54 protein-coding genes (1 of these 54 running past the window's edge) are annotated in these 57671 nt (G+C 57.1%); 28 read left to right on the top strand and 26 right to left on the bottom strand.

The genetic code is table 11. The features are described from left to right. The 9 genes from ADIMK_RS18000 to ADIMK_RS17960 form a co-directional block, all read left to right on the top strand. A protein-coding gene (locus ADIMK_RS18000) for a lysylphosphatidylglycerol synthase domain-containing protein (protein WP_051693096.1) crosses the window boundary here: on the top strand, positions 1-324 show its end. It extends 663 nt beyond the left edge of the window; only the last 324 of its 987 coding nucleotides appear in the window; the start codon falls outside the window, past its left edge; its stop codon occupies positions 322-324. A gap of 74 nt (positions 325-398) precedes the next feature. Further along, a complete protein-coding gene (locus ADIMK_RS17995; protein WP_036191053.1) occupies positions 399-1454 on the top strand; it encodes a glycosyltransferase family 2 protein in 1056 nt (351 codons plus the stop codon). After that, positions 1451-3016 carry an ArnT family glycosyltransferase gene (locus tag ADIMK_RS17990; RefSeq protein WP_051693095.1) on the top strand — a complete coding sequence of 522 codons (1566 nt, stop codon included), beginning with the start codon at positions 1451-1453 and terminating at the stop codon, positions 3014-3016. The genes ADIMK_RS17995 and ADIMK_RS17990 overlap by 4 nt, the downstream gene beginning before the upstream one ends. Next, a complete protein-coding gene (locus ADIMK_RS17985; RefSeq protein ID WP_051693094.1) occupies positions 3009-3887 on the top strand; it encodes a phosphatase PAP2 family protein in 879 nt (292 codons plus the stop codon). The genes ADIMK_RS17990 and ADIMK_RS17985 overlap by 8 nt, the downstream gene beginning before the upstream one ends. A 4-nt stretch (positions 3888-3891) precedes the next feature. Continuing rightward, positions 3892-5412: an ArnT family glycosyltransferase gene (locus tag ADIMK_RS17980; protein ID WP_051693093.1), complete on the top strand. Its 1521-nt coding sequence runs from the start codon at positions 3892-3894 to the stop codon at positions 5410-5412. Next, positions 5390-6079: a phosphatase PAP2 family protein gene (locus tag ADIMK_RS17975; RefSeq protein ID WP_036191050.1), complete on the top strand. Its 690-nt coding sequence runs from the start codon at positions 5390-5392 to the stop codon at positions 6077-6079. The genes ADIMK_RS17980 and ADIMK_RS17975 overlap by 23 nt, the downstream gene beginning before the upstream one ends. A 143-nt stretch (positions 6080-6222) precedes the next feature. After that, the gene (locus ADIMK_RS17970) at positions 6223-7383 is read left to right on the top strand and encodes a cytochrome P450 (RefSeq protein ID WP_036191048.1); all 1161 of its coding nucleotides are present in this window, start codon (positions 6223-6225) and stop codon (positions 7381-7383) included. Positions 7384-7459: 76 nt separating this feature from the next. Beyond that, positions 7460-7780 carry a 2Fe-2S iron-sulfur cluster-binding protein gene (locus ADIMK_RS17965; RefSeq protein WP_036191046.1) on the top strand — a complete coding sequence of 107 codons (321 nt, stop codon included), beginning with the start codon at positions 7460-7462 and terminating at the stop codon, positions 7778-7780. A gap of 1 nt (position 7781) precedes the next feature. Beyond that, positions 7782-9002: an NAD(P)/FAD-dependent oxidoreductase gene (locus ADIMK_RS17960; protein ID WP_036191044.1), complete on the top strand. Its 1221-nt coding sequence runs from the start codon at positions 7782-7784 to the stop codon at positions 9000-9002. Positions 9003-9207: 205 nt separating this feature from the next. On the opposite strand, the gene ADIMK_RS17955 is transcribed toward ADIMK_RS17960, so the two are convergent. After that, positions 9208-9525: a DUF1840 domain-containing protein gene (locus tag ADIMK_RS17955; RefSeq protein WP_036191042.1), complete on the bottom strand. Its 318-nt coding sequence runs from the start codon at positions 9523-9525 to the stop codon at positions 9208-9210. 54 nt (positions 9526-9579) lie between these two features. Between ADIMK_RS17955 and ADIMK_RS17950 the strand changes: the two genes are divergently transcribed. Both ADIMK_RS17950 and ADIMK_RS17945 read left to right on the top strand, forming a co-directional pair. Then, positions 9580-10311 (top strand): LysE family translocator, encoded by a 732-nt coding sequence (locus tag ADIMK_RS17950; protein ID WP_231517083.1) that lies wholly within the window; start codon positions 9580-9582, stop codon positions 10309-10311. Positions 10312-10325: 14 nt separating this feature from the next. Beyond that, positions 10326-11132, top strand: a complete 807-nt coding sequence (locus ADIMK_RS17945) for an AraC family transcriptional regulator (protein WP_231517082.1) — start codon at positions 10326-10328, stop codon at positions 11130-11132. Between the two features lie 3 nt (positions 11133-11135). Here ADIMK_RS17945 and ADIMK_RS17940 read toward each other — a convergent pair whose 3' ends face one another. Further along, positions 11136-11315, bottom strand: coding sequence for a PLDc N-terminal domain-containing protein (locus tag ADIMK_RS17940; RefSeq protein ID WP_036191036.1), 180 nt, complete (start codon positions 11313-11315; stop codon positions 11136-11138). Positions 11316-11462: 147 nt separating this feature from the next. Here ADIMK_RS17940 and ADIMK_RS17935 point away from each other — a divergent pair, with 147 nt between their 5' ends. The 5 genes from ADIMK_RS17935 (at position 11463) to ADIMK_RS17915 (ending at position 17782) form a co-directional block, all read left to right on the top strand. Then, positions 11463-12092, top strand: a complete 630-nt coding sequence (locus ADIMK_RS17935; RefSeq protein ID WP_036191034.1) for a YbhB/YbcL family Raf kinase inhibitor-like protein — start codon at positions 11463-11465, stop codon at positions 12090-12092. Positions 12093-12174: 82 nt separating this feature from the next. Further along, positions 12175-14676: a cation:proton antiporter gene (locus ADIMK_RS21495; protein ID WP_051693092.1), complete on the top strand. Its 2502-nt coding sequence runs from the start codon at positions 12175-12177 to the stop codon at positions 14674-14676. 228 nt (positions 14677-14904) lie between these two features. Beyond that, positions 14905-16038, top strand: a complete 1134-nt coding sequence (locus ADIMK_RS17925; RefSeq protein ID WP_036191031.1) for a methyl-accepting chemotaxis protein — start codon at positions 14905-14907, stop codon at positions 16036-16038. Beyond that, the gene (locus ADIMK_RS17920; protein ID WP_036191029.1) at positions 16035-16892 is read left to right on the top strand and encodes a nitrate- and nitrite sensing domain-containing protein; all 858 of its coding nucleotides are present in this window, start codon (positions 16035-16037) and stop codon (positions 16890-16892) included. Before ADIMK_RS17925 ends, ADIMK_RS17920 begins: the two co-directional genes overlap by 4 nt. 125 nt (positions 16893-17017) lie before the next feature. Further along, positions 17018-17782, top strand: coding sequence for an IclR family transcriptional regulator (locus ADIMK_RS17915; protein ID WP_036191027.1), 765 nt, complete (start codon positions 17018-17020; stop codon positions 17780-17782). 19 nt (positions 17783-17801) lie between these two features. On the opposite strand, the gene ADIMK_RS17910 is transcribed toward ADIMK_RS17915, so the two are convergent. The 3 genes from ADIMK_RS17910 to ADIMK_RS17900 all read right to left on the bottom strand — a co-directional run bounded on the left by ADIMK_RS17910 (position 17802) and on the right by ADIMK_RS17900 (position 22634). Continuing rightward, positions 17802-19562: a GGDEF domain-containing protein gene (locus ADIMK_RS17910; RefSeq protein ID WP_051693091.1), complete on the bottom strand. Its 1761-nt coding sequence runs from the start codon at positions 19560-19562 to the stop codon at positions 17802-17804. Between the two features lie 17 nt (positions 19563-19579). Further along, the gene (locus tag ADIMK_RS17905; RefSeq protein WP_051693090.1) at positions 19580-21772 is read right to left on the bottom strand and encodes a bifunctional diguanylate cyclase/phosphodiesterase; all 2193 of its coding nucleotides are present in this window, start codon (positions 21770-21772) and stop codon (positions 19580-19582) included. Between the two features lie 145 nt (positions 21773-21917). After that, the gene (locus ADIMK_RS17900; RefSeq protein ID WP_197027580.1) at positions 21918-22634 is read right to left on the bottom strand and encodes a GntR family transcriptional regulator; all 717 of its coding nucleotides are present in this window, start codon (positions 22632-22634) and stop codon (positions 21918-21920) included. Between the two features lie 170 nt (positions 22635-22804). On the opposite strand from ADIMK_RS17900, the gene dctP reads away from it, so the two are divergent. The 5 genes from dctP to rbsK all read left to right on the top strand — a co-directional run bounded on the left by dctP (position 22805) and on the right by rbsK (position 27584). Then, entirely contained in the window at positions 22805-23809 is a 1005-nt protein-coding gene (gene dctP, locus ADIMK_RS17895; protein WP_036191025.1) for a TRAP transporter substrate-binding protein DctP, read from the top strand. Between the two features lie 72 nt (positions 23810-23881). Next, complete coding sequence (locus tag ADIMK_RS17890) at positions 23882-24388, top strand: TRAP transporter small permease (RefSeq protein WP_036191023.1); 507 nt, start codon at positions 23882-23884, stop codon at positions 24386-24388. Next, on the top strand, positions 24385-25680 hold the full coding sequence (locus tag ADIMK_RS17885) for a TRAP transporter large permease (protein WP_036191022.1): 1296 nt from the start codon (positions 24385-24387) through the stop codon (positions 25678-25680). Before ADIMK_RS17890 ends, ADIMK_RS17885 begins: the two co-directional genes overlap by 4 nt. Before the next feature lie 27 nt (positions 25681-25707). Then, a complete protein-coding gene (locus ADIMK_RS17880; RefSeq protein WP_036191020.1) occupies positions 25708-26649 on the top strand; it encodes a dihydrodipicolinate synthase family protein in 942 nt (313 codons plus the stop codon). Beyond that, complete coding sequence (gene rbsK / locus ADIMK_RS17875) at positions 26646-27584, top strand: ribokinase (protein WP_036191019.1); 939 nt, start codon at positions 26646-26648, stop codon at positions 27582-27584. Before ADIMK_RS17880 ends, rbsK begins: the two co-directional genes overlap by 4 nt. 22 nt (positions 27585-27606) lie before the next feature. Here the strand turns inward: rbsK and ADIMK_RS17870 are convergent, their stop codons facing one another. Beyond that, the gene (locus tag ADIMK_RS17870) at positions 27607-27960 is read right to left on the bottom strand and encodes a hypothetical protein (RefSeq protein WP_036191017.1); all 354 of its coding nucleotides are present in this window, start codon (positions 27958-27960) and stop codon (positions 27607-27609) included. A 116-nt stretch (positions 27961-28076) separates the two neighbouring features. Here ADIMK_RS17870 and ADIMK_RS17865 point away from each other — a divergent pair, with 116 nt between their 5' ends. After that, the gene (locus ADIMK_RS17865) at positions 28077-28283 is read left to right on the top strand and encodes a heavy-metal-associated domain-containing protein (protein WP_036191015.1); all 207 of its coding nucleotides are present in this window, start codon (positions 28077-28079) and stop codon (positions 28281-28283) included. Positions 28284-28292: 9 nt separating this feature from the next. On the opposite strand, the gene cueR is transcribed toward ADIMK_RS17865, so the two are convergent. The 9 genes from cueR to ADIMK_RS17820 form a co-directional block, all read right to left on the bottom strand. Then, positions 28293-28760: a Cu(I)-responsive transcriptional regulator gene (gene cueR, locus ADIMK_RS17860; protein WP_036191014.1), complete on the bottom strand. Its 468-nt coding sequence runs from the start codon at positions 28758-28760 to the stop codon at positions 28293-28295. 16 nt (positions 28761-28776) lie between these two features. Next, on the bottom strand, positions 28777-31260 hold the full coding sequence (locus ADIMK_RS17855; protein ID WP_036191013.1) for a heavy metal translocating P-type ATPase: 2484 nt from the start codon (positions 31258-31260) through the stop codon (positions 28777-28779). 263 nt (positions 31261-31523) lie between these two features. After that, the gene (locus ADIMK_RS17850) at positions 31524-32417 is read right to left on the bottom strand and encodes a c-type cytochrome (protein WP_036191012.1); all 894 of its coding nucleotides are present in this window, start codon (positions 32415-32417) and stop codon (positions 31524-31526) included. A 6-nt stretch (positions 32418-32423) separates the two neighbouring features. Beyond that, positions 32424-33008: a c-type cytochrome gene (locus tag ADIMK_RS17845; RefSeq protein WP_036191011.1), complete on the bottom strand. Its 585-nt coding sequence runs from the start codon at positions 33006-33008 to the stop codon at positions 32424-32426. 76 nt (positions 33009-33084) lie between these two features. Then, complete coding sequence (locus tag ADIMK_RS17840; RefSeq protein ID WP_156042993.1) at positions 33085-33441, bottom strand: hypothetical protein; 357 nt, start codon at positions 33439-33441, stop codon at positions 33085-33087. 138 nt (positions 33442-33579) lie between these two features. Beyond that, the gene (gene ppc / locus ADIMK_RS17835; RefSeq protein ID WP_036191007.1) at positions 33580-36216 is read right to left on the bottom strand and encodes a phosphoenolpyruvate carboxylase; all 2637 of its coding nucleotides are present in this window, start codon (positions 36214-36216) and stop codon (positions 33580-33582) included. A 120-nt stretch (positions 36217-36336) separates the two neighbouring features. Continuing rightward, entirely contained in the window at positions 36337-38316 is a 1980-nt protein-coding gene (gene tkt, locus ADIMK_RS17830) for a transketolase (protein ID WP_036191005.1), read from the bottom strand. 54 nt (positions 38317-38370) lie between these two features. After that, a complete protein-coding gene (locus ADIMK_RS17825) occupies positions 38371-39327 on the bottom strand; it encodes a D-2-hydroxyacid dehydrogenase (RefSeq protein WP_036191004.1) in 957 nt (318 codons plus the stop codon). 138 nt (positions 39328-39465) lie between these two features. After that, positions 39466-40218 carry an SDR family NAD(P)-dependent oxidoreductase gene (locus tag ADIMK_RS17820; RefSeq protein WP_036191002.1) on the bottom strand — a complete coding sequence of 251 codons (753 nt, stop codon included), beginning with the start codon at positions 40216-40218 and terminating at the stop codon, positions 39466-39468. 210 nt (positions 40219-40428) lie between these two features. On the opposite strand from ADIMK_RS17820, the gene ADIMK_RS17815 reads away from it, so the two are divergent. After that, positions 40429-41415 (top strand): LysR substrate-binding domain-containing protein, encoded by a 987-nt coding sequence (locus ADIMK_RS17815; protein WP_081849851.1) that lies wholly within the window; start codon positions 40429-40431, stop codon positions 41413-41415. Between the two features lie 129 nt (positions 41416-41544). Here the strand turns inward: ADIMK_RS17815 and ADIMK_RS17810 are convergent, their stop codons facing one another. The 3 genes from ADIMK_RS17810 to ADIMK_RS17800 are packed head-to-tail and all read right to left on the bottom strand — an operon-like array spanning position 41545 to position 44388. Then, the gene (locus ADIMK_RS17810; protein WP_036191000.1) at positions 41545-42801 is read right to left on the bottom strand and encodes a TRAP transporter large permease; all 1257 of its coding nucleotides are present in this window, start codon (positions 42799-42801) and stop codon (positions 41545-41547) included. Positions 42802-42835: 34 nt separating this feature from the next. Then, complete coding sequence (locus tag ADIMK_RS17805) at positions 42836-43423, bottom strand: TRAP transporter small permease (protein WP_051693089.1); 588 nt, start codon at positions 43421-43423, stop codon at positions 42836-42838. Then, complete coding sequence (locus ADIMK_RS17800) at positions 43423-44388, bottom strand: TRAP transporter substrate-binding protein (protein ID WP_036190998.1); 966 nt, start codon at positions 44386-44388, stop codon at positions 43423-43425. The genes ADIMK_RS17805 and ADIMK_RS17800 overlap by 1 nt, the downstream gene beginning before the upstream one ends. A 329-nt stretch (positions 44389-44717) precedes the next feature. On the opposite strand from ADIMK_RS17800, the gene ADIMK_RS17795 reads away from it, so the two are divergent. Genes ADIMK_RS17795 through otnC form a run of 3 tightly spaced genes read left to right on the top strand, consistent with a single transcriptional unit; the run spans position 44718 to position 47939 of the window. Beyond that, positions 44718-45989, top strand: coding sequence for a glycerate kinase type-2 family protein (locus ADIMK_RS17795; RefSeq protein WP_036190994.1), 1272 nt, complete (start codon positions 44718-44720; stop codon positions 45987-45989). A 19-nt stretch (positions 45990-46008) separates the two neighbouring features. Beyond that, positions 46009-47274 (top strand): 3-oxo-tetronate kinase, encoded by a 1266-nt coding sequence (gene otnK, locus ADIMK_RS17790; protein ID WP_036190993.1) that lies wholly within the window; start codon positions 46009-46011, stop codon positions 47272-47274. Further along, positions 47271-47939, top strand: coding sequence for a 3-oxo-tetronate 4-phosphate decarboxylase (gene otnC / locus ADIMK_RS17785; protein ID WP_036190992.1), 669 nt, complete (start codon positions 47271-47273; stop codon positions 47937-47939). The genes otnK and otnC overlap by 4 nt, the downstream gene beginning before the upstream one ends. A gap of 42 nt (positions 47940-47981) precedes the next feature. On the opposite strand, the gene ADIMK_RS17780 is transcribed toward otnC, so the two are convergent. From ADIMK_RS17780 to ADIMK_RS17750, 7 genes are all read right to left on the bottom strand, one after another. Next, a complete protein-coding gene (locus ADIMK_RS17780) occupies positions 47982-48860 on the bottom strand; it encodes an NAD(P)-dependent oxidoreductase (RefSeq protein WP_036190990.1) in 879 nt (292 codons plus the stop codon). Positions 48861-48920: 60 nt separating this feature from the next. Continuing rightward, a complete protein-coding gene (locus tag ADIMK_RS17775) occupies positions 48921-50180 on the bottom strand; it encodes a TRAP transporter large permease (RefSeq protein WP_036190989.1) in 1260 nt (419 codons plus the stop codon). Continuing rightward, positions 50177-50740 (bottom strand): TRAP transporter small permease, encoded by a 564-nt coding sequence (locus tag ADIMK_RS17770; RefSeq protein ID WP_197027578.1) that lies wholly within the window; start codon positions 50738-50740, stop codon positions 50177-50179. The genes ADIMK_RS17775 and ADIMK_RS17770 overlap by 4 nt, the downstream gene beginning before the upstream one ends. Continuing rightward, the gene (locus ADIMK_RS17765; protein ID WP_036190986.1) at positions 50737-51708 is read right to left on the bottom strand and encodes a TRAP transporter substrate-binding protein; all 972 of its coding nucleotides are present in this window, start codon (positions 51706-51708) and stop codon (positions 50737-50739) included. Before ADIMK_RS17765 ends, ADIMK_RS17770 begins: the two co-directional genes overlap by 4 nt. A 167-nt stretch (positions 51709-51875) precedes the next feature. Next, positions 51876-52640 carry an SDR family NAD(P)-dependent oxidoreductase gene (locus ADIMK_RS17760; RefSeq protein WP_036190985.1) on the bottom strand — a complete coding sequence of 255 codons (765 nt, stop codon included), beginning with the start codon at positions 52638-52640 and terminating at the stop codon, positions 51876-51878. A gap of 38 nt (positions 52641-52678) precedes the next feature. Further along, positions 52679-53674, bottom strand: coding sequence for a transketolase family protein (locus tag ADIMK_RS17755; protein ID WP_036190983.1), 996 nt, complete (start codon positions 53672-53674; stop codon positions 52679-52681). Next, on the bottom strand, positions 53671-54513 hold the full coding sequence (locus ADIMK_RS17750; protein ID WP_036190980.1) for a transketolase: 843 nt from the start codon (positions 54511-54513) through the stop codon (positions 53671-53673). The genes ADIMK_RS17755 and ADIMK_RS17750 overlap by 4 nt, the downstream gene beginning before the upstream one ends. A gap of 186 nt (positions 54514-54699) precedes the next feature. Here ADIMK_RS17750 and gcvA point away from each other — a divergent pair, with 186 nt between their 5' ends. Both gcvA and ADIMK_RS17740 read left to right on the top strand, forming a co-directional pair. Continuing rightward, a complete protein-coding gene (gene gcvA / locus ADIMK_RS17745; protein ID WP_036191060.1) occupies positions 54700-55602 on the top strand; it encodes a transcriptional regulator GcvA in 903 nt (300 codons plus the stop codon). 981 nt (positions 55603-56583) lie between these two features. Beyond that, on the top strand, positions 56584-56973 hold the full coding sequence (locus tag ADIMK_RS17740; protein WP_051693088.1) for a hypothetical protein: 390 nt from the start codon (positions 56584-56586) through the stop codon (positions 56971-56973). A gap of 24 nt (positions 56974-56997) precedes the next feature. On the opposite strand, the gene ADIMK_RS17735 is transcribed toward ADIMK_RS17740, so the two are convergent. Continuing rightward, a partial coding sequence (locus ADIMK_RS17735; RefSeq protein WP_036190978.1) for an IS3 family transposase occupies positions 56998-57671 on the bottom strand: 674 nt, incomplete at its 5' end.

The raw sequence follows: 57671 nt of genomic DNA, 5'->3' as shown, positions 1-57671 counted from the left end.
CTTTTCGTGCTGATGCTGGTGATTCAGCACTTTATCGACATTCCCGGCGTACAGGGGCTGCTGGCGATTATCTTTGCCGATCTCAGCAGCGTACTGCCGATCCACGGTTTGGCCGGTGCCGGCACCTTCGAAGGCGCCATGTTGGCCGCGCTGCTGCCGTTCGGCATAGCCGCCGAGGCCATTCTGCTTGCCGCCGTTAACCTTCACCTCTATATGCTGGGCGTGACGCTGGTGTCCATTCCAGTGGCGCTGATGCTGCCAGAGTGTGCCACTCGAACCCGTTTATCCGGCAAGCTCGGGATCATTACTGAAACAAAGTCGTAACCCCTGCGTCGCCAATCCGTCAACACTTCGCTATAGCCTTGTCATCCGTCAGTAATCAACGCGAGACGGATAGCATGCAGAAGTCGCAGCAACCTTCCCTTTCCATCGTGGTGCCCATGTACAAGGAGGAGGAGAACGCCCGTCTGTTGGTCCAGCGTGTACACGAGGGGCTTAGGGGTTACGGCGGGCGCTGGGAGATCATCTGCGTCGATGACGGCAGCCCCGACAACACCCTGTCCGAACTACGCCGTACGCGCAACGCGTTCGGCCCCCATGTCCGCATTATCACCTTACAACGCAATTTCGGTCAGACCGCCGCCATGCAGGCCGGTATCGATGCCGCCCGGGGCGAGTTGATCGTAACCATGGATGGCGATCTGCAGAACGATCCCAGCGATATCCCGCGCATGGTTCAGGAGTTAATCGAGCGCGATCTCGACCTGCTTCAGGGCTGGCGTCGCAACCGACAAGACGCCGCGCTCAAGCGCAAGCTGCCCTCGCGCATCGCCAACCGGCTTATCGGTAAAATTACCGGACTGCGCCTGCACGACTACGGCTGCAGCCTGAAGGTCTATCGCGCGTCGATACTGCGTCAGATTCGGCTGTTCGGGGAGATGCACCGCTTTATTCCGGTCTGGGTGGCCGGCGTCACCGCACCTCACCGTATTGGCGAAACCGAAGTGAGTCATCACGCACGCCAGTTTGGCGAATCCAAGTACGGTATCAGCCGTACATTCCGCGTGCTGATCGACCTGATGTCAGTGTTTTTCTTTCTCAGGTTTCGGGCCCGCCCCGGCCACTTCTTTGGCTCCATCGGGCTTGCCTCGGGCATTATCGGCGGCACGCTGATGAGCTGGCTGCTGTTCGTGAAGTTTGCCCTCGGCGAGGATATCGGCGGACGTCCCATGCTGATCGTCTCGGTGTTACTGCTGCTGATGGCGCTGCAGTTTCTCACCACCGGCGTAATTGCCGAGATGCTCAGCCGCATCCTGTTCCAGGGAGGCTCATCATCGAGCACATCGGTAAATAACTACGTGGTGCGTGAAAGCGACACCGCTGAGCGCTGGTTTGAAGATCAGGCACCCACCGGCCACACCGGCAGCACCTGGGCCGAGAGGGCTGCAGGTTGAACCGTATTCGTCTCGATCACCCGCTGTGGCTGCTGCTGTTTCTCAGCGTCGGCTTCGTGTTCAACCTCTGGTCTGTCCCGCTGTTTGATGTGGATGAAGGCGCCTTCTCGGAAGCCAGCCGTGAGCTGCTTAACTCGGGCATCTGGTCGGCGACCTATCTGGATGGCGAGCCACGCTATGACAAGCCGATCCTGACCTATTGGTTTCAGGCCACCTCCATGGCGCTGTTCGGTATTAACGAATTATCCCTGCGCCTGCACTCGGTGATCTGCGCGCTGCTTTGGGCGGGTGCGATCTACGCGTTCTGCCGCGAGTTCATCGACCGGCGCAGCGCACGTGCCGCTGTACTGATATTCAGCACCACCCTGCTGATTACGCTGATCGGTCGCGCCGCCACGGCCGACTCGCTGCTCAATCTGCTGATCGCGCTGACGTTCTTTGATATCTACCGCTACAGCTGTTACCGAAAGCCTACCCACCTGCTTCGGGTATGGCTCTGGCTCAGCCTTGGCATGCTAACCAAAGGCCCGGTGGCCGCCGGTATCCCCCTGCTGGTGAGCATGATCTGGATGTTCTCGCTCGGTCAGCAAAAGCTCTGGACGCGCTCCATTTTCAGCCCTTGGGGTTGGTTGATCCTGTTGAGCATACTCGCGCCCTGGCTGGTATTTGTCTGGCGCGAGCAGGGCAGCGGCTTTTTTACCGGGTTTCTGATCGAGCATAACCTCAACCGGTTCAGCGCTACCAAAGAGGGACACGGCGGTTACTGGTATTACTATCTGGTGCTGCTGCCTATCGTCATGCTGCCCTGGTCTGGCCTGATGCTGGGGCTTTTCAGGCGCGCAAAGGCGCTATGGCTGCGCCCGTTCGAGCGGCTACTGATCATCTGGTTCGCGGTTGTGTTTGTGCTGGTATCGTTATCACAAACCCAGTTGCCGCACTATGTGCTCTATGGCATCACGCCACTGGTCATCCTGTTCGCCAAGTATCGACGCGTGCTCGCCCGGGGCCGCTGGCAGTGGCTGCTGCCCGCCTTGCCTCTTGCACTGCAGATCGCGCTTGTACTCTATGCAGCCCCTCTGGCCGAGTCCCAGAACAACCTGTACCAGCGCGAAATGCTGGCTCAGGCCCCAGAGGTGTTCGATCTGCATTACGCCCTGTTGCTGGCCGTTGCCGCGGGCCTGACCCTGATGATCGGCATGCTCGGATTGTCGCAATGGAAACGTCTGGCACTGGCCGGGCTTGTCCAAAGCGCCACACTCTTCCTGCTGCTGTTACCCGCATTGGCCGAACTGCAACAAGCGCCGGTAAAACGGGCCGCTGATGTTGCACAACGCATGGGCGTTCCCTTCGTTGCCTACCGCATCCATATGCCCAGCTTCAGTCTGTACCGCGATGCCATCACAGAACGTCGCGCCCCACAGGCCGGTGATTACCTCTTTACCCGCGCTGATCGCCTCGACGATCTGCAACACCGTTTCGGCCCTGACGCGATCGACGTGTTCTATCGGGAGGGCGGCATTGTTTTGGCTCAGGTGCTACCCGAGGATGCACGACATGAATGAGATTTTCGCTTCGTTACGCGATGTTCGTCCGACCCTATTAAACCGATTGCTCAGCCAATCACTTCTGCCGCAATCACACACCCCCTTGAGCACACCCGTGCCTTATATCTGCATCATCCTGACATCAGGCGCTTTCATGTTGATGGCGACGCTACTCTGGATGTTTGGCGGCTACCATGCCGCCTTTCACACCCTGAACGACCTCGGTGCACTGCTGCCAGATACCCTCTGGTCGGCGATGACGCTTCTTGGCGATACGCAGGTCGCATTCGCCGTCCTGCTGTTCGTACTGTTCCGCTTTCCACAGCTGCTGCCGGCCACACTGATCGCAGCCATACCGGCCACGCTGATCAGCCATGGGCTCAAGCATGCGACTGATCTCGATCGTCCAGCCGCTGTGCTACCGCCCGAGAGCTATCACCTAATTGGCAGCATGATCAAGCATGGCAGTTTCCCCTCCGGCCACTCCACAACCGCTGGTGTTATCGCTGCCCTGTTCATCGTAATCGCCCGCAGCCGGGCACAACGTAGCCTGGCTATCACTGCGTTCGCACTGGTCACCGTCAGCCGTGTGATGGTTGGCGCACACTGGCCGATCGACGTTTTGGTCGGGGGTGCGATCGGGCTGATATGCGGGCTGGCGGGGTATGAGCTTGCCACCCAATACCGCTGCTGTCGCACCGCCAAGAGCCAGTGGCTGGCGATGCTCCTCCCCTTCTATGCCGTGCTCGCCATGCCGTTTCATGACGGCGGCTATCCTTTGGGTCACGGTCTGATTCTGCTGCTGGTCTTGATAGGCGCCCTGCAGTACCTCAAGCAACTGCAGCGCCCGGCTTCGGGCGCCAGTGTCTCCAACGCTTTCGGGTTCTGACCCTATGCTGTCGTCACGTCCGGTCAACGGTATTGCCGGTTATCTACTGCTGTCTGTCATTGTAATGGTGGCTTATCGATTGCTGGTGATCGACTTGACCCCCGTACATCTGTTTTTTGATGAAGCCTACTATCTGAGTTGGGCACAAACACCAGACTGGGGGTATTACTCCAAACCGCCGATGGTTGCCTGGGTGATCTGGCTCACCACAACCCTCTTGGGCGATGCCGAATGGGCGGTCAAAGCCGGTGCCGCTATGCTCTACGGGCTAACCGCCCTGTTGGTGGCCGATACCGGTCGTCTGCTGTTCGACCGCCGCACCGGCGTATTCGCAGGCTTTATCCTGCTACTGATGCCGCTGGTCAGCTTCAACAGTCTGTTTATCACCACCGACGCACCGCTGCTGTTTTTCTGGGCGCTGGCCATCCGTCTGTTCCTGCAAGCGGAGTCCTCGAATGGGCTGATCTGGTGGTGTCTTGCAGGTCTCGCGGGCGGCCTTGGCTTGCTCTCCAAATACACATTTATTCTGCTGCCGGTCAGTTTCCTGCTGCTGGCGGTGTTCTGCGAACGCGGACGCGCGCTGCTGCGCACTCCGGGATTCTGGCTCGCTTGCGCCTTGGCCACTGCCTGTCTGCTGCCTAACCTGTACTGGAACTACCGACACGACTTCATCAGTTTTCAGCACACGGCCGAGATCTCCCATCAGGGTGAGAATCCCGTCAGTCTGACACGGTTACTGGAGTTCTGGCTGGGTCAGGCGGCCGTTTTCGGCCCTCTGCTCGCCCTGACCCTGGTATCGGCACTGCGATGCAGGAAAGGCGTCTCGCGCTGCGACGGCGAGCGCTTCGCCTGGGCACTGTTCTGGCCCACCTTCATTGTGATTTCCGCTCAGGCACTGTTAGCCCGTGCCAATATCAACTGGGCCGCACCTGCGTATATCGGTGGGGCGCTGGTCGTCGCTTACCACCTCAGCCACACCACTCGCCGATGGTGGCCACCACTGGCGCTAGGCGTCAACCTGCTGCTGGCACTGATCTTTTACCATTACGTGTTCATCCTGAACCTTGCCGGGATCGAGCCGGGTCGTCACAGCAACCCATATAAACGGGTCATGGGCTGGCCCGCGCTCGTCGCTCAGCTACAGCCTGAGTTTGACAGTCGGCCGGATATTCCACTGGCCAGCGACTCTCGAAGGCTGTTGGCTTACTTCGGCTACTACCTGTCGCCCCACCGCTATCAGGGCTATGCCCTCAATAGGGATGGGCACATCGATGATCATTACGAGCTGATGCGCTCAATTGACCGTGATTCGCCGCAACGCCTGCTGTTTGTGAGCCAACACCTGGGTACCGAGGCATTACTGCGCTACTTCGATCATGTGGAGAAGATCGCTACCGCTCACGTCGATATCTTCGATGACTTCAGCCGAAACGCGCAACTCTACCTCGTCACGGGGTATCGCGATGGCGAGGCGAATATGGCCAGTGATCAGGAGGTGCGAAATGCGCATGCTAAAACGCCGTGATATCCGCCTCTTCATCCTCTGTGTGCTCATTTTCACCCTCTGGCCCTCAATCGACCTGTGGACCAGTCGCCTGTTTTACACGCCAGAAGAGGGCTTTATCTATGAAGATCTGCCGATTTTTCAGCTTGTCTACGCCCTGTTTGCCAAGCTTCATTTTGTGCTGCTGCCGCTGTTGATCTATCAGGCTGTTCGACTGAACCGCCACCGAAACAGCAGCCCCTTTCAGCGGCGCGCTGCACTGTTTCTTTTGTTATCGCTGCTTTTGGGCCCGGGTATACTGGCCAACGTGATCATCAAGGACAACAGTATTGGTCGGGCCCGTCCGTCGCAGATCGTTGAGTTTGGCGGCCAACACGACTTTGCTGCCGCTTTCGAATACTCGGGCGCCTGCGAAAAGAACTGCTCGTTTGTCAGCGGTCACGCCGCGATGGGCTTTTGGCTGATCAGCTTCGCCTGGGTCTGTGCGTCCGGCAGACTTTTTGTGGCCGCCTGCACGGTTGGCGCACTGGTGGGCCTGACCCGAATCGTACAAGGCGGGCACTTTCTCAGCGATGTGGTGTTTGCCTTCTGGCTGATCTATTTCACCAATCTGCTGCTTGGCCACTGGATGATGCTACGCTCACCCTACGCTACGCCGAAAAACGCCTTGGCGGGTCACTGGGCCTAACTTCAACCAAAAAACCATACAAAAAATCCAGTTTCTGTTCGATTTGTACAAGCCTTAGTCTTCTAAATGCATTCTGAGCCAGAATACCTGCTCATAAAATGAAACCTCGTTTGAATAACAACTATTACACGCGAGGTTGAGTGATGTTCAGATTCGACCCATTCTCCCCGGAGATCGACGCCAACCCCTTCCCGGCGTACAAGACTCTTCGGGATGAATATCCCTGTTTCTGGAGCGAAGAGGCCAATATGTGGGTGCTCTCCCGCTACCAGGATATCGTTATGGCGCTGAACGACTGGGAGACCTTCTCCTCGGCGAAGGGCAACCTGATGTCAGAGATGCCGGGGCGCGCCGGCGCTACCCTGGGCACCTCCGATCCTCCCCGCCACGACCGTATGCGTGCGCTGATCCAGAAAGCGGTGATGAAGCGTGCGCTGGACCACATCATCGAGCCTGCCCACGCCGCCGCACGCGCACGGCTGGAAGCAGTCAAGGATAAGCAGCCGTTCGATTTCGTCGAGGACTTTTCCGCCAACTACACCGTCGATCTGATCGCGTATCTGTTCAACCTGCCGGCTGAAAATCTGGACACGGTGCGTGAAAAAGCGGTGTTGATGGTGCAGTCCGACCCGGTTACCCGTACCAAGTCGCCGGAGCACCTGGCTGCGTTCGAGTGGATGCGCGACTACGCCGACACCCTGGTGGAGATCCGCAAACGGGAGCCGGGCGAAGACCTGCTCAGCCAGTTCATCCTGGCCGAGATCGACGGCGAGAAGCTTGAGGATCGGGAGATCCAGCTCACCGTCACCACGCTGATCATGGCGGGTATCGAGTCGCTGTCCGGATTCATGAGCATGCTGATGAAGAACCTGACCGACTTCACCGATGTACGCGATGCGCTGGTGGCCGATCCGTCCAAGATCCCCGACGCAATCGAGGAGAGCCTGAGATTCAACACCTCGGCTCAACGCTTCAAGCGTTGTGTACAGAAGGAGATCACCCTGCACGGCCAGACCCTCAAGCCCGGTGACTTTGTCTGCCTGGCCTATGGCTCAGGCAACCGGGACGAGCGTCAGTTCGCCAATCCGGACGTGTACGACCTGGAGCGCAAGCCGAAGGGGCACCTGGGCTTCGGTGGCGGCGTCCACGCCTGCCTCGGCATCGCAATTGCTCGCCTTGCGTGCAAGGTCGCGGTTGAGGAGATCCTGGCGATGTACCCGACGATCCACAGCGTCGAGCAGGAGATCCAGTGGATGCCGTCATCCACCTTCCGCAGCCCGCTGCATCTGTGGCTCAAGGCCTGATCCCCGGCCACTCAACGAAGCGCCCCGGTATCCGCCGAGGCGCTTACCGACAACAGAACATCCGGAGAACAAGAAGATGCCTAAAGTGGTATACGTAGATTTTCAGGGTAACCGCAACGAGTTGGAGGTTGCCAACGGCATGACCCTGATGCAGGGAGCGGTGATGAACGGACTCGACGGTATTGAAGGCGAGTGCAGCGGCTCCTGCGCCTGCGCCACCTGTCACTGCTATGTCGACGAGGCCTACCTCGACAAGCTGCCTGAGATGAGCGAGAACGAGGATGAATTGCTCGATGGCACCGCCAGCGAGCGTCTGGGTACCAGTCGCCTGAGCTGCCAGATCCGGATGACGGATGACCTGGACGGCATCGTCGTTCAGCTGCCTGAGGAGCAGTAAGATGACAGGCGTCGTGATCATCGGCGGCGGTCACGCCGGTTTTCAGTGCATCGACAGCTTACGCAAGGGCGGCTATACAGGCCCGATCACGCTGATCGACGCCGACCCGCACCTGCCCTACCAGCGACCGCCCCTGTCCAAGGGCTATCTGCTTGAAGGTGCCGCCCCCGACACGCTGCTGTTCCGTACCGCAACCTACTACAGCGAGCAGTCGGTTGAGCTACACCTGGGCGTCGCGGCCACCGCCATCGACCGGGACAACCGCTCGGTCACACTGTCCAACGGTGTGAGGCTCAGTTATGACCAGCTGGTACTGGCGCCGGGCGCCAGCATCCGCCCGCTGAAGGTACCGGATGAGATCGCCGGCCAGGTGCACTACATCAAGACCCTGGGCGATATCGACCGCATCAGCGCCCAGCTCAGCAATGCTCAGGATCTGGTCGTCGTTGGCGGCGGCTTTATCGGCCTCGAGTTTGCGGCCACCGCCTGCAAGCTCGGCAAAAAGGTCAGCGTGCTGGTGCGCGGCACAGGGCTCATGAACCAAAACGTAACGCCGGAACTGTCCCAGTTCATGCTGGAGCAGCATCGCGCGCATGGCGCCGATATCCAGCTGAACACCAGCATCGAGACGGTTTCACGCCTCGACGACGGCAGTTTCGAGATCTTGACCACTGATGGTCGCACTCTGAGTTGCGACATGCTCGTGGCCGGTATCGGCGTTACTCCCGATACGCGGCTGGCCGAAGCGGCGGGACTCGAGTGCGATGACGGCATCATCGTCGACGCCCAGTGCCGCACCAGCGACCCAGTGATCTATGCCGCTGGCGATGCCGTCTCGTTTGCACATCCGCTGGCGGACAGGCCGATACGAATCGAATCGGTGCAGAACGCCGTCGATCAGGCCAAGGTGATCGCGGCCACTATTTGTGGTGAACAGGCGGAGTACGACTCGGTGCCCTGGTTCTGGTCCGATCAGTACGAATTCAAACTACAGATGGCGGGGCTGCATGCAGGCTACGACCGCGTCGTCCAGCGCGGAGCGACCGAGAGCGGCAAGTTCACGCTGTTTCTGTACCGGGGCGATAAGCTGATTGCAGTGCACACCGTCAACAAACCCGCCGATCATATGGCAGCACGCAAGTTGCTGGCCGCCGGTGTATCGCCGAGCTTCGCTGAAGCGGCGGACGAGAGCCTGAAGCTAAACGGGCTATTGAAACGTTAACGACTCGTAACCGAAGCGGGGCATTGCCGGTTAAGTCAGGTGAACTACGCGCCTGACTTTAGTCCCGCAAAAGGGGGCGGTCTAATGACAAGATGTCCAGCCCCCGGTCGCAACCCAGATCATTCAGCCTCTGGCGCTGCAGCAGGACGCCCAACATCCGTCTATGAAAATCGAGGGCCTGGGTGAGACGTTGATTCACGCAACCTTACGCTTTATCCCACATCAGATCGCACTCATCTTTGGCAGCGGCCGCCAGCAGTTCGAGTAGGGGATAGGCGTGGTTGGCAAGACTCACTTTCTGATCTTCATCCTCTTGGCCTTCCGACAGCTCGTCGTCTGTATCAGCAGGTATCGGCTGTTCGTCGAGCGCACGTTTCAAGTTGTTCAACGCCTCTGGAATATCGGCGGCCAGGATAGCGCCGGGCACGACATCGCTGTGTCCCATCATACGGATCATGGTCAGTGCTACATCGCCCAACATCGTGATATTGGCATAGGCATCGGTTCTAAAGGTAATGAGCATGAGCACCTCGGCAGATAATGGGGGTCGCCTTAATAGTGTAGTCGAGCCGGCAGGGTGTCGATCGGTTCTGCAGCCTGGCTACTAATCCGCAATCCCGGAAAAGTGGCAAGCTTTCATGCAATATCGTTCAATACCGCCCGCCGCGCCCCGGCTAATCTGGCCACTCCCCCGCTACAAAAAGGTTACCAGATGCTGTCCGTATTGATCCCGATGATGATCTTTGCGCTGGTCGGCGCGATCACGCCAGGGCCTGTGAATCTGGTGGCCACCAGTGCCGGTGCCCGTTTCGGCAGTCTGCGTGCACTGCCCCATGTGATCGGTGCCACGCTTGGATACACCCTGGTCGTTTACCTCTGCGGCATCGGCGTCGGCGAGTTGATCGACCTTTACCCGGTCGTACTCGATACACTGAGGTATGCCGGTGCCGCACTGCTGCTCTACCTGGCCTGGAAGATCGCCACCACCTCCCCCACAACCCGGACACAGGCATCACAGGAGCAAGCACCTCGCCTGATGCAGGGTGCCCTGCTGCAGATCCTCAACCCCAAGGCCTGGCTGGTTGCGCTTACCGGTATCAGCCTGTTCGTGAGCCTGCATCCCGATCCGGCTCTCTCTCTGCTTCTGTTCTGCGCCGTGTCATTTCTGGCCTGTTTTATCGGGGTCGGATTCTGGGCCTGCGCCGGGCAGCTGATAGGGCGATTTCTAGCCAGTCAGCGTGCACAAATGTACTTCTACCGCTTGATGGGCGTGTTGCTTGGCAGTACCGTTGTTACCCTGTTCATCTGATGGGGGGCATGGATGTGGCGGAACCAACTCAGTTTTTTACCCGCAGCAGCGCACTGCCGTTTGTCGAGATACGTCGCGCCAACCGCTCCAGCGCCTGCTACGACAAGCACTCCCATGACGAGTTTTCCTTCGGCGTCATCGACGCCGGCGCAGCCAATTATCTGAACCTGGGCCAACGCCACGCCATCGCCAGGGGAGACACGGTTACCATCAACCCCGGCGATACCCACTCATGTAATCCGCAGGCAGGCAGTTGGTCGTACCGCATGCTGTTCGTCGATACCCAATGGATAGCGGGCCTGCAGCAGGAGCTCCGCGCCAGTGCAGATGACTATCGCCCCTTCGAACGGGACTACGAGCGCGATCTGCGACTTTTTCAAGGCTTCGATGCGTTGTTTAATACATTGATGCGAGACGATGACACGCTGGCCGCCGAAAGCGAGCTGATCGACTGGCTGACGCCTGTATTCAGCACCGGCGGGATCACCGAGCGGCGCACTGCGGGGTTGCAATCGCTGATCCCGGTGCGGGAGCTGTTGATGGACAGACTGGACGAGAACCTGCCGTTGGAAGCGCTCTGCGAGGTCAGCGGCCTGAACCGCTATCAGCTGATCCGCAGCTTTCAGCGTCACTATGGCATGGCGCCGCACGCCTGGCTGCTGGATCAGCGGATCAAGCGCGCCAAGCAGCTGCTGCGTGAAGGTACGGCGCTGATCGATACTGCCCAGCGCCTTGGCTTTTCCGACCAGGCGCACTTTCATCGGCACTTCAAGCGCCGCACAGCGGTGACGCCCGGTCAGTATCAAGCCTGTTTCGTTTGACGCTTAGCCTTTAGGGCCAAACAGGAACCAGAGAATCAGCCCCAACAACGGCAACAGCAGGATCGCCACCACCCAGATCACCTTGGCACCGGTACTGGCGTTGCTCTGGATTGTTTTGATGATGGCCATCACATCCAGCACCAACAACAGCAAACCAAATATTCCCGTTACTTCGATTCCCATATCAATTTCTCCATAAATCCATGATATCGCTGGCACTATGCATGACCTTGAGCACTGCCAGATGCTACATTTCATCTCATATACTCCGTCTTGGGCAAGCCAAACAGAGAAAAGAGTTCACGGAACAGAAATCACAGGTGAGGCACGATGAAACTGGTCAGCAACAGCTTTAACGATGGTGCTCCCATTCCGACCCGATACGCGTTCGGAAAAATGGACACCCAGACCCATGTAGCACTGTCGGATAATATCAACCCTCATATGGCATGGAGCGAGGCCCCTGAGGGCACCCGGTCCTTTGCCCTGATCTGTCATGACCCGGATGTGCCCAGCAAAGGCGACGACGTCAATCAGGAGGGCAAAACCGTCCCCGCTACTCTGCCCCGTGTCGATTTTTACCACTGGGTACTGTTCAACATACCGGCCACCGTCAGCGAGATCGCCGAGGGCAGTCATTGCAACGGTGTAACGCCGCGCGGAAAGTCTGGCCCTGAAGCACCGCAGGGGATGATGCACGGGATCAATGATTACACGGCATGGTTTGCAGGCGATGCGGATATGAAGGGTGACTACTTCGGCTACGATGGCCCCTGCCCGCCCTGGAACGACGAGCTCATGCACCACTATGTATTCAGCATCTATGCGCTGGATACCGATCAGATCGAGGTTGATGGCGAGATCAACGGCAAGAACCTGTATGACGCCATCGAGATGCATGTGATCGACGGCGCCAGCATCCGCGGTACTTACACGCTGAATCCAACGTTAGAACCCTGATTGACCAACGGCCGGGCACTGGCCCGGCCATTTGACACCCTGCCTGCCGCGCCCGGTGGGCCCACTCCGAGGAGCGGATGCAGTGGAGGCTATCCACCCGGTACCCGAGCTTGTCTGGGCTATCTTCAGCCTGTTACTTGTAGCACTCAGTGTCTACCTGGTATCTCGACGCACTCACCTGCCGTTTACCGTGATGCTGGTCGTGGTCGGAATCGCCATCAATTTCATCGGCCATGAAGTTCCCGCGCTGTCCCATATAGAAGACACCCTGAGCATATCGCCCGATCTGATTCTGTTCGTCTTTCTGCCGACCCTGATATTTGAGTCCAGTTACAATCTGGATGCACGACAGCTTCGCCACAACAGCGCACAGATTCTCGCACTGGCGATACCCGGCCTCCTGCTCTCGACCGGGCTGATCGGGGTGATCATATGGCAAGCGCTGGATATCGATCTGATCGCCGCCCTGCTGATGGGTGCGCTGTTAAGTGCCACCGACCCGGTAGCGGTTATTGCACTGTTCAGACAGATAGGCGCCCCCGGACGCTTATCGACCCTGATCGAGGGTGAAAGCCTTTTCAACGATGCCACCGCGTTGGTGGTCTCCAAAATATTGCTGACCACGCTCGCCATAGGGGCCCTCTCTCAGGACCAACTCGTCGGCGGGGTGTTCAGCTTTGTCACGCTCTTCGCAGGCGGCCTGATATTCGGAGTATTGCTGGGCTACCTCACCGGGAAGTTGATCGGCTGGATCGATTCGGACCCCATCGTGGAGATTGGGCTCACCACTACGCTTGCCTACCTGTCGTTTTTGATCGCTGAAGAGGTGCTACATATCAGCGGCGTCATGGCGACTCTGGGCGCGGGCCTGACCATCGGCACCTGGGGCAAGCTGCGCATCACATCGTCCGTAAGGGTCTACCTTGAGCATTTCTGGACAGTGTTGGCCTTTACCGCCAACGCCTTTTTGTTCCTGCTGCTGGGCATGCAGGTCGACATCCCCTCGCTGGCCTCCTCCTGGGATCTGATCCTGTGGGTGATCGTAGCGATGCTGGTCTCTCGGGCGTTCGTTATCTTCGGCCTGTTGCCGCTGTTCGACCGACTACCGAAAGTCGACCCTGTGGGTATCGGATATCGCTTCATCATGTTCTGGGGCGGTTTGCGCGGCGCGATTGCGCTGGCGATCGTGCTCAGTCTGCCGGACTACCCCTTCAAGGAGCTGTTCGTAGCACTGGTAACCGGTGCAGTCCTGTTTACGCTGCTGGCACAAGGGCTCACCATGCAGCCACTGCTGCGCCTGATGAAACTCGACCAGCCACCGCTGGCAGACCGGCTGGCACTGTTAGAGCGTGAGATCACCGCCCATCAACGTGCGATCAAGCGGTTGCCGGCACTGCATGAGGGCGGCCTGTTTTCAAGCCGGATTACCCAACGGCTCAACCACCGCAGCCAGCAGGCGATCGCCCACGCCAAACATGAAATTCACCGCCTGCGCGAGGAACACCTCACCCCAGTTCAGGAGTTCAACCTGTTCTTCCTGCGCGCACTCACAGAAGAGAACAGCTATTACCGGGAAATGTTTGAGCGCGGACACTTAAGCGAATCGGTCACCCGCAGACTGCTGATGATGCTTGAACACCAGATCGACTCTTTGCGCTACGACAAGGCGTTTCACAATGGCAACAGCCGCTTGCAGTACGAGTATATCGAGCACTGGCTGTTCAGTCGTTTCAGCAATACACCTGTTCTACGCGCTATCGTCGAACACATGCGACTTGTGCGTATAAGCCGGTATTACGAAACGGTCTGGGGACACTTTCAGGGCAGCCGTCACGTTCTCCACTCGATCGATCAACTCTCACGCATCGACTCCACGCCAACCGAAATCGTTTCCCGCGTCCGTGAGCACTACCGCCATTGGAACCATCTGGCAACCGACAAGCTGCACCGACTCAATCACGACTTTCCGGAGTTCGCTCTACTGATGCAGGAGCGCCTGGGCAAACGTATCGTACTGTTATCCGAGGTCGAAACCACGCGGGAGCAGGCGCGTCACGGCACCATTCCACAGGGTATGGCAGAAGAGATCGAGGCTGATCTGATTAAACAACTCAAGCGCCTTCGCGGCCATGCGGTGCAACTGCTCAATGACGATCCCGAGCAGTTACTCAAACGTGTTCCGCTCTTTGCACGCCTCCCGGACAATCAGCTGCGCAAGATTGCCACGGCCTGTGAGCCGATTACGCTGGAGAAGCACGACTACCTGGTCCATCAGGGCAGTCGCAATGACACGTTGTTCATCGTCAGCCGCGGTACTGTGCGCCTACAACACTACACCGACGGCGAGGAGCATCGACTCAGCACGCTTATCGCAGGCGACAGCTTCGGCGAGTCGGCGCTGCTTGGTGAGGGTCACGCAGACGTTTCAGTCATCGCCCAAACCCCTTCGCGCCTGTACACCTTAAGCCGGGAGCGTCTGGGACAGTTGATGCAGAAGGATCCCGAACTACGCGATTTTCTGGCCGAACGTGACCACCGCCTGAAGAAGATACACGATCAGAATCACACCGTGGCACCAGGATAGGGCTTCAAACGATGCTGATCCGCACCAACGCAGGGCGTTAAAAACACCCTTTTTCATACCGCCCTCAGCCATACGGGCTGTAAAAGAACAGCTTAAACTCTCTGGCATGGCCTTTGCTGTGACATTGCAGAGTTTTACAAACAGTTATTTAAGGCAACGACGCCTCCGGCCCCACCCATGCGGTATCCACGTGGGGCCGGAGGCGTTTTCGTTTGGAGAAGGGATACTATGCGTTGGATAACTTATCCGGTGCGGTTGCTGCTGCATCAACTGGGCCTGCACGGATTGATCGGCCTTGTGGCGTTGCTTCCGCTGGCGAGCTTCGCTCTGTATATGACCACTAGCTACTCGCTTCTGCCAAGCCTTTTGATCATTGCCTATCTGTCGATGTCTGGCCTTTGGATAACGCTGTTCGAGCTTTCCTTACTTCAGCATGATTGCGAGGCGCAGGCAGAGGGACAGGGAATCCCGGGTGCTACCGAATATCTGATCCTGAAACCCCTGTCGCGCGCATTCTATGCATCGGTTACCCGTGAGCGCCGTATACAGCAACGCTTGCAGCAAAAGCTGGATGAGATCTCACACGCCTCACATGAACTTGAGACCAGCGCCGAGCAGGTAACACACAGCGCCGAATACCAGCGCGATGCCGCCAGCACCGCATCGGCTGCCGTCGAAGAGCTCAACGTCAGCATTCTGGAGGTGACGGAGCTTGCGAACAACTCCCGGCAAAGCAGCATCGCAGCGACCGAGCAGCTTCAGCAAAGCTGTAAGGAGCTGCTGCAATTGATTGACGCCATATCCGCAATGGCACAGCAGGCGCTATCAACCAACGAGTTGATGCGCCAGCTCAGTCATAACTCTCAAACCATTAATGAGATGTCCTGTGTTATTCAGGGTATTGCCGACCAGACCAACCTGCTGTCATTGAACGCAGCGATAGAGGCAGCACGTGCCGGCGAGAGCGGACGCGGGTTTTCGGTGGTTGCAGACGAAGTAAGGCGACTGGCCAAGAGCAGCCAGCAATCTGCCGCCGAGATCAGCCGCAATATCGACGACATACAGACCCACATACAGGAAGCAGGGGCGCAGATGTCGAGCCTTTCCACGAAAGCCGAACAGAGCGTGCAGGTATCTGAAGCGGTCCGCACGCTGCTGGAAGGTGTGCGTTCACTCACCGACAGACTCACCGAAGAGGTGGTTCAGGTGGCCGTCAGCACCGAACAGCAGAGTCAGGCTGTTGCCGAGATTGCCAACCTCGCCGACCAAGTATCGCAGGGCAATGCCGAGAACCTCAGATCCGCCGATCAGGCCCGCACCATAGCGCACCACCTCGCCCACCTAACGGAGCCTCAACAATGACTGCGTTAACTCAAATTCCATGGACTGAACTGACCTTCGCCGCGGCGGTGTTTGCCGTAATGCTCACGTTTTATATTTTGTATCGCGCAGCTGAACGCAGCAAACGTACGCTGATAATGAGTAATCTGGAGCAACTTAATCTGCTGCGCATGCTGCTTGCAGACTTTCAACGTCACCGCGGCCTGAGCGCCGGTTTAATATCGGGTGACCAAAGCCTGCGCGAAGATCTCACCCGTGTGCGGGCGCGTATCGATCAGTCCATTGAGCAGGCCCAAAAACTCGATACCCGCCATCCTAACGACTGGAAAGCCCTGATCGCACAGTGGCGTGCACTGAGGGCTGACCAAAACCGTGACGCAGACAGTAACATGCAGGCGCATCACCAGCTGATTCGCGACACTATCTTTCTGATCGAAGACATCGCCAGCGAGGTCGACCTCTCCTGTGGCCGTGACGAACTTTCCTACCTGATCTGCATCTGGCATGAGGTTGTTCAAACAGCCGAGTGGAGTGGTCAAGCGCGGGCGCTTGGCACCGGTATCGCCGCCTCGCGCAGCAGCAGCGCCGCCCAGCGTGTACGTCTGCGATTTCTGCATCAGAAAATTACTCACCTTTCGCGCGCTGCATTTGGCACACTTCAAAGTAGCTTCGCGAGCAAGGAGCGGCTGCTTCATTGCCAACGCGCGGTTGACGGATTTCTGCACTGTATCGAGCAGGAGCTGCTGGGCATTGATAATCCGAGCATTGAAGCCAAGCGCTACTTTGATCAGGCAACCGGCGCCATTAACGAGTTACTCGCGCTGGTCGATGCGGCACTGAATGAGCTTCATCAGTTGCACGGTAAACAGCGTTAATCCTCGGCATCAGCGACCGGCACGCGAGGTAATCCCGCATTACGAAATACTATATCCGCCATACGAAACATGAGATTATCTGCGGCTAAACCGGCAATAGCCGAGTCATGCACGGAGAGAGGCAGATGGCGGGAAAACAGTCCGACTCGCGAATTCAGGTGATCGATCGCGCCGCCGCGCTGATGGATGCGATCTCCCGCTACTCGAAACCGGTCAAACTGAAGATGCTCAGTGCCGACACCGGCCTTCACCCGTCGACCGCTTACCGAATTCTTAACTCGCTGACTGACAACCGATTTGTCGAGCGGGACTCGAACGGCGATTATCGACTCGGGCCACGGATGCTTCAGCTGAGCAACCGGCTGCATACCGATATCGACCTGCGTGCGGTTGCCCTGCCACATATGGAAGCCTTGCGGGACAAACTGGGCGAGACGGTCAACCTCACCATCCGCGAAGGTGATGTGGTGATCTACTTCGAGAAAGTCACGCCGAACAGAATGATGCATGTAAACCAGATCGTCGGTAGCCGTGCGCCATTGCACGTCACCGCCGTCGGCAAGCTAATGCTGGGAATGGGTGGTGAGGAGGAGATTCGTGCCTACGCACAGCGCACCAACCTGCCTGCCTACACCCGCAACACCCTCTCGTCCCTGGATGCGCTGACTGAGGCCTGCATCAGCAGTTATCAACGGGGCTATTCGCTGGATGACGAAGAGGCTGAACTCGGGGTGGGTTGTATCGGCGTTCTGATACACGATCGCACAGGCAAGGTCACTGCGGGGCTGTCGGTATCGGCCCCTATCGAGCGCCGCAAGATCAGTTGGATTGAGGATATCCAAGCCGCAGGTGAGGCGATCTCACATCAGCTCGGCTATCGGCCTGAATAGCCGAGTCTCAACCGGCGTATCACTCCACCAGTTGCACACTGACAACACGATCGCGACCACTGCGCTTGGCGCTATACAACGCCTTATCTGCGCTGGTGAGCAGACTATCGGCTTCAGATACGTTTTCCGGCCAGCTTGCGATCCCCGCCGACAGAGTGACTGGTTCTAGTGTCTGGCCATCGATAACGACAGAATCCATAGACACCGCCCGGCGCAGTTCCTCGGCCCGTTTCAGGGCATCCTCACTGCTTGCGTCAGGCATAATGATGACGAACTCCTCGCCGCCATACCGGCAGGCGATATCGGTCTGTCGGAACGATTCCCTCATCTTGCAGGCAACCCGTCGCAACGCCTCATCTCCCGCCGTGTGCCCGTATGTGTCGTTAAAATCCTTGAACTTATCTATATCGCAGATCAGCAGTGATAACGGTCTCCGCTGACGCGCAGCCAAGGCCACCTCACGTGCCATCACCTCATCGAAATAGCGTCTGTTCTTGAGCCCGGTAAGCGGATCTTCATAGGACAGCTTCTTCAATTCTTCGGTACGCTCCTGCACCTGCTGCTCCAATAAGATGTTCATCTCCTGCAGCATGCGCTGGGAACGGGCAAAAAAGCGCAGTGCAATTACCACAACCGACAGCGAGAACAACAAAGCCCCCCAGGCAACCGGCACCTGCCCCCAGGGCAGCACACCATGTGCGACCCCCATATCAAGCAGCAACAGGATACTCAGCACCGCATACGCGAGGATAATTGCACGCTGATCATAGCTGGCCGAGGCGAACAACCCCAGCGTCGGCACAAACAACATAACCAGTGTGAGGGCAAACACTGCGTCGAACACAGGGTAGATATGCGATAACTCAGCCCATCCGCCCAAACACAGCACCAGCGCCCCCGCAGTGAACAAGAGGTGGAACTTCCACACCCAGTTATAAAGCCGCTTGACCGGTGAGTTGAACCACTGTTCTAGCAGCAAGGCCATTGCCGCAGGCATCAGGAAGTATCCAACGGCACCCACATAATCCCAGAACAGTGGCTTGTACAAGAGCAGCAGATTGGCCGGGCTTTTACTGATCACCATCCCGGCTGTCGCAACTGAGTACAACGCAACGGCAACGAAGGTCCTCCAGCCGGTCTGCATCAGGGCAAAAACCAGTGCCAGCAGCGCGATCAAGATGCTGAAGCCACCGACGATCAAGCCCTCGATAGAGTCGCCAATAATCTGCTCAAGCAGCGACATCCGCTCCATGACCTTGACCTCGCCCCAGAGGCCAATATCCAGATAGTTTGAGAAAACTCGGAAATAGATCGGTTTACCGGCACTATGCGCCGGCAATGTGATCATATGCCAGGGCCAGCCGGCAAAGGCACCTTTACCCTCCGCATCGAACTCGCCGTAGTGATATATCCGCTTGCCATCTACATACACCTCGGCAATCAGATCGATACTGAAGATGTAGAGCACCGGGTCACGCCAGTTTCCTTCGGGAAGCGTGGTGCGATACCAAACGTTCTCTCTACCCTCCCGCCCAGGCGGGTTGGAGGGAAAATCGATGGCGCGCCATTGCCCCTTATCCTCAGGCCGGGTCCACTCGGGTACTCCCTCCACCATCGGTGAGTCGCCCCAGCGATATTCCCACCCCTTATCCAGCACCACAGTGTCAGCGCGTGCCGCACTTGCGCCCGACAGGAGGATTAAGAACAGAAAACAGCCCGCAAAAACTGATCGGCATAGGCGATTGATCGTTTCAAAACGGTGCTCGACGCTGGCTGTCATATGCCGGGCTCTCTGACTCACTCGATATAGTCCTGTCCATCGCCAGCCAGCCAATGCTCGAACTGATCGGCCGGCATCGGATGCGCAAAATAGTAGCCCTGCGCCAGCGTGCAGCCAATCTGAGAGAGTATATCGGCTTGGTTACGGGTCTCGACGCCTTCGGCGACTACCTGAAGACCAAAGGTGGCCCCCAACTGAATGACGGCGCGCGCCAACGCCCTGTCGCTGGCATCGTGCCCCAGGTCGTTCACGAAACTTCTGTCCAGCTTAAGTTCGGTCACCGGGAAGCGTTTAAGATAGCTCAAGCTGGAGAATCCGGTACCGAAATCATCGATAGACAGCCCGACACCCAGCTCGCGTATACGAATCAGCTCATCGTGAATGTCACTGCCCGGCTCCATCATCAGGCTCTCGGTGATCTCAAGTGTGAGCATACCTGGCTTAATAGCCAGACGTTCGACCAGCGATTTGATCCGCTGATAGATATCACCGCCGCGAAACTCCGTGGCCGACAGGTTGACCGCCACGGACGTGACCGGAACGCCCTGCGCCTGCCAACTGACCAGCTGACGGCAGGCCTTCTCCATGACATAGCTATCCAACGCCGCGATGAGCCCCGTTTCTTCGGCCACCGGTATGAAGCGATCTGGCGGTAATGAGCCCAGCTCAGGATCAACCCAGCGCACCAGCGCTTCGACACCCATCAAGCGTCCCGTATCCAGCGCTATCTTGGGCTGATAGTACACATCCAGCTGCTGCTCACTGACAGCTCGGCGCAATGCCGATGCGATGATCAGATGCTGTTGAGCGGCATCGTTCATATGTGATTGGTAGAAACGGATGGCGTTACGCCCTGCCGCCTTCGCCTGATAGAGCGCGATATCCGCATTGCGATGCAGCATCTCGAAGTCAATCGCATCCTCCGGCGCGATGCTGATACCGATACTGGCCGTCATCGAAAACGGTGTTGCCTCGCCTTCGATCACATCGGACAGGCGCACTTGCAAGTGCTCGGCCAACGCACGGGCTTTCTGAGCCCCGGTGTCGCTCAGCAGCAGCACAAATTCGTCACCGCCCAGACGGGCAAGCGTATCCTCTGCAGCGATACAGGACTGCAGCCGACGCGCCACCTCTTGCAGCAGACGGTCACCGGCTTGATGCCCCAGCGATTCATTGACCGTTTTAAAGTGATCCAGGTCCAGAAACATCATGGTTAGCGGCTCACCCGAATATACAGTGGCCTGCAGCGCTCGCTGAGCACGGTCTTTCAGCAGATTCAGATTGGGCAACCCGGTCAGACGATCATGGAAGACCAACTGATGGATATGTTGCTCGGCATGTTCATGCTCGATCGCCAGCGAACACAAATGGACGCATGCCGACACCATCTTGCGATGAAACTCGCTAGCCGAGCGTTTTTCGCGGTAGTAAAGCGCGAATGTGGCAGCCACTCGGCCATCACGCAGCTTGATCGGGCTCGACCAACACGCCGCCAGCCCAAGTGGAAGCGCCAGCGCCTTGTATGTGCTCCACAAGGGATCGGTTGCGATATCGGTGACCTCAACCGCCTCGCCACGCCACGCCGACGTCCCACAGGAACCGGCAGCGGGGCCTATCGACTCCCCCTCGATAGCCTGACCGAACTCGGCGGGCAGGCTGGGTGCAGCACAAGGGTGTATCTTGCCGTCGGTATCCACCAGCAAGACTGTACAGATAACCTCAGGCGCCAACGACTCTACCCGTCGGCACAGGATATCCATGCTTGAGTGAAGCGGTTTTCCTGAGGCTACCGCCTGCAATACCTCGTTCTGCAGCAGCTGGATTCCCTCCTGCTGCTCCCACGGCTCATCGCCATGAACGATCAGCGCCACCCACTGCCGCCCACGATCACTCAAACGCTGTAGAGAGATCTCGACCTGTCGGGAGGCATCTTTAGCAGGCCCGAGAAGCTCAAAACTTTTCAGGTTTTCTTCGTCCGACAGGAGGTCGCAAAACCGTCCCCAACGTAGCTCATCTATGCTGGAGAAAACGTCGGACACATGCAGGGTTTGATCCTGCTCGGGAAGGTTCAGCAATGCCTTAAATGCGCCGTTGCTGAAGGCGATATCACCGGACTGGTCGACGCAGGCGATCGCCAGCGGTGCATCCATTAGCAGACGATAGATCAGGTCGTTTTCCGGGCGCCCCAGCAAAGCCGTGAGTTGAGACATGAGAGTTCCAATACCCTTTATGACGACCGCTCTTACACGAGATCGCCGTGAGTCCATCAACAACTCTACTTTAGCCCAGATCCGTTAAGATCGGATCATAGTTTTTATGGGGCGATTGTGCGGCGTGTTTAACGACACGCAACGCTTAATCGACCCGTCCACCCAAGGCCAGCGTCAGCGAGTTGTTGAGATGGTGGGTAAGCGCTTTGCGTGTCGCACCGGCATCGCCCGATGCCAGTGCATCCAGTATTGCCAGATGCTCACGAATAACCCGCAGGGCGTTAAACGAGGTAATTTGAATACGTGACTGAACAGCCATGCGTATCTTGATCGCGGTAACCCGATAGACATTTGCAATCAGCGAGTTGTGCATGCTCGCCACAAAAGCCTCGTGCATCGCCCAATCGTACTGCTGAATGGCCTGCGCCACTTCCTGCGCCTGCGCCTCACCGGCCTCGATTTTGCTTAACACCTGCTTATGCCAGTCGATCATCTCTTCGACGGTCTTCCTGTTCATCGAGCGCACCATATCGTCCACCGCGGACACCTCGATCATCTGGCGCATCTGATACGCCTCACGAACAAACAGCACATCCAGACTCGGCACCATGAGCCCGCGCTTGGGAACAGTTTGCAGCAGTCCCTCCGCTTCGAACCGGGGTACTGCTTCACGCACGGATCCAAGCGTGGAACCTGTCATCTCCACCAGCTCACGCTGGGTCACCATCTGTCCCGGGCGCAGTGCTCCGCTATTCAACAGTGCCTCGATTCGCTCATAGGCGGCCTGCCGCATCGGCACTGCAGATGGAGCAGATGAATGCTTGCCGGATTCAACGACACTGGATTTGTCCGTTTTGTTCATACCGTTTTGTTCATACTCTGACCAAGCAAAAAGCATTTGACATCAAGCTAACATGTTACCACGATGTTAGTTACTGTTTTCGTGTACCGCCACCCCTCTCTTTCGGCGTACACAGCGTCACTCCTCGCGCTTGCGAACTATAAAAACTCTGCAATGGGAGACACAACAAGATGATAAAGCTAACCCGCCGTGCGGTACTGGCGCTCTCCGTGGGCGTCGCCGCTTCATTTTCAGCCCTGCCCTCGTTCGCCGAGGACAAGATCGTATTGCGGCTATCCTCGCCGATGTCTGAAACCGACCAGCGCGCAATTGCCCTGACCGAGCAGTTCGGCCCCGGAGTGTCTTCATTCGCAACCTTCGAGCCACACTGGAACGCAACGCTGTTCAAGCAAAACACCGAACTGGAAGCGATTGCACGCGGCAACCTCGAAATGTCCGTCACCTCCGCTCAGGAGCTGGCGCAGTTCTTCCCGGAATGGTCCATCTTCACGGCGGGTTACGTCCTTCAGGACGCTGACCATCAGGTTGCCGTTTTCAACGATGCAGTGATGGACCCGTTCAAACAGAAGGTTGAAGAGGAGCTTGGCGTCAAACTGCTCGCGCCTATGTATCTGGGCCGCCGTCACGTCAACCTGCGTCAGTCCCGAGATGAAGTCGACGTGCGCACCCCCGCAGATCTGGCCGGCATCAACCTGCGCATGCCCGGCACTGACGCTTGGCAGTTCCTGGGCAAGGCACTGGGGGCCAACCCGACGCCGATGGCCTTTACCGAGGTGTATACCGCCCTGCAAACCGGTGCCGTCGACGGACAGGACAACCCCTTACCGACTGTCGTGGACGCTAAGTTCTACGAAGTCACCAAGCAGATCGCCCTAACCTCTCATCTGGTTGACTGGAACTTCATCGCGCTGTCAAAAGCCGTTTGGGAAGATCTGTCACCCGAGCAACAGCAGGCGGTACAGAGCGCAGCCGATGCAGCTGCAAAAGCCGAACGTGAAGCACAGCTTAAGAAAGAAGCGGATCTGCGCGGCTTCCTCGAACAGAAGGGTCTGGCCATCTATGAGCCTGATCTCGACTCCTTCCGCAGCCATGTACAGAAAGCGTATCTGGAGAGCGATTTCGCCAACGACTGGCCTGCTGGTGTTCTCGAGCGCATCAACGAATTGGGCCACTAACCCCCGGCCCTTGCCTCGCCCGGCGCCCTGTGCGCCGGGCCTTTTTGTCCCTTGGCACATGCGAGAAACCAGATGAACAGGGCAATCCGCTGGATCAGGACACTGGCCGAAGTTGTCTCAGCGTCGATGCTGGCAGCCATGTTCCTGACCTTTCTGCTACAGATTTTCTCCCGCTATGTTCTGCAAGAGCCGTTCGGATGGACGCTTGAGCTCTGCCTGGCACTGTGGATATGGATCGTTTTTTTCGGTTGCGCGTTCATCGTGCGTGACCGTGAACATGTCTCTTTCGATATTCTTTACCTCGCAGCTCCGGCAAGGCTGCGCAAAGTCATGGCACTGATCTCGGCAGCGGTGGTTGCCATAGCGCTACTGTGGTCCCTGCTACCCACCTGGGACTGGATCGACTTCCTGCGCATCAAGAAGAGCGCCACACTGAAAGTCCCTATGCGCACACTCTATTCAATCTATGCACTGTTCCTCATCGTTGTCGCGGCTCGCGCTATCTGGAGTTTTATCCACACCCTGCGTCACGGCGCCCCCGATCACGAACTTGAATTGCTCTCGGAGGACAAGTCGTGAGCCTGCCATTTGCACTCTGTTTGCTCACACTGTTTCTGCTCTCGGCCATCGGCACACCGATCGCCTATGCCATTCTGGTGGGTGCACTGATCTATCTCGGTGTTGCCGGACAGGATATAGCGCTGGCCGGTGAGCAGATACTCGCCGGCCTGTTCGAGAGTTTCGTGCTGCTCGCTGTGCCGCTTTTTATTGTCGCGGCCAATATCATGAACGCCGGCACCATATCCGAGCGTCTGCTCAGCTTTTGTGTGGCCGCAGTCGGTCGCTTCAGAGGCGGGCTGGGCCATGTCAACGTGGTGTCCTCCCTGATCTTCTCCGGCATGTCCGGCTCGGCGGTGGCCGATGCAGCCGGTATCGGCAAGATAATCGTTCAGATGATGACCCGATCAGGTCATTACACACCGGGATATGCCGCGGCGATTACCGCAGCCTCGGCCACCATCGGCCCTATCATTCCGCCCTCGATTCCAATGGTGCTGTATGCGCTGGTCTCCAACACATCCATCGGCTACCTCTTCCTTGGCGGCATACTGCCGGGGCTATTGATGGGCGTCGTGCTGATGGCGATGAATACCTGGATCTCGGCTCGGAGAGGCTTTGCCCTTGAGGAGCCGGTACCGCTGCGCGAACTGCCGCGCAAAACAGCCAACGCCTTTCCCGCCCTGCTGATGCCCGCGATTCTGCTGTACGGTATCTACGGCGGTGTCACCACGCCCACAGAAGCCGCGGCTGTCGCCGCTGCCTATGCGCTGATACTGGCCAGCCTGTTCTATCGCGCTATGTCGTTACGTGCTCTGTACACCATTCTGGTTGAAAGCGCCCGCTCATCCGCCGCGGTAGGTCTGGTGATCGGCGGTGCGTTGATTCTCAACTACATTGTGGCCTCTGAAAACATTCCCAACCTGGTAGCACAACAGTTGGTCGGCCTTGATGTCTCGCCACTGGTCTTCCTGCTGGGCGTAAACCTGCTGATTCTGCTGCTCGGCTGTGTACTCGACGCCTCGACCATCATTCTGGTGATCATTCCGCTGTTTATACCGAGCTGTCGTGAGCTGGGAATCGATCTGGTGCACTTTGGCGTCGTTGCAGTAGTGAACTGCATGATCGGGTTGATCACACCGCCCTACGGAATACTGCTGTTCGTCCTTAACGCCGTGACACGCATCCCGCTGGCCGAGATCATCCGTGAGATATGGGGGTTTCTGGCGGTACTGATCTTTGCCCTGCTGATACTGATCTTTTTCCCCGGCGTGACACTCTGGCTGCCACGCCTGTTTGGCTACGGTGGCTGACACCGTAGCTTTACTCTGGAGCTAATCATGAACACACCGATAACCGGCATCATCCCCGTTGTGCTGACGCCGTTTACCCCTGACGACCGTATCGATTGGGATGGCTATGCGGCCCTGATCGAGTGGTATCTGGCCAACGGTGCTCAAGCACTGTTTGCCGTCTGCCAGTCATCGGAGATGCAGTTCCTGTCGCTGCAGGAGAGGCTCGATCTGGCGCGTTTTACCGCCAAGGCTGTCGCCGGACGCGTACCTGTCGTCGCTTCAGGCCATATATCCGAGAGCCTCGATGACCAGCGCGCAGAGTTAAAAGCCATGGCCGATACTGGCGTGGACGGCGTCGTGCTGGTCACCAATCGACTTGCGCCCGCCAATGCCCCCGAGACAGCCCTGCGCACGCACCTGGACGCCTTGCTGTCGTCCCTGCCGGAGGATATGCCGCTGGGGCTGTATGAATGCCCGGCCCCCTACCGTCGCCTGCTCACAGATGACGAAATCGAATACTGTGCCCAAAGCGGCCGCTTTGCCCTGATCAAGGATGTCTCCTGCGATCTGGATACCGTCAAACGCCGTATCGCCCTGACCCAGAGCACGCCTTTGCGTATCAACAACGCCAACGCCGCCATCGCCTGGCCGGCACTGCAGGCCGGCGCGTCGGGGTTCTGCGGGGTTATGCTGAATGTGCATCCGGATCTGTATCGCTGGTTGCAGGATCACGGCGCCAAGCACCCTGATCTGACTGAAGAGCTGGCAACGTTTCTGGTGCTCTCAGCCATGTGCGAACCGATGGGCTATCCGAAGCTCGCGAAGGTTTTCCACCAGCGGCTGGGTACATTTGCCCATACCGACTCCCGTACCATCACCTTCGATATTCATCAGCGATTCTGGGCGCTGGATGACATCATCGCGCGTATCGAATGGGGCAACGCCCACTTCCGTAGCCGCATCAAGGCGCTGGGTACACCTGCATGAGCATCACGGTATTCGGCTCGATCAACGTGGATCTAACCGCCTATGTGGATAGCCTGCCCGTCCCCGGCGTCACCGCACACGCCCGCTCCTACACTACCGGTTTAGGTGGAAAAGGGGCTAATCAGGCCGTTGCGGCGCAACGCCTGAGCCAGCAACCAGTGAAGCTGGTCGCGGCTATCGGAGAGGATGCCTTTGCCGAGCAGGCGATCAGCCTGCTCACGCACTACGGGGTAGGCGTCGACAATCTGGTGCGCATTGAGCAAGCCGATACCGGCATCGCCCTGATCCATGTCGATGCCCACTCACAAAACACCATTACCGTTGTAGGCGGGGCCAACATGAACTGGCCCAACTCAGGTCCTGCCAGTGAGTGTTTTCAATCGACCCAGGTTGCACTGTTCCAGCTGGAAACCCCCATTTCGGCAACCGCTGCGGCGATGAGTTCGGCCCGCAGTGCCGGAGCGGTCACCATTCTCGATCCGGCCCCGGCGCCTGGCTCTGCTGAGCGCATCGAGACGCTGTTGAAACTGGCCGACATTCTGACCCCAAACGAAAACGAAGCGGCCACACTCACCGGCATCAGGATTGGAAATGAGCAAAACGCGCTGGATGCGGCGCGCGTACTGCTGAAAAAAGGCGTCGGTACGGCAGTGGTCAAACTGGGGGCTAAGGGTCTGGTCTATGCCAGTCACCAATACGGGGAAGGTCAGGTTGCGCCTTTCACAGTGCAGGCGGTGGACACCGTCGCTGCCGGTGACTGCTTCAACGGCGCGCTAGCCGTCGCACTCAGTGAAGGTCGGACGCTACCCGAAGCACTGCGCTTCGCGGCAGCCGCCGGGGCACTGGCCACCACCCGACAGGGTGCCGCTTCAGCCGCGCCCACACGTTCAGAGCTGGAGCAGCTGATGGCTAACGCTGCAACACCCTCACAATAATTGAGCCAGCGTGGAATCGAGCCTATTTGCGTGGGATTTTATTGCAGCAATGAGGCTCGTAGCCTGCATTGTCCTTCATGTTCTGATCAACAAAGCGGTAGTAACCACGCTTGGTGCGATTCCACCAGTTGTTGGCAAAGCCGGCACCGTGCTTATTGATCACAGCCTCAACCCGATCAACACTGCAGTGCGTCGCATCATAGGCACATGAAAGTATGGCTGTCGCTGCGTCGTAGTTGACGCTGTCCATACCGAAGATGCGTTCGATCTCATCCACCAACGCAGCAATGTCAGTCTCATCGCGCGTTGTAAGTTTTAGCGTGCGCGTGACCAGATTCGCCTCCTTCACACCCGGTCTATGATCAAGGTCGCTCATATCTGCCTCCTTCGCTAAACAAATTCTCGTGTCAAGGTCCGATTTACCTCTTGACCTTCCCAGTATTGGAACCTCTATCTTTATTACCCTGTACCCTTTATCCAAGGAGCTCCAAAATGCACCACCACCTGAAAGTTACCGGCATGTCCTGTGGCCACTGCGTCTCCGCTATCGAAAAAGCTGTCAAAGCTCTCGATCCTCAGGCGGAGGTAACCGCCAACCTTGAAAAAGGCGAAGTCACCGTCAACAGCGATGTTGATATGGCACCGATCAGCGATGCCATTCGTGAAGCCGGCTACGAAAACCAGGATCTAGGCGCCTGAGTATTGTGCTCACCTACGGTTGCGACCGGGTTCAAGCCCGGTTGCACCGAAGTGTGGGCGAGCAACCTCCCGCTTATCCTCCGCCCCTGTCTCCTCTGAAAGCTCGTTGATGATCGGACAATCCGGCCGGGAGTCTCCATGACAGTGACCGGCCAGATGTGCAAGCGTCTCGCTCATCTCCTGCAACTCACGCGCCTTGCGCTGCAGTTCGGCCACATGTTCAAGTGCAATCCGTTTTACATCTGAACTCGCCCGATCACGGTCCTGCCACAGCGCGAGCAGTTCGGACATCTTCTCAACCGAAAAGCCCAGATCCCGAGCGCGCCGGATAAAGCGCAGCCGGTGCACATCCTTGTCTGAATAGTCCCGGTAACCGGCATCGGTTCGCGACGCCTCGGGTATTAAACCGATCGATTCATAGTAGCGGATCATCTTTGCCGAAACGCCGGATGCCGCTGCTGCTTTGCCTATGTTCATCGCCCCTCCTTTGCCCTCAATCGGCCTGCACCGGCGCTCTGAAACGGCGCAACCTAAGTGCGTTAGTCACCACGAAAACCGAGGAGAGCGCCATCGCACCGGCGGCCAGAATAGGTGACAGTAGGATGCCAAAAGCCGGATAGAGCACACCTGCCGCAAGAGGAATAAGTGCGGTGTTGTAGGCAAACGCCCAGAACAAGTTCTGCTTGATGTTGCGAATCGTCCCCTGGGACAGCGCGATGGCGTTCGGGATACCCCTCAGGCTGCCGGACATCAGCACGACATCCGCCGCTTCGATGGCGATGTCGGTGCCGGTGCCAATAGCGATCCCCACATCCGCTTCTGCCAGCGCAGGCGCATCATTGATACCATCCCCAACAAAGGCCAGCTTTCCGTAGTCGGACTTAAGTGTTTTCACGGCGTCGACCTTACCCTCAGGCAGAACCTCGGCCACCACCTCATCGATGCCCAATTGTCGGGCGATCGCTTCGGCCGTGCGTCGGTTGTCGCCGGTGATCATTGCCACCTTGAGTCCCAGCTTATGCAGGAGTTCAATCGCTTCCGGTGTGGACGCTTTGATCGGGTCGGACACCGCAATGATCGCTGCCAACTTACCACCGATAGCCGCATAAAGCGGTGTTTTACCCTCATCGCCAAGGCGCGCGGCGATCTTGGCAAAGCTCGACAGATCCAAACCAAGCTTATGCATATAGCGGTCAGCGCCGATTTCAACCGTCTCGCCTTCAGCCAATGCCTTGACACCAAAACCGGTGACGGACTCAAAGCTCTCGACCCTGGGCAGCGTCAACGCTTCGGCCTCTGCCGCATCAGCAATGGCACGGGCGATCGGGTGTTCCGAGCGGGACTCAACGGCTGCAATCTGTGCCAGTACCTCGTTGCGCTCGAAGCCCTCGGACACCTCCAGATCGGTGAGCGCCGGTTTACCCTCGGTCAGCGTACCGGTCTTGTCGACCGCGACCACCTTGGAGTCTCTGAGCAACTGGAGAGCATCCCCCTTGCGGAACAGCACGCCCATCTCCGCGCCTCGCCCTGTGCCCACCATGATCGACGTGGGCGTCGCCAGCCCCATCGCACAGGGACAGGCGATGATCAGCACCGCCACCGCATTGACCAGCGCAAGGCTCAGCGCCGGCGAGGGCCCAAAGAGGAACCAGACCAGAAACGTCAGCAAGGCCGCCGCCATGACCGCGGGTACGAACCACATGGTCACCCTGTCCACCAAGCCCTGAATCGGCAGCTTCGATCCCTGCGCCTGCTCGACCATGCGAATGATCTGCGCCAGAACCGTGGCGCCGCCCACCGCAGTGGCCTTCAGCGCCAGCGCGCCTTTCTGATTCACCGTGCCACCGACCACCGGACTGCCGCTGCTCTTGGCGACCGGCACCGGCTCACCGGTGATCATCGATTCATCGACATAGCTCTCGCCTTCGATCACCTCGCCATCGACCGGTATCCGCTCGCCGGGGCGCACGTCGAGGATATCGCCAGGCTTTACCTCGCCGATGGCGATCTCGAGCGTTTTACCGTCTCGGCGCACCCGCGCCGTTTTCGCCTGCAGGCCGACCAGACGTTTGATCGCCTCGGATGTCCGCCCTTTCGCCCGTGCTTCGAGAAAACGGCCAAGCAGGATCAGCGCAACAATGACAGCTACGGCTTCGTAGTACACGTTGGCGGTGCCCGATGGCAGTAGACCAGAGAAGAAGGTTGCGATAACCGAATAGCCCCAGGCGGCCGATGTACCAAGCACCACCAGCGAGTTCATATCCGGTGCAGCACGCAACAGCGCCGGTACACCCTTGTTGAAAAAGCGCAGCCCGGGTCCGAACAGCACCAGCGTTGCCAGCGCGAACTGGATATACCAGCTATTCTGCTGACCGATTGTGCTCATCACGAAGCGATGTATCGCGGGGATGAGGTGAGAGCCCATCTCGATCATGAATACGGGGAGGGAGAGAACTGCGGCAATGGTGAGGTCGCGCTTGAGCTCGGCCTGCTCGGCATCTTTCTTGTTGGCGCTCTCCTCGGCCTCCACACTAGTTTGATCCAAAGGGCTCGCCGTATAGCCGGCGTCCGCCACCGCGGCTATCAGTGTATCGACCTCCACATTACTGCGCACACTGGCCCGCTCTGTGGCGAGATTGACATTGGCCTCGATGACGCCCGGAATCGCTTGCAGTGCTCGCTCTACCCTGCCGACACAGGAGGCGCAGCTCATCCCCTCGATGGAGAGTTCAGTGGTAGTTGCAGGCACTGAATAGCCCGCTTTTTCTACCGCTTCGATCAGCAGTCTAGGGTCGAGCGTAGCAGACGAGCGTATGTCGGCGCGCTCAGTGGCCAGATTCACCGCCACCTCTTCGACATTCTCAACCTTCTTCAGCGCCGCTTCCACGCGACCAACGCAGGAGGCGCAGCTCATGCCCTCAATGGGTAGACTTATCGTCGACGCGGCGGAAGAGTTTTGTTTGACCTGATTACTCATCATCTACCTCCTTACCAGCCTATTATGATGATCTTTCAGGACTATAGACCTTCCCACAATGGTAAGGTCAAGCATGGATTTTTACGCCGATGTTTGGTGTCGTTCATCACCACCATGCCGGTGCGGTTTGAAGCTATCGATAAACAGTGAGGGGGGATAACTTCGCAACGGTACTCGGTCAGCAGATTGACCCGTAGGCTGGCACTGTGAACCTCAAGTAATAGCGCCGACGTGGATCAAAGAGAGTCAAATGAACAGGACTCTCAGTGCTCCGACATCAGATAGGTGGCGATCGCTTGACGGTCGTCAGCACTTAAAAACGCCGTACCCTGCTTGATCACCTCACCCATGGAGGCCCCCAGAATGTCGCCATCGGGCGTGATGCCGGAGCGCAGCGCATAGGCCAGATCGTTGACATCCCACCCCCGCTCTTTAAGGGCTGTCGCATGGATTGCAGGTGAGGCCCCACCTCCGGGTAACGAATCCGCCCCTGAAAGTGCAGCATCGTCCTTCAACGCCCCAAGCAGGTTTCGCGGTGTATGGCAGGCCGCGCAATGGCCTGCAGCCTCCACAAGGAACGCACCTCGATTGAAGCGTTCATCCTTATTGGCATCAGGCTGGAAGCGTTGAGGCTCAAAATACAGGCGCTGCCATAGGTGCAACCCGGCGCGAATATTAAATGGGAAATGTAGGTCCTGTTCTTTCGAGGCCTGTTCAACCGCAGGCACGGTGCGAAATGCTGCCCAAAGATCCGCAATATCCTGATCGCTGAAGCGGGTGTAAAAACTGTAGGGAAACGCCGGATAATAAGGGTCCCCCTCCGGCGATACCCCTTCGCGTACCGCTTGCGCAAACGCGTCAATGGTCCAATCGCCAATGCCATGGTTCTTATCCATGGTCAGATTAGGTGCGTAAAAGGTGCCGAAAGCCGTTTCCAGAGGCGCACCGCCCGCCAGCGGCTTGCCTCCGTCGTAGAAGTTGGTGTGGCAGGCTATACAACCGGATGCGCGAGCCAAATAGGCCCCACGCTGAATGTCCCCCTGCAAAGAGCCTAACGAGGAGGCTGTCATATCCCCCTCCCTGGACACCGTCATACCACCCCAGCTTATCGCCACGATACCCGCCACGGCGGTCAGGCGTAACAAGAGTCGTCTCATGACGTGTTACTCCTCGATGCGGTAACGCGTATGACATGAAGAGCAGGTGTCAGTCACCATCTGGAATACCATTTCGGCGGGCATCTCGGCCAGGTGCTCGTCGGAGGGCCCCTCAGTTCCCATCATGGTGCCCATCATACCGCCTGAGCCCATCATTGAACCGCTCCCCATCATGCCACTGCCCCCCATCTGACCACCTGCTGGGGCCGCCCTGTCGTTTCCGGCGGCTTTAGCCAAAGCGGCACTGTACCGTTGCAGTTGCAGCGCCAATGTCTCAAAGCGGTCCCACTCTTTCCAGATCTCCGGTTTGGCCTCACTGCCGTGCTGCAGACTGCCTTCGGGGAAGAGTTTCGTTATGGCATGACCTGAATTTCGTTGAATCACAGCGGCAGCGCTCTTGACCGTCTCCACGTCATAATCGGCCTTGCCACTAAACATATCAGACATCGATTTCATCGATTCTTTCATATCTTCCATCATGTCCATACGCTCTTTGACAATGCCGGTAGCACCGCCATGCGCCAGGACAACGCCCGACACAAGCGAGGCAGACAAGCCCAGAACAGCACCCAATAGAACCAATGACTTCATATCTATCCCCTAAGAACTCAAAAAATACACGCGCGGTGAATACGCGACACTACAGTTAAATGATAAGAGGTGTGAATCAAACGATGGGAGGCGGCGTATCGACGCCGAGGTGAGGGGCATCATGCCGATGGGGAATCTGAATAATCGGAATTGATGGGATTTTCGCGCTGTCCGATATCGGTAAAGCGAGAACCAGACCGGCTATACCCGCATGACTCAAATCGGCATGCAGCATACTTTCCAGATTGTCATGTTCCAACTGCGCGGAGGAGGCATCGTCAGGGTGAACATGATGGTCGTGCGCATTGTGATATTGCCAATGCTGCCAGACTGCCTCGCTGCTCGACACCGCGCTGTGCGCCGCTGACAAAGCCTGCAGGTTAAAGAGCAGCACCAGCATTAACGCCAGTGTTGTGCGGATCGTTTGAGTCATCAGCCACAACGGTTTTGTCAGAGTTGCTTTCGATTCTAGGTTGGTAAGCTGCGTAATTCAATGGACGGCACCACCGACGTTCGTTTAAAACGCCTACGACTGAGGTAGGCAATACCGCAGTTTCACAGCCCCTGCGCGTTAACCCGTATTCCTCATGCCTGCGGCTATACCTGTCATCGTCACCATGAGTGCTTGCTCCACCACCTTATTAGGCGCATGTCGATCCCGGTATAGCAATTCAGCCTGCAGGTAATGCAGCGGATCGATGTAGGGATTGCGCACATCAATAGCCTGGCGCACCATCGGGTTGTTGTGCAGTAGTTCACCGGTTCCGGTCAGTCGCTTGATCATCGCCTGGGCGTTGCAAAGACGATGACGCAGTTCAGCACCCAACGAGTACAGGTCAGGATCCACAAGTCGCTGCTCATAGTACGCCGCGATATCCGGCTCCGACTTGGCCAGCACCATCTCAAGCATGTCCGTGTAGGTGCGGAAAAAAGGCCACTGTTCGCGCATCTCCAGCAGGGTGTGTGCATCCTCGCTATCGAGCGCATTCTCAATCGCCGCGCTGCCAAGCCATGCGGGCAACATCAGCCTGATCTGGGTCCACGCAAAGATCCACGGAATGGCCCGTAAACTCTCTACACCGCCATCCGCTTTACGCTTGGCCGGTCGGCTACCCAACGGCAACTTGGCCAACTCCTGTTCCGGCGTAATCTGGCGAAAGTAGGGGACAAACTGTTCATTTTCGCGCACGAGTGAGCGATAGATACGGTGCGCCTCTCCTGCCATTCGGGTCACCAAGGCTCGCCACTCCGGCTTCGGCTCCGCCGCAGGTGCCAGGCTGGCCTGCAACACAGAACTGGCATACAGCTCGAGACTTCGGACTGCGATTTCAGGCATACCAAACTTCAAGCGAATCATCTCACCCTGCTCGGTCACGCGTAGCGTGCCATTTACCGAGTGCGGAGGTTGGCTGAGGATAGCGCTGTGACTGGGACCACCACCGCGACCGACCGTGCCGCCGCGGCCGTGAAACAGCGTCAGCTTTATGCCCCGCTCATTGCAGAGCTGGGTCAGCGCCTCCTGTGCCCGATACTGGCCCCAGGACGCAGCCAAGGTGCCGGCATCCTTAGACGAATCGGAGTAACCGATCATCACCTCCTGCTGGTTACCGCAGTAACGCCGATACCATTCAAAATCCAGCAACGCAGCCATACATCCGGGTGCATTATCCAGATCGGCCAGCGTCTCAAACAGTGGCACAACCCGCATCGGGAAGCGGACACCCTGCTCCTTCAGCAACAGTATGACGGCCAACACATCGGATGGTTGGCTGGCCATGGAGATCACATAGCTGCCAAGCGCCTCGGGGTTTTGGCGGGCGACCACCGCACAGGTATCGAGAACCTCTTGTACGTTTGCGCTGGGTTGCCAATCGCCGGGCAGTAAAGGACGCCGGTTTTCAAGTTCCTTTAATAGGAACGTCTGCTTCTGGGTTTCACTCCAGTCCAGGTAATCCCCCCAGCCATAATGAGCGGTCAGCTCGGCAAGCACCTCGGCATGACGTTCCGCGTTCTGCCGGATATCGAGCCGGGTCAGCGTCAAGCCGAAGGCGGAGACACGACGCAGGGTATTGCGCAGGTTGCCATCGGCAATCTCCTCCATACCCACCATTCGCAAGCTGCGGTCACACAGTAAGAGCGGTTCGAGCAGCGCCTCGTTACTGAGGTACCCCTCTTCCAATGGGTGCCAACCTTGGCGAATGCAATTCTCGGCCCACTGCCGAGTATTCGTTAACTTGCGGCGCACTTCGCGCAGCAGTTCGCGGTAGGGTTCTGCGCTCTGATTCACAGCACTCAGTAGTTCATCACTGGCACGGCTCATCGACAACGCCTGACTCAGTTTCTCCACATCTTTAAGAAAGAGATCCGCTGCCATCCATCGGGAGAGCATCAACACCTCTTCGGTAACCTTCGCGGTCACATTAGGATTGCCATCTCGATCCCCTCCCATCCAGGAGGCAAAGCGAATCGGCGCTGCTGACCAGGGCAAACGTTGCCCGGAGACCCGTTCCAACTCACGATCGAAATTACGCAGAAAAACAGGTAGCGCGTGCCACAGGGAACTCTCGATGACCGCGAACCCCCACTTGGCTTCGTCTACCGGTGTTGGTCGCTCTGTGCGGATCTCGTTGGTGTGCCACGCCTGGCTGATCAACTGCTGCAGCCGGTCTTCCATATCCTGATAGCGATGACTGAGCGGGTGTTCATGATCAAGAGCCGCCAGCTTCGCAGCCATCGCGTCATATTTTTGGATAAACGTGCGGCGATTCACCTCGGTTGGATGAGCGGTCAACACCAGTTCAACCTGCAATTCAGCGGCTTTCCTGACCAGTGTGTCGGCATCGATCCCCTGAGCAAGGGTATGGTCCAAAACCTGCTCGAGCGCATGGGGGTCAGGCTTGGAAACCACCAGGCTGCTGCGACGGCGCACGCGGTGGTGCTCTTCAGCCAGGTTAGCCAGATTCAGAAACTGACTGAAAGCCCTAGCCATCGGGACCAGCTCCTCCTCCTTCAGCGCTTTCAGCGCACCGATCAGGTCTTCCTTACGTGCTTTGCCCTTGCGTGCATCCTTGGAAAGGTTTCGAATCGTTTCAACTTTGGCGAAGAACTCTTCTCCGCAGTCACGTCGAATAGTGTTCCCGAGCAGGTGCCCCAGGAGACGCACATTATCTCGCAGCGGAGCCTTGAGATCGTGGACAACGTTATTCATCGTATTTTCACACCCAAGCACTGATGGCGTTGTATTGGCAGAGACCAGCCTTCGGTCTTGGACCGATGCTGCCGACAGCAGCGTCGACCGGGCTCCATACCCTGAATCGATTGATGCCCGTTACAGCAACGCTTTGGCCGTTGCAGCGATAGACAATGGGGTGATGCCGAAATGCTGATACAACTCTTCGACGCCCCCCGAAAGACCGAACCCGGTCATACCGACGAACCCACCCCGAGTCCCCAGATACTGGTCCCAGCCAAAACGTAGCGCCGCCTCAACACCAACCCGTACCGTATCAGCGCCCAGTACCTGTTGTTTGTAGTCGCTGTCCTGAAGCTCGAACAGCTCCCAGCACGGCATTGAAACCACCGCTGTTGCTATCCCCTCCTGCTCCAGCAGACGGCGCGCCTCCAGCGCAATGCTGACCTCTGAGCCCGTCGCCAACAGCGTCACCTGGCGCGCCCCTGCCGCGGCCTCCTCTAAAATGTAGGCACCACGGCGCGACCGATTTTCGGAGAGCGCAGAATCACATACCGTTGGCAATTCCTGCTTGGCAAAGACAAGGCTGCAGGGCCCCGCCCGGTGTTCCAGAGCGATTTCCCAGCACTCGGCGGCCTCGATTGCATCGGCCGGGCGCATCACCAACATGTTGGGCATCGCCCGCAATGACGCCAAAATCTCGACTGGCTGATGGGTGGGCCCATTGCGACCGACACCGATCGAGTCATGGCTGAAGACGAAGCGCACCGGCAGCCCCATCAAGGCCGCCATGCGCATTGCTGGACGTTCGTAGTCGGAAAAGGCCAAGTAGGTCACTGCCAACGGCAATACGCCACCGTGCGCGGCCATTCCATTGGCCATCGCGCCCATCAGATGCTCGCGGATACCGCAGTGAATATAAGAACCGCCCCTGTCTTCACGCGTGAATGCGCGCTGACTGCGCTTGTGCGATGTCGGTGCTTCCAGATCAGCGCAGCCCACCATACGTTCGGGCAGCACTTCACGTAGCAGATCGTTGATCTCCGCCGAGGCGAAGATACCCGCTTTCGACTCGGCATCCCGCGCTGCATCGCGTTTATAGCGCAGTAATACGTCACGCCATCCCTCGGGCAGCTGTCCAGCCTGGACTCGATCCCACTCCATCCGCTCCTCGGCGGATAAGCTCTCCAGACGCTGCTGCCAGCCATCGTAGTCGGACCGTGTACGACGCCCGGCTTCACGCCAGCATTGCAGAAGGTCCTCAGGAATGTCGAAAGGCTCATGGGACCAATTCAGATAATCACGCGTCGCCTGAGCGTCCTCTTCGAACAGGCGCGCACTGTGGCCACCGCGTTGCCCCTGAACACGTGGGATACCACGTCCAATCACCGTTCGGCAGGCGATCAGTGATGGGCGCGAGTCCGTCTTGGCCTGGCTGATCGCTCTCGATACTGCCATCGGATCATGACCGTCAACCTCAATGACATGCCACCGGGCCACCCGGAAACGATCTGCCACATCCTCGCTGATCGACAGGTTCGTGCTGCCATCATCGGTGATCTGGTTGTCATCCCAAAACAGGATCAGTTTGCTCAGTTCCAGGTGACCGGCAAGTGAAATCATCTCCTGGCCAATCCCCTCCTGCAGACAGCCATCACCGACAAAGGCATAGGTATAGTGGTCTACCAACTCCGCGCCGAATCGGGCTTGCAGATAAGCTTCGGCCACGGCCATGCCCATGGCATTGGCAATCCCCTGACCTAACAGGCCCGTTGTGACCTCAATACCCGCCTTCTGCTCAAACTCCGGGTGTCCGGCACAGACAGAGCCCAATACCCGGAAATTTTTCAGCGCATTCAGCGTTACCTCTTCATAACCCGTGAGGTACAGCAACGAATACAGCAACATCGATCCATGACCGTTGGAGAGCACAAAGCGGTCTCGATCCGGCCAAGTGGGATCCTGCGGGTTAAACTTCATATGCTGGGTGAACAGGGCTGTCGCGATCTCGGCCATGCCAAGTGGAACACCCTGATGGCCCTCTCCTGCCCGCACAATTGCGTCGACCGATAGCATCCGAATAGCGTTGGCAAGGGCATTACTGTGTTCTTTGTTCATCACTGTGGACCTCTACGGCGCGCTGGCGGCAGCTTGAAAACACCCGCGCCGGAATCAGTTGAGTACGTTGGTTGGAGCACCAGCGGCGAAATTGTCGATGTGGGAAACCACCTGATCCCAAAGTGTCTGCATCGCTTCTGCGCTGGCCCAGGCCACGTGAGGCGTCACGATCACGTTAGGGCGCCCCAAAATTGCATGAAACGGATGTTCGGTGGCCATCGGTTCTGAGGTAAGGCAGTCAAACCCAATACCTGCCAGCAGTCCCTCATCGAGGGCGCGTACGCAATCGGCCTCATTCACCAACCCTCCCCGGCCGGTGTTAATCAGGATGGGCTTGCGCGCCATTTTCCTGAACTCGTCAAACGCCAACAGGTCACGGGTCTGCGGCGTCAGTGGGCAATGGAGGCTTATAATGTCGCTCGTACGAAGGAACTCATCGAAGTCAACGAACCCCGGCTCCGCCTCGGCGGCATTCTTGTAGCCGGCATACTGAACCTTCATGCCTAATGCATCACCCAGTGTGCCTAACGCCTGCCCAAGCGCCCCTTTGCCGATGATCCCGAGGGTAGAACCGGCGAGATCTGAAATGGGATGATTGAAGAAACAGAACTGTCCGGACTTCTGCCACTCGCCGGCCATGACATCTTCCCGATACCCCACCAGCGATCGACGCAGAGCAAAAATCAAAGCCAGCGCATGCTCAGGCACCGTGTTACGCGCGTAACCGCGAACATTGCAGACGGTGATTCCATGCGCGCGACAGTAGTCCATGTCGATCACATCGTATCCGGTAGCCGCCACGACTATGAGTTTCAGTGCAGGCAGCTGCTCAAGTAACGGACCGCGCAGGGGTACTTTGTTGGTAATCGCCACACTCGCTCCGTCCAGCCGCTCAAGTAGCTGATCAGGGTGAGTGGCGTCATATTCGGTCCAATGGTGCGCAACCTTGGGCCGCGTGACGTGAACGCTCGGGCCAAGCGTCCCTCTGTCGAGAAAGACGATCTTCTGCATAGTGGATCCTTGTGAAAATCCGGCGTTTATACCGGGACGAATCCCGTGGGATCACGTCGAAAAATAGGGTTGGAGAGACCTCCAACCCGAATGCCCATCATGTTGGGCGGGGGCTACAGAACTCTATGAAAGAGCAGGTCAGTGGATCAGGGAGCCACCGTTGACATCGACCTCCGAACCGGTGACATACGCCGACAGGTCAGAAGCCAGAAACAGACAACAGCCCGCCACATCTTTCGCCTCTCCGGCACGCGCCATTGGGATGCCGGCGACAATGGACTCAAGCATCTCGGGTGTCAGCAAACCACCGGTAATGTCAGTGGCGATAAACCCGGGACAAACAGCGTTTACACGAACGTTGTCGGGTGCCAATTCGCGCGCAGACGCTTTGGTCAATCCAAGTACACCCGCTTTGGCAGCTGAATAATGAGGGCCACCGAAGATGCCGCCGCCTCGCTGTGCGGAAACAGAGGAGATATTGACGATAGAGCCGCTCTTGCGTTCACGCATATGAGGGATCAGCGCCTGGGTCATATACAGGGTGCCACGCAGGTTTACGTCGAGGACCACGTCATAGTTTTTCGGCTCGATCTCCAACATTTTCAGCGGCTGAGTAATACCCGCATTGTTGACCAGAATATCGACCTGCCCCCAAGTCTCGATCAGCGTCTTCACGGCTGAAAGACAGCTCGCTTTATCAGTGACATCACATGCCAGGCCAATATGTTGAGAACCCAAATCAGCCGCTGCCGTTTGCGCTGCCTGTAAATCAAGATCCAAAATAGCGACTGTCGCACCCTGCTCAGAGAACAGTTTAGCGGTTGCTTTGCCCAGGCCATTTTTAGACGCGGCACCGGTGATAATGGCAAACTTACCTTCGAGTAATCCCATGATGTTCTCGCTTTTATATTTTTTGTCGAATTTAAATACCCTTAACCCGCGGGTGAAGGATTAAATGATTTAGTACAACCAGGCACTGAATTAATGTTGCGTTTATCCATTTTGATTATCAATCAGAAGCTGGTAAGCATCTTTTAAGTTCTACTTAACAAAAAAATGTCTTAGACTGGGCGCTGTCATCAGAGATACAGCTCAGGAAATATGTCACGAGATCCCAGCCTCAATGGCATGATTTATTTCGAATCCGTCGCTCGGAACGGCCGCGTTGCACGGGCAGCGGAGGAACTTAACGTATCCCCGTCCGCCGTAAGCCAGCAGATCAAACTCCTTGAGGAGCTGTTGGGTATCAGCCTGTTCCGACGCGAGAAACGTCAGCTGAGTTTGACAGCAGAGGGCGAGCAGCTGTATCTGGCCGCGACCTCCGCGTTTGGTATTTTGCATAACGCACGACAGTTAATCTCACGCCACCGCGAGAGCCACCAGCTCATCATCCGGGTGACTCCAAGTTTTGCGATACGCTGGCTCAGCCCGAAACTGGCGGATTTTATCCAAAAGAACCCAGAGTGGGATTTACGTGTAGACGCAAGCCCCGACCCCTCCAACTTCGAGCGCGAAGTGGTAGACCTGGACATACGCTACGGCCACAGCTCGCTGGCCGGTTTGCATTGCGAAGAGGTCGTCTCTGACTACATACTGCCCATCTGCAGTCCCGCCTATCGCGATGAGTTGCGCCGCTCGTGCAGCTCGCCGCTCGAGATGCTGCAAAAGATCAGGCTCATTGACAGCGTTAAGGCGGTCATGCAATGGGACAACTGGCTGGCCCGGCACCGTGTTACCCGCAACAACAAGGACGCCGCGCTTCGCTTTGACCGCTCATCGATGGCAATTCAACAGGCTATCAACGGTGTCGGGGTCGTGCTGGAGTCCACCACCCTCACCTATGACGAACTCAGGTCTGGCATGCTGGTCCCCCTCGCACCCGAGATGGGCGCCATCCGTTTTCCGGCTTATCGAATCGTGTGCCCAAGCCGCCACCGCAGCCGTAAACTGGTTCAAGTTTTCATTGGCTGGATTTTGCAGCAGGCGGAAATCCACGAGAATAATATCAGCGCTTTATTAAGTGATAAAAATGTTCCCGTCTATGATGACCCGGAAGTATTCTCCTATCTATCCGACGAAAAGCGATAATTAAACCCATCTTTTCCCGCCATCAATTTAGTATTAAAAAAGACAAGACTATTTTATATAAAGCGCTTTTATAAGCGTTATAAAAAAAGGCCATCCGCAGATGACCAAAAGGTGAAAAACAGATTCGAATTAATAGATTGTCATGGCTGGCACATAACTGATCAACGCTAATACACCCAGCGCTAACAGATAGAATGGCATCAACTCCTTGACCACACTGCCTACTGACGTTTTCGCGATACCGGACGAAATATACAGCGTCGTTCCGACCGGTGGCGTATACAGGCCTATCGCCAGATTCACCACCATCATCAATCCGAGTTGCACAGGATCCAGGCCGATCGATATTGCGATACTGGTGAACAGCGGCCCCAGCAGCAGCATAGCGGCCGGCAGATCAAGAAAGGTGCCCACTATCAGCATGATAATATTCATCGCCAGAATCACCATCCACGGCTCTGATAGAGTGCCGGTCACCCATAGGGTCAGCTGCTGCGGAACCTGTTCCATCGTCAGCACCCACTGAATGATCGACGACGCCATGATGATCGCCATAACCGCGCCGGTCATAACCCCGGTTTCCAGCAGGGCGGCACGAATCGCAGCCCAATTAAGATCGCGATACACCAGCGTTCCGATCAGCAAGCCATAGGCAACTGCCATAACACTCACTTCGGTGGGTGTCGCGATACCGAACCGCAGCGTCCCGATCACGAAAATCGGCATCAGCAACGCGGGCAATGCATGTTTTATTTCCGTCTTCCACTTTTTCCAACCACCCTCGACACCCGCGGCCGGGAACCCTCGGCGCAACGCCGCAAACCAGGTTAATGCCAACATACCGCCGCCCAACAAAATGCCCGGAATAATACCCGCCACAAAAAGATCGATGATCGATGTGCTGGACACCAGACCATACAGAATAAGCGGTATCGACGGCGGTATGAGTACCGAAATGGTGGAAGAGGCAGCGTTAACAGCAGCGGCAAAGCCCGCCGGATAACCGTTCTGTTTCTGAACCGGTATCAACGCATTTCCAAGTGCAGACGCATCGGCCACAGCCGAGCCTGACACACCGCCAAAGACAACCGACCCCACGACACTCACATGGCACATGCCCCCCTTGAAACGCCCGACGAGCAGCTTGGCAAAATTGACCAAGTGTTCACCGAATCGGCCTGACATCATCAGACTCCCCGCCAGTATGAAAAAGGGGATCGCCAGCATCGGAAAGCTTTGGGTTGGCGTGTAGAGCCGCTGAGCGATTACAGCGAGCGACTTACCATCCAGCAGCAGGACGATGCCAGATGCGCCGATCATGGCGAAGGCCACCGGCACTGCCAGCAGCAGGAGTATGGGAAAAACCCAGACAAAAATCGCGGTCATTATTATTATCTCCGGATTAGCGTTGTACGTCGGATCAGCTGAAGTTGGATTCCGATGGGTCCGAAACCTCCACCCGTTGCCCAAGCAAATAGTCGATTAGCGTCAAAAGCGCGATCAACGCGATCATCGAAAAAGCGTACAGCAGACTGCTGTAACCGTAGATCTGAGAGATTCCAGTCTCTGCCAGGCGACTGTACTGGGAGGCCTTGACGATGGGCAGCGAATAGTAAACAACCCCCACCGAAACGCTACCGGTAAAGAGGTTGATCAGGATCGCCAGCACCCAGCGCAGGCGCTCAGGAAGGAGTTTGATGATCGCATCAACGGCGATGTTCCGTCCCTGTGCCGTGGCCATCACCAAACCACCGGCGACCGCCCAGGGAAAGAGGATCGCGGGAAGCTCGTATGCCCAGGTGATACCCGAGCCGAACACATACCGCAGCACCACATTAACCAGAATCGACAGGAACATGGTTGAGAGCGAAGCGATGACGAGGGTCGCACCGGTGAGATTGACGATACTCACCAGATGCGCGCTCAGCCTGCGGATGCAGGCGGAGCGCGAGCGCTCCACCTGTACCGCAGATGCATGCTTGATGACAGACATCTCAAGAGTACTCATCACTGAGCCGCCGCACGCAGTTCACTCACGAAGGCGCCTAATTGGCCCTCATATTTGTCATAGACAGACGCAGTGGCTTTGATCAGCGCCTCTCTGTCGACAGTTGTGAACTTGGCACCCTCGCCCTCCATGACGGCCTGCAGTTTTCGGTTGGCCAGCATGTTCTCTCCACGCTGGAACCACCCCGCCTGTTTAGCAGCCGAAGAGATACACGCCTGATCCTCGGCCGAGAGCGAGTTCCACCAACCGAGTCCCGCCACCACCGGGGTACTCTCGTACTTATGCCCGGTCATTGATATATAGGGGGTGATCTCGTGCAGCTTGGCAGAGTAGATGTTGGTCAACGGGTTCTCCTGACCATCAAACGCTCCGCTTCGCAGCGCGGTCGGCAGTTCACTCCAGGCCAACGGTGCAGGGTTGGCGCCCAGTGCTTTGAAGATGTCGATCGTCACCTGGTCCGGCGGCGTACGGATCTTCATGCCTGCCATCTCAGCCGGGGTGGAGACAAATTTCTCGGCGTGGGATACGTTGCGGAACCCATTATCCCAAAACGCTACAATCTTGAGCCCGGCCTGTTGGGCTTTCTTATCCAGCTCCTCACCGATTTTTCCATCGAGCACACGCCATACACTGGGTTCATCAGCAAACAGGAAAGGCAATCCCAGCATACCGGCTTCAGGCACGATCTGAGCCAGTGCGCCTTGAGAGTTTGCACTCATCTGGATGACCCCGGCCTGAGCGGAGGTCAACATCTCCGCGTCGTTGCCCACGGTAGCAGAAGGCGCATGGTTGACGGTCATGGCTGAGCAGGAGGGCACGATCGCAGCAAACATTTCGGCGGCCTCGTAACGAGGATTCCCCGGGTTTGCGCCATGGGCAAAGGTCAATTGTTCCGCTTGGACCAGGGTAGTCGCAGCAATGGAGCTGACAGAGAGAGCAAGCAGGCTTTTGCGAATAAGGTTCATTGTTTAATCCCAGATTTTTTAGATTTATTGTCCAACGTAGCCGCGAAGGTCGGCCCCGTTCTAGGTTCCCCATCAAGGATTGCGCGTCATCCCCATCTCGATCAATGATCTCGTATTAACGATTTGATTAGCAGCGCTAAACAAATCAGTGCAATGTTTGCGATATTCTTACCCCATCTACCGCATCCACACGCCGTTTCCATACGGCCCATAAAATTCGCAACCTTTTGAATACAAAATAAAAATAACTGTCTGGCAGCGATCCGAACGCACAACAGCAATCGACATTCAGCTTATACCCAGACAGCATTTTGATAGGAGCCGGATTCGTGCTTTCCAAAGACCCCACCCGTTTTCTGCGTTCTCTTTTTGACCGAGCAGTGGAAGTCGCAGATCCCATGCGTTCACTTGCCGACTACCTTCCCTCCCGTCCAGACGGTCGTGTTGTTGTTGTCGGAGCCGGTAAGGCTAGCGCTCGTATGGCTGAGGCGGTGGAAGCTGCGTGGGGGCCCTGCGAAGGGTTGGTGATCACCCGCTACGGCTATGCCCGCCCGTGCCAAACAATTGAAATTGTCGAGGCGGCCCATCCGGTACCGGACGAGGCGGGACTTCTCGCAACGCAACGCATGGTTAGACTGCTTGAGGGCCTTGGTGAGGATGATTGTGTTCTGGCACTGATTTCAGGCGGAGCTTCATCCCTTCTGGTCGCCCCCGCAGGTGCCATATCACTCACGCAGAAACAAGCGGTGAACGCAGCACTGCTGAGTTCGGGCGCCCCTATCGATCAGATGAATACGGTGAGAAAACATATCAGTCGCGTGAAGGGAGGACAGCTCGCAGCTGCGGCCTATCCCGCCTCCCTGCTCAGTTTGATGATATCGGATGTCCCCGGTGATAACCCCGCGTTTATCGGCTCAGGACCTACCTGCGGCGATGATTCCACCGCGGACGACGCAAAAAGAGTACTGCAACAGTGGTCAATCACTGTACCTGAATCGGTTCGCGCTGTGTTGAATCAGCCGACCGGCGTCATTGCCAGCCACGACGCACGCCTGTCAAAAACCCAAAACGTTATGTATGCGGCGCCCTTGCAGTCTCTTCACGCGGCCGCTCAACTGGCTCAAGACCACGGCGTTGAGGCGAATATTTTAGGCGATGCTCTGGAGGGGGAGGCACGCCTCGTCGCTGCCGAGCATGCGAAGCAAGCGTTACAGATACAAGCCTCTATGTCGGATACCGACGCGCCTATCGTGCTGCTGTCCGGTGGCGAGCTAACCGTAACCCGGCGAGGCGATGGCGTTGGTGGTCCCAACGCTGAGTACTGTCTTGCGCTGGCACTGGCGCTTAATGGCGCCGAGGGGATTCACGCTCTTGCATGCGATACCGATGGAGTGGACGGAGCAGCCGAGGTGGCGGGAGCCGTGATCGGCCCAGACACTTTGGATCGAGCACGCGCAAAGAGCGTAGACGCCTCTGCCGCGCTGAACATAAACGATGCACACAGCTTCTTTGCTGCGATCGAGAGCCAGGTGATAACCGGGCCGACCCTTACCAATGTCAACGACTTCCGGGCGATACTCATTACGCCCGCCTCCGTCTAACCTCGGCGAGGAATCAAAGATGCCTTTACTGCTGGGCTGTATAGCCGACGATATTACAGGTGCCAGCGATCTCGCGAGCGTTCTGGTCGCTTCCGGTATGCGCACCCTCCAGCTGCTGGGAATACCCGAGGCAACGGTCGACCTCAGCGAGACCGATGCGGTCGTAATCGCACTAAAGTCACGCACCCAAGAGACTCAAAGAGCAGTCGGCGACTCGCTCCAGGCACTCGATTGGCTGCGCCGACATGAGTGCATCCAATACTATTTCAAGTATTGCTCGACTTTCGACTCCACCGATCAGGGCAACATTGGGCCAGTGGCCGATGCCCTGCTGACGGAAATGGGCGAAACATTCACCCTCGCCTGCCCGGGTTTACCCATCAATGGCCGCACGGTTTACAACGGGCATCTGTTCGTCCACGGCGTACTGTTGAATGAAAGCGGTATGGAACATCATCCACTGACACCGATGCGCGATGCGAATCTGGTGCGTGTCCTCGGTACGCAGACCTCCGGCAAAGTGGGATTAGTGAACCACGACACGCTGGCACAGGGTATCGCTTCGACACGCGCGCAGCTCAGACGGCTGGCAGTGGATTACCGCTACGCCATCATCGATACGTTGAATGCAGATGACCTGATCACCATCGGACATGCCTGTAGCGACCTTAAACTGGTAACGGGAGGCTCTGGTCTGGCGCTCGGGCTGGCGGACAACTTCAAGGCCAAGGGGCTGTTGCAAAAAAGTCACAACGCCTCGAAATTGGCACCGGTTAGCGGTGACGCCGTGGTACTGTCCGGCAGCTGTTCCAAAGCCACACGGGAACAGGTTGAGATATTCAGTGCCGATCATCCCTCACTTAAGGTCGACCCACTGGCGCTGCATCGCGGTGATCAGACAGCTGAACAGGTCGTGCACTGGTTCAACGCCCATCGTGACCAAGGGCCCGTGCTGATCTACGCCACCGATGCCCCTGAGGCGATTCAACAGTGCCAGTTGGAGCTCGGCACGGAGCGGGCCGGCGCGCTGGTTGAGCAACTGATGGCCAATGTGGTCAGGCGCCTGAGCGCACTCGGGGTGACCAAGTTTGTCATCGCTGGAGGCGAAACCTCGGGTTCAGTGGTACATGCTCTGGGCGTGAGTGCACTGAAGATCGGTCCTACCATCGCTCCGGGTGTGCCGCTGTGCCAGACACTGGATGCGCCCTCCAGACTACTCGCCCTGAAATCCGGTAATTTTGGTGAGCGGGACTTTTTCGCCAAGGCCTTGGAGATGATGCGATGAGCGCAAAAGAACACGACCTTAGAGAACAGATCGCCTATTTCGGGCGCTCTCTATTCGAGCGCGGACTCACCGCAGGCAGCTCAGGCAATATCAGTGTGCGCCTCGACGACGGTTGGCTGATAACGCCCACCAACTGCTGCCTTGGCAACCTTGACCCAACTCATATCTCGAGACTGGATCAACAGGGCAATCTGCTCTCAGGCAACGCGCCATCGAAAGAGCTTTTTCTGCACCAGGCCTTTCTGAGGAAACGCCCCCAGGACAAGGCCATTGTGCACCTGCATTCCACCTATGCCACGGCGGTCTCCTGCCTGCCGGACCTAAACCCTATGGACATGCTACCGCCTCTAACACCCTATTCGATCATGCGCTTTGGCAAGGTGGCCCTGACCCCATACCACCGTCCGGGCGATAAGCGCCTGGGAGACGAAATCGCCAAGGTCGCATGCGATTATCGAGCCGTTCTGCTGGCCAACCACGGTTCGATCGTGGCCGCGAAGGATCTCGAGGCAGCCGTCTACGCTGCCGAAGAGCTGGAAGAAACCGCCAAGCTGTTTATCCTGCTGCACGGCCTGAGACCACGCCTGCTCACCGCAGAACAGGTCGATGAACTGAACAGGGATTACGGCCCTCAGAATGCCGACAATACACCGTCGTGTTGCTAACAGCCGCCGGTAGCGCCAGGCAGTAATTTCATAAGATCACGTTTACTCAACACCATTAAGCAGGTGATAGCTGCGAATCACTTGGCTGTCGTCGGCGCGCCCCTCCCCCCTTCCGGAAGTAGACAGAAACAGCTGGTGGGCTGTGGCAGCAAGCGGCAAAGCGGCTTGAGCTTCACGCCCGGCTTCCAACACAATGCCGAGATCCTTAACGAAGATATCGACCGCGCTGGTTACGTCCGGCTCGCGCTCCAACATTCTGGGTCCACGGTCCCTCAACATCCAACTGGCAGCAGCCGAACCACTCATGATCTCGAGCAGCACGCCAAGATCCACCCCGACTTTGGCTGCCAGAGAAAAGGCCTCTGCGACTACAGCGATGTGCACACCGCACAGCAGTTGGTTAACGGTTTTAACCACGGCACCCTGCCCCGGCTTATCCCCTACGTGGAAAATACGCTCGCCCATCGCCTGAAAAAGCGGTAGAAGCTCGGCATAGGTTTCATCACCACAGGCCGCCATGATGGTCAGTGTGCCGGCCTGGGCACCCACTACCCCTCCCGACACAGGCGCATCGGCAAAGCGACGTCCCGTCGCCTCCACTCGGGTCGCGATCTGTTCAACTGCGCCGGGCGAACAGGTCGCCATCAGACAGACAGTACCACCCGGCCTCAGTGCATCCAGAGCCCCCTGCTCAAATAAAACTTGTTCGGCCTGCTGCGCGTTTACCACCATCAACACGATAACGTCTGCACCCGACGCGGCTTCACTGGCCGAGTGTGCAGGCTCGGCCCCGGCTTCCCTCAGAGCTTCAAGCGCCCGGGTGTTCAGGTCGATTCCACGCAGCTTGAAACCCGCGGCCAATATATTTTTGGCCATCGGCATCCCCATTGCGCCAAGTCCGGCGAATGCAATCGTCGTCATTGTTCTTATCCTCGAAAATTCAGGCTGGAGACAGCCCCGCTGATTAGCGGGGCTGTCTTATCAATAGATGATGAACGCAGGTACAAACGAGATCAGGCCCAGCACGGTGATGGCCACCAAGTAGAAAGGCCAAAGCTCTCGCGCAATGCGCCCCACCGGCTCGCGTGAAATAGCCGCTGAGATGAACAGAGTGGTACCGACTGGCGGTGTAAATAAGCCAATACTCAGGTTTACGGCCATCATCACGCCCAGTTGGACGAGATCCAGACCAATAGCGTTAGCAATTGCCACAAAGGTAGGCCCCAAGAGCAAAATAGCCGCAGGCAGATCCAGGAACATGCCCACCATCAGCATGATCAGGTTCATCATCAGGATGATCATGATCGGCGACTTGAGTGTCTCCAGCGCCCAGGTGGCCACGTGGGTTGGAATTGACTCTACAGTTAGCACATACCCCACCAGGTTGGAGGCGGCAATCACCAACATCACGACACCGGTGGTAATAGCGGTATGCATCAGCGCCTCATAAAGGCGTTTGATCGATAGATCACGATAAATCACCGAACTGACAATAAGGCCGTACGCGACAGCCATTACACTGACCTCGGTGGGCGTTGCGATCCCCGCGCGCAGCAGCACTACAATGAACGCCGGCATAGCCAAAGCCGGTGCAGCTTTGAGGGTTGCCTGCAAGACCGTTTTCAGAGAGAACTCATCCATCAACCGCGGAAAACCGCGTAAACGCCCGGATAGATAGCAGGTCATCATAAAGCCGAAACACAATAGCAGGCCCGGCACGACCCCAGCCAGGAAGAGCGCGGCAATGGACTGGTTGGATACGGTGGCAAACAGTATGAGCGGGATGGACGGCGGGATCAGTCCTGCAATGACAGAAGAGGACGCTGTCACCGAGGCTGAGAAAGCGGCCGGGTATCCCTCTTTTTTCTGCCAGGGAATCAGCATGGCACCCAGTGCCGAAGCTTCTGCCACAGCCGACCCCGATACCCCACCGAAGACCGTAGAGCCGACGACTGTCACCTGCCCTAGCCCGCCGTGAAAACGACCGACCAGAGTGGTTGCGAAATGGATCAACCGCTTACCCAGCGTCCCTCCCATCATCAGGCTGCCGGACAGCATGAAAAACGGGATCGCCAACAGCGGGAAACTCTGGGTCGGCTGAAATACCTTGACCACAGCTGCCACCGACGGCATGCCGCCAACAAATATGGCAGCCACGCCGGCACTGATGATCAGCGAGTATCCTACCGGCACCGCCAATATAAGCAGCACCGCAAAGATGAGAATCATTGCGAGGGTCATACGTCCTCCTCGAGATGATGCGCACGTACGCTCAGCGGGTTATCAGCCAGCAGGATGCGTACAAATGTAGTGATGGCGGTGATACCCAACCCGACAAACCCGACGATTAACGCCAGATAAGCCCAGCGAGCGGTGATTCCGGTCACCGGGTACATTTCGGAACCGGTAATCTGGAGCACTGTCAGGCCCACCCACGCAAGGTAAAAAAAGGTGCAGACAATAAGCACCTGCTGTGCGAGCAACAGTACTCGATTACCTGTGCGCCCGAGCAAGGCATTTAGAGCGGTAACGGCGATGTGCTGACCACGCTGAGCCCCCAACACCACACCGCCCATCACTAACCAGGGAAACAGGATATTGGGCATTTCAGTGGGCCATCCCATGCCCTGATTGGTGAAGTAGCGGACAATCACTTCGGCCATCAACGATACGAACATAATGACCAGAGAGCCAATCGAGGTCACCGCTCCGGCAACCTCGATGGTAGCGTCCACCCACTTCACCACGGACGCTGTTAACCCCTCCGGGGCTACAGCACGGGGTGAGTGGGCGCTATTCATTGTTTTGCGGACTCCGAAACAACCAGCTTCACCAGATCCGGATACTGCTCGCTCCACTTGCTATAAACAGACTTGGTTTTTTCGACAAACGGCGCTTGGTCAACGGAGTTGAACTCGACACCCGCATCACGGAGTTTCTTCATCAACTCCTTGTCTGCGGCCAATGACATCTCCCGGTTCAGTTTTCCAGCCTCGACAGCAGCCTCTTTAACCGCCTGCTGATCCTCCTTGGACAACTGACTCAAGATCATCTTGCTGGCAAAAAACGGCGTGGTTTCATATTTGTGGCCAGTAAGGGAGATATATTTCTGTACCTCGTACAGCTTGGATGAATAGATATTCATCAGGGGGTTCTCCTGGCCGTCAAACACACCCTGCTGCAGCGCGATGTAGAGCTCGGAAAACGCCAGTGGGCCCGGGTTAGCCCCCAGAGCCGTGAAGATATCGAGCGTCACCGGATCCGGCGGGGTACGCAGTTTGATCCCTGCAAGATCTTCCGGCTTGTTGATCGGCCGCACGTTGTTGCTGACATGACGGATACCGTTATCCCACAGTGCCAGCAGTACAAGGCCCTTCTGTTGCGACAATTCATCGAGCTTGTCGCCGACCGGACCATCGACAACTTTGTAAGCGTGTTCGAGATCCTGGAACAGGAAGGGCAGACCCAGAACGCCAAATTCGGGCACTACGTTTGAGGTCGTACCCTGTGAGTTCGCGCTGAATGCCAGCGTACCCAAGCGCATATTAGTCAGCGACTCGGCATCGTCACCATATTGAGCGCTGCCGCCAACCTCAACCTTGACTCGGCCCTCGGTTTTGGCTGCCACCAACTCAGCAAACTTTAGCGAGGCTTCCGCCTTGGGGTTGCCAGGTGCCGCATTGTGCGACAGTCGGAGAACCTGCTCGGCCCAGGCTGATGATGTACCCAGTGCCATAGTGGCTGCCAATGCGATGAGCGTCTTTTTCATGACTATGTCCTTCTTTTTCTTGTGATAATTTAGGTCAACGTAACATGAGAGCGTTGCGTAAAGTCATTGTGACTAGCGTTGCTTTTTATCTAGCCCTGAATCCAGGGGGTGCGTGATCGTTTAACCTCCTCGTATTTAAAAAAACGCCATCCCTGGCCAATAGGGTGTTAGCCGTGGATCAACATGCCGCCGTTAACGTCGATGACGGCGCCGGTGATGTAGGACGAGAGGCTCGATGCCAGGAACAGGTATGCGCCGGCAACCTCATCGGCATTACCAAGACGATTGAGCGGGATGCCGCTGGCGATCTCTGCTTTCTGCTCGTCGCTGAGTTTGCCAGAGCTGATATCGGTCTGGATCAGGCCAGGGGTTACGCAATTAACGCGGATATTATCCGGCCCCAGCTCCCGGGCCATCGCCTTAGCCAAGCCCAGGACACCGGCCTTGGCTGCGGAGTAGTGCGGGCCGCCCAAAATACCGCCGCCGCGCTGTGCTGAGACTGACGACATACAAGCGATGGAGCCTGACTGCTGCTGTTTCATCTGCGGAATCACCGCCTGAGACAGATACAGTACGCCGCGCAGATTCACATCCAGGATGCGTTCCCAGCTGCCCGGATCGATCTCCAGAGTCTTGACCGGCTGAGTAATGCCGGCGTTGTTGATCAGGATATCGATATGACCGAAATCCTCGATGGCACGCGCTGCAGCCTGCTCGCACGCTGCTTTGTCGACTACGTTGCAGGCATAACCGCGGTGTTCCGGTCCGATAGACGCCGCAGCTTCGGCAGCGGCTTTTTCATCAAGATCCAGAATAATCACTTTAGCGCCGTGTTGGGCAAAGAGTCTGGCGGTGGCCAGGCCAATACCGCGGGCGGAGGCAGCCCCAGAGATCATGGCCACCTTGTCCTGCAGAAGTAATGCTTGAGTCATGCTGTTATCTCTTGTTCGCGCACGATAGCAGAGCTGGATCAGTTCACCCAGTTCTTGATTGTATTGGCCATCACGTTGGTCGAAATGCCGTACCGATCATGCAGGGTCGGTAGTGCACCTGCATCAAGGAAGGCATCCGGCAGTGCGATTTGACGGAACTGAGGCGTCACACCGGCACGCAGCAGCTCAACGCCGATCGCTTCGCCCAACCCACCAATGGTGGTATGGTTCTCGGCGACGACCACCAGACGGCCCAACCGGCCTGCCTCGCGCAGGATAGTAGAGGTATCGAGCGGCTTGATGGTGGGCACGTGCAGCACCGCCACATCTACATTGTCCGCTTCCAGTTCCTTGGCTACCTCCAGCGCGCGCATGGTCATGATGCCAGACGAGATCACCAGCACATCGCGACCATCACGAATCAATTTGGCCTTGCCGAGCTCGAACTTGTAGTCATACTCGTCCAGCACCATCGGCACCTTGCCACGCAGGAGACGCATGTACACCGGCCCGTTATGTTCGGCCACTGCCGGCACCATCTGTTCGATGTCCAATGCGTCGCAGGGATCGATCACCGTCATGCGGGGCATCGCACGCATCAGCGCCAGATCTTCAGCCGCCTGATGACTCGGACCATAGCCAGTGGTCAGCCCGGGCAACGCACAGGCGATCTTCACGTTCAGGTTGTCTTCCGCAATGGCCTGGTGCATGAAATCGTACGCGCGGCGGGTGGCAAACACGGCATAGGTGGTTACAAACGGCATCGCACCCTGATGCGCGAAACCGGCAGCGGCCCCCATCAGCAACTGCTCGGCCATCCCCATCTGGAAAAAACGCTCCGGATAGGCCTTGGCAAAAATGTGCAGGTCGGTGTATTTGGCCAGGTCGGCTGTCATCCCGACGATCTCAGGCCGTTCTGCAGCCAGCTTTAACAGCGCTTCGCCAAAGGGAGCCGACGCTGTGCGCTGTCCCTCGGCGGCGATTGACGCGATCATCGCCGATGTCTTGAGCTTGGGTTTGTTATTCGTGCTCATGCGTTCCTCCCAGCGTCCAGTGCTTCCAGAGCCAGTTGCCATTCATGTTCGTCAACTCGGATAAAGTGGTTCTTCTCACGTGCTTCCAAGAACGGCACGCCGCAGCCCATACGGGTGTCCGCAATGATCATGCGTGGTTTGGGTTCTGGGTGGTTGCGGGCTGCGTCAAAAGCCGCCGCGACGGCTTCAATATCGTTGCCATCGATGCGCTGGGTGAACCAGCCGAAAGCTTCCATCTTTTCGGTCAGCGGCTCGAATGCCATGATCTCGCTGGAGGGACCATCAGCCTGCTGATTGTTCACGTCGACGATGGCGATCAGATTGTCGAGCTTCCAATGCGCGGCGGACATCAGCCCTTCCCACACCGCACCTTCATCCAACTCACCATCCGAGAACAGGGTGTAGACAAATGCGTCGGAGCCTTTGTGTTTCAGTCCCAGTCCATGACCGACGGCGATGCTCAGTCCCTGCCCCAATGATCCACCGGACATTTCCATACCGGGGGTGTAGCTCGCCATGCCCGACATCGGAAGACGGCTATCGTCGCTGCCGTAGGTTTCCAGCTCCGCCTCCGGGATGATCCCGGCCTCAATCAATGCGGCGTAGAGCGCGATGGCATAATGGCCATTGGACAGTAGAAAGATATCGCGCCCTTCCCACTCAGGCTCCTCGGGGCGAAAGTTCATGGCCTGGCAGTACGCCACCGCCAGCACATCGGCGATATCCAGGGCCTGGCCCACATAGCCCTGCCCCTGAACCTCACCCATCAACAGCGCGTTCCGGCGTATGCGGTACGCATGTTCCGCCAGCTTTGCGCGGCTTTTTGTCTTTGTCTCCACGCGGTTCTCCTCGTCTTGATCGCCTCGTACACGAGGCCTGTATGTCTGCGGGAAAGCTAAACCACCTCCCCGTTGTCGAGGCGGATGGGCCGCCCTGACGACTCATATACAGGTTAGAGACTTGAAAAAATGCCCTCAAACGAATTAATGTGGCCGATAGATGAACTGAGCTCAGGTGAAAACAGTATGCGCAGCCGCCCCCCGATCAAAGCCGTACAGGCATTCGAGGCCGCCGCTCGTCTCTCCTCCTTCGCACTGGCAGCGGAGGAGTTGTTCGTCACCCCCTCAGCCATTAGCCATCAAATCAAGCAACTGGAGGAGCAGTTCGGGGTAAAATTGTTCCACCGCGTTCATCGAGCGGTTCAGCTTACCGATGCCGGCCGTCGCTATGCCGAAGAGATCACCGCTGCCTTCAGCCGCATCGACATAGCCTCTCGTGAACTGGGGCGTACCGGCCGCAGCGATATCCTAACCGTGCACTCCACTCCCAGTTTTGCCACTCAATGGTTGATGCCTCGGCTGGCCCGCTTTAGCTCCAGCCAACCGGACATCGACGTACGCCTGAACGCTACCTACCCGTTGCCTGACGATCTGTTGTTGAATGGTGTCGATATTGATATCCGCTACGGCATGCGGCGCTTGCAACCAACGGGCACCATGGTGTTGCCCTTTCCCCCCGAGACCATAGTGCCCCTGTGTGCTCCAGAACTGGCCGAGGGAGTACACCCTATCCACACCGTTTCAGATCTGCAGCATCACACCCTGATCCACAGCGAGGTCTGCTTGATCACTTGGCGTGACTGGCTAAGACAGCACCGCAAAGTGAAACTCGATATATCCCGCGGCCCACGCTTCGACCGCTCATTCATGGCGATCAGCGCGGCAGTAGACGGGATGGGGGTGCTGCTGGACAGTCTGTTATTGGTAGAGCGGGAGCTGGAGAGCGGGCGACTGGTGGCCCCCTTCGGAGTAGAAGGCCCGAAAATTCAGGGATACACCTTCAATGTGCTGAAAAGTCAGGCCGACTTGCCCAAGATTCGTGCATTTCAGGATTGGCTGTTTGCGGAATTGGAACAGAGCGCTGTTTAAACGGGCATGGGTAAAACGGGGTAAGGATCCTTCTTTGCGACACGCTTTATAAGCACTGCAAGCAGCGTGTGAAGCGCGCCCAAGAGGAGCATAGTCGGATTGCTTTCGTGGATTTCTGCTAAAGCAGGCAGTTAGAAGAGATGGCGGTCAGGGAGGGATTCGAACGCTCTTTCACAGATTTGCAAAATCGACTGCGCCGCAGACTTTTTCTTTTTTAATCATATGGTTATGCATCAATCCATCATCCTCCCCAGCCCCCTTCAGCACTCTGCTTTAGCCACAATTTGGACACACTTGGGCACAATTTGGTCACACGAGCCAGCCCCCGAGCCCCCACTTCAGGGCGATCCACGGCAACGAGCACCGCGTACCAAGCATCAAGTACATCAAGTAACCAGTTCACCCAACTGGTTGCCCGATACCTGACAGCTCCTCGATCAACGGACTGAAACGTCATAATCACGGCAACCAAATGCGTCGCTTAGAGCCCATTTCCGAAGCAACCCAGCACGGCGAACACCAAATGCGTCAGGTATCGGGCAACCAGCTCAACCAACTGGTTGCCCGATACCTGACAGATACTCGATCAACGGACTGAAACGTCATAATCACGGCAACCAAATCCGTCGCTTAGAGACCATTTCCGGAGCAACCCAGCACGGCGAACACCAAATGCGTCAGGTATCAGGCAACCAGCTCAACCAACTGGTTGCCCGATACCTGACAACTCCTCGATCAGCGAACTGGAACGTCATAATCACGGCAACCAAATTCGTCGCTTAGAGCCCCTTTCCGAAGCAACCCAGCACGGCGAACACTAAATGCGTCAGGTATCAGGCAACCAGCTCACTCATTTGGTTGTCCGATACCTGAAAACGTATCGATCAAAAGCCAGAACCGCTCAGCTCTGATCACTAATTGATGTTAAAATCAAACATACAAATGCGGCCATAATAAGACTTTCAGAGTAGGTGTACTGCCATGCCTCAGTCAGCACTGATGAATGCGTATCATGAGTTTATGGATAAGGCTCGACCATTCCTGAATATCACCAATGAAGACGAATACGTCGCCGCGCTGGAGGCAATCGAACAGGTTCTAGAGTCTTCTAAAGATGCATCGGATGACCCCATGAAGCCTCTCATCAGGATGCTGTGTGATGCTATCGCACGGTATGAATCCCTAGACGCCGAGCTGGCTGAGTTCGAGGCCCGAGCAATGTCTATCCCTATTCATATTTCGGTACTGAGGGTCCTGATGGATCAGTACACATTGACCGAAAGTGATTTCCCCGAGATCGGCGACAGAACCATAGTTTCCAGAATTCTGGCTGGTCAACACGCTCTCAATCTGACCTTTCCCCTCAGTTAGTACCACTGCCCAGATGAGATTCCACTATGCTGCTTGGTTAGCATATTGCTCTGGTGGAACGTATCCGAGTGCGCTGTGCGGCCTCACTTGGTTGTAGTGGTTTCTCCAAATATCGATTTCTACTCGAGCCTCGTCGAGTGTTCTAAACCAATGGCGGTTCAGGCACTCGTTGCGGAATTTGCCGTTCAGACTTTCGACGAACGCATTCTGAGTCGGTTTGCCTGGCTGAATAAATCCAAGTCCAACACCCGCTTCCCGACTCCAGAAGAACATCGCTTTGCTAGTAAACTCTGTTCCGTTATCGCAGATGATCTTCTTGGGTCTGCCTCGCAGCTCCAGCAACTGGCCCAAGAAGCGTGCAACTTGGCGACCATTGATCGACACGGATACCAGTTGACCTACCACTTCACGAGAGAACTCGTCGACGACATTAAGCACCCGAAACCGTCGACCGCTAGAAAGCTGATCAGATACGAAGTCCATTGACCAACGCTCATTCACTCGCGTTGGCACCTCCATTGGTTGTCGTGGCCGTTGAAGCTTTTTACGCTTCTTGGTCCGGACCTGTAGACCTTCTTCGGAGTAGATCCGATAGGTCCGTTTCCTGTTCACGACCAGTCCCTCGGCCTTGAGCATCCCGTGAAGCATCAGATATCCGTAGGCGGACTGTTCGACCGCCAGCTCCTTCAATCTGGCGC

The organism is Marinobacterium lacunae (genome assembly GCF_000705555.1).
Classification (GTDB): Bacteria; Pseudomonadota; Gammaproteobacteria; order Pseudomonadales; family Balneatricaceae; genus Marinobacterium_D; species Marinobacterium_D lacunae.
Note: the sequence above shows the minus strand (reverse complement) of the source record. Positions and strands in the feature narration are given on the sequence as shown.

What these genes read in the sequence shown, in the direction of transcription:
- cueR (WP_036191014.1), bottom strand. Translation starts at nt 28,760, where the DNA reads ATGAACATAGGCAAAGCAGCAGCGGCATCCGGCGTTTCGGCAAAGATG.
- ADIMK_RS17855 (WP_036191013.1), bottom strand. Translation starts at nt 31,260, where the DNA reads ATGAGTAATCAGGTCAAACAAAACTCTTCCGCCGCGTCGACGATAAGT.
- ADIMK_RS17915 (WP_036191027.1), top strand. Translation starts at nt 17,018, where the DNA reads ATGGCGGGAAAACAGTCCGACTCGCGAATTCAGGTGATCGATCGCGCC.
- ADIMK_RS17925 (WP_036191031.1), top strand. Translation starts at nt 14,905, where the DNA reads ATGCGTTGGATAACTTATCCGGTGCGGTTGCTGCTGCATCAACTGGGC.
- ADIMK_RS17805 (WP_051693089.1), bottom strand. Translation starts at nt 43,423, where the DNA reads ATGAGTACTCTTGAGATGTCTGTCATCAAGCATGCATCTGCGGTACAG.
- ADIMK_RS17770 (WP_197027578.1), bottom strand. Translation starts at nt 50,740, where the DNA reads ATGAATAGCGCCCACTCACCCCGTGCTGTAGCCCCGGAGGGGTTAACA.
- ADIMK_RS17965 (WP_036191046.1), top strand. Translation starts at nt 7,460, where the DNA reads ATGCCTAAAGTGGTATACGTAGATTTTCAGGGTAACCGCAACGAGTTG.
- ADIMK_RS17775 (WP_036190989.1), bottom strand. Translation starts at nt 50,180, where the DNA reads ATGACCCTCGCAATGATTCTCATCTTTGCGGTGCTGCTTATATTGGCG.
- ADIMK_RS17765 (WP_036190986.1), bottom strand. Translation starts at nt 51,708, where the DNA reads ATGAAAAAGACGCTCATCGCATTGGCAGCCACTATGGCACTGGGTACA.
- ADIMK_RS17840 (WP_156042993.1), bottom strand. Translation starts at nt 33,441, where the DNA reads ATGACTCAAACGATCCGCACAACACTGGCGTTAATGCTGGTGCTGCTC.
- ADIMK_RS17940 (WP_036191036.1), bottom strand. Translation starts at nt 11,315, where the DNA reads ATGGGAATCGAAGTAACGGGAATATTTGGTTTGCTGTTGTTGGTGCTG.
- tkt (WP_036191005.1), bottom strand. Translation starts at nt 38,316, where the DNA reads ATGAACAAAGAACACAGTAATGCCCTTGCCAACGCTATTCGGATGCTA.
- ADIMK_RS17825 (WP_036191004.1), bottom strand. Translation starts at nt 39,327, where the DNA reads ATGCAGAAGATCGTCTTTCTCGACAGAGGGACGCTTGGCCCGAGCGTT.
- ADIMK_RS17810 (WP_036191000.1), bottom strand. Translation starts at nt 42,801, where the DNA reads ATGACCGCGATTTTTGTCTGGGTTTTTCCCATACTCCTGCTGCTGGCA.
- ADIMK_RS17815 (WP_081849851.1), top strand. Translation starts at nt 40,429, where the DNA reads ATGTCACGAGATCCCAGCCTCAATGGCATGATTTATTTCGAATCCGTC.
- ADIMK_RS17905 (WP_051693090.1), bottom strand. Translation starts at nt 21,772, where the DNA reads ATGTCTCAACTCACGGCTTTGCTGGGGCGCCCGGAAAACGACCTGATC.
- ADIMK_RS17900 (WP_197027580.1), bottom strand. Translation starts at nt 22,634, where the DNA reads ATGAACAAAACGGACAAATCCAGTGTCGTTGAATCCGGCAAGCATTCA.
- ADIMK_RS17920 (WP_036191029.1), top strand. Translation starts at nt 16,035, where the DNA reads ATGACTGCGTTAACTCAAATTCCATGGACTGAACTGACCTTCGCCGCG.
- ADIMK_RS17850 (WP_036191012.1), bottom strand. Translation starts at nt 32,417, where the DNA reads ATGAGACGACTCTTGTTACGCCTGACCGCCGTGGCGGGTATCGTGGCG.
- ADIMK_RS17980 (WP_051693093.1), top strand. Translation starts at nt 3,892, where the DNA reads ATGCTGTCGTCACGTCCGGTCAACGGTATTGCCGGTTATCTACTGCTG.
- ADIMK_RS17935 (WP_036191034.1), top strand. Translation starts at nt 11,463, where the DNA reads ATGAAACTGGTCAGCAACAGCTTTAACGATGGTGCTCCCATTCCGACC.
- otnK (WP_036190993.1), top strand. Translation starts at nt 46,009, where the DNA reads ATGCCTTTACTGCTGGGCTGTATAGCCGACGATATTACAGGTGCCAGC.
- ADIMK_RS17760 (WP_036190985.1), bottom strand. Translation starts at nt 52,640, where the DNA reads ATGACTCAAGCATTACTTCTGCAGGACAAGGTGGCCATGATCTCTGGG.
- ADIMK_RS17755 (WP_036190983.1), bottom strand. Translation starts at nt 53,674, where the DNA reads ATGAGCACGAATAACAAACCCAAGCTCAAGACATCGGCGATGATCGCG.
- dctP (WP_036191025.1), top strand. Translation starts at nt 22,805, where the DNA reads ATGATAAAGCTAACCCGCCGTGCGGTACTGGCGCTCTCCGTGGGCGTC.
- gcvA (WP_036191060.1), top strand. Translation starts at nt 54,700, where the DNA reads ATGCGCAGCCGCCCCCCGATCAAAGCCGTACAGGCATTCGAGGCCGCC.
- ADIMK_RS17845 (WP_036191011.1), bottom strand. Translation starts at nt 33,008, where the DNA reads ATGAAGTCATTGGTTCTATTGGGTGCTGTTCTGGGCTTGTCTGCCTCG.
- ADIMK_RS17995 (WP_036191053.1), top strand. Translation starts at nt 399, where the DNA reads ATGCAGAAGTCGCAGCAACCTTCCCTTTCCATCGTGGTGCCCATGTAC.
- ADIMK_RS17970 (WP_036191048.1), top strand. Translation starts at nt 6,223, where the DNA reads ATGTTCAGATTCGACCCATTCTCCCCGGAGATCGACGCCAACCCCTTC.
- ADIMK_RS17955 (WP_036191042.1), bottom strand. Translation starts at nt 9,525, where the DNA reads ATGCTCATTACCTTTAGAACCGATGCCTATGCCAATATCACGATGTTG.
- ADIMK_RS17865 (WP_036191015.1), top strand. Translation starts at nt 28,077, where the DNA reads ATGCACCACCACCTGAAAGTTACCGGCATGTCCTGTGGCCACTGCGTC.
- rbsK (WP_036191019.1), top strand. Translation starts at nt 26,646, where the DNA reads ATGAGCATCACGGTATTCGGCTCGATCAACGTGGATCTAACCGCCTAT.
- ADIMK_RS17910 (WP_051693091.1), bottom strand. Translation starts at nt 19,562, where the DNA reads ATGACAGCCAGCGTCGAGCACCGTTTTGAAACGATCAATCGCCTATGC.
- ADIMK_RS17880 (WP_036191020.1), top strand. Translation starts at nt 25,708, where the DNA reads ATGAACACACCGATAACCGGCATCATCCCCGTTGTGCTGACGCCGTTT.
- ADIMK_RS17820 (WP_036191002.1), bottom strand. Translation starts at nt 40,218, where the DNA reads ATGGGATTACTCGAAGGTAAGTTTGCCATTATCACCGGTGCCGCGTCT.
- ADIMK_RS17800 (WP_036190998.1), bottom strand. Translation starts at nt 44,388, where the DNA reads ATGAACCTTATTCGCAAAAGCCTGCTTGCTCTCTCTGTCAGCTCCATT.
- otnC (WP_036190992.1), top strand. Translation starts at nt 47,271, where the DNA reads ATGAGCGCAAAAGAACACGACCTTAGAGAACAGATCGCCTATTTCGGG.
- ADIMK_RS17985 (WP_051693094.1), top strand. Translation starts at nt 3,009, where the DNA reads ATGAATGAGATTTTCGCTTCGTTACGCGATGTTCGTCCGACCCTATTA.
- ppc (WP_036191007.1), bottom strand. Translation starts at nt 36,216, where the DNA reads ATGAATAACGTTGTCCACGATCTCAAGGCTCCGCTGCGAGATAATGTG.
- ADIMK_RS17740 (WP_051693088.1), top strand. Translation starts at nt 56,584, where the DNA reads ATGCCTCAGTCAGCACTGATGAATGCGTATCATGAGTTTATGGATAAG.
- ADIMK_RS17960 (WP_036191044.1), top strand. Translation starts at nt 7,782, where the DNA reads ATGACAGGCGTCGTGATCATCGGCGGCGGTCACGCCGGTTTTCAGTGC.
- ADIMK_RS17890 (WP_036191023.1), top strand. Translation starts at nt 23,882, where the DNA reads ATGAACAGGGCAATCCGCTGGATCAGGACACTGGCCGAAGTTGTCTCA.
- ADIMK_RS17975 (WP_036191050.1), top strand. Translation starts at nt 5,390, where the DNA reads ATGCGCATGCTAAAACGCCGTGATATCCGCCTCTTCATCCTCTGTGTG.
- ADIMK_RS17780 (WP_036190990.1), bottom strand. Translation starts at nt 48,860, where the DNA reads ATGACGACGATTGCATTCGCCGGACTTGGCGCAATGGGGATGCCGATG.
- ADIMK_RS17870 (WP_036191017.1), bottom strand. Translation starts at nt 27,960, where the DNA reads ATGAGCGACCTTGATCATAGACCGGGTGTGAAGGAGGCGAATCTGGTC.